Origin of the sequence: Kocuria marina (assembly GCF_000786655.1) — a bacterium.
Lineage (GTDB): Bacteria > Actinomycetota > Actinomycetes > Actinomycetales > Micrococcaceae > Kocuria > Kocuria marina_A.
The window spans coordinates 1-57,671 of record NZ_JROM01000041.1 but is presented as its reverse complement, the minus strand read 5'-3'; the positions used below and the strand labels follow the sequence as shown (position 1 = coordinate 57,671).

General features: G+C 70.6%; 54 protein-coding genes and 1 pseudogene (1 of these 55 running past the window's edge). 42 read left to right on the top strand and 13 right to left on the bottom strand.

Translation table 11 applies throughout. The features are described from left to right. A protein-coding gene (locus tag AS25_RS09335; RefSeq protein ID WP_035964603.1) for a GTPase crosses the window boundary here: on the top strand, window positions 1-1,089 show its 3' portion. It extends 579 nt beyond the left edge of the window; the window shows 1,089 of its 1,668 coding nt (coding positions 580-1,668); its start codon lies off the left edge, out of view; it ends in the stop codon at window positions 1,087-1,089. Window positions 1,090-1,172: 83 nt separating this feature from the next. Here the strand turns inward: AS25_RS09335 and AS25_RS09330 are convergent, their stop codons facing one another. After that, window positions 1,173-1,907 carry an IclR family transcriptional regulator gene (locus tag AS25_RS09330; protein ID WP_035964602.1) on the bottom strand — a complete coding sequence of 245 codons (735 nt, stop codon included), beginning with the start codon at window positions 1,905-1,907 and terminating at the stop codon, window positions 1,173-1,175. 238 nt (window positions 1,908-2,145) lie between these two features. Here AS25_RS09330 and leuC point away from each other — a divergent pair, with 238 nt between their 5' ends. From leuC to AS25_RS09295, 7 genes are all read left to right on the top strand, one after another. Beyond that, window positions 2,146-3,579, top strand: a complete 1,434-nt coding sequence (gene leuC, locus AS25_RS09325) for a 3-isopropylmalate dehydratase large subunit (protein ID WP_035964599.1) — start codon at window positions 2,146-2,148, stop codon at window positions 3,577-3,579. Between the two features lie 46 nt (window positions 3,580-3,625). Continuing rightward, window positions 3,626-4,225, top strand: coding sequence for a 3-isopropylmalate dehydratase small subunit (gene leuD, locus AS25_RS09320; protein ID WP_035964598.1), 600 nt, complete (start codon window positions 3,626-3,628; stop codon window positions 4,223-4,225). Between the two features lie 97 nt (window positions 4,226-4,322). Continuing rightward, entirely contained in the window at window positions 4,323-5,642 is a 1,320-nt protein-coding gene (gene murA / locus AS25_RS09315) for a UDP-N-acetylglucosamine 1-carboxyvinyltransferase (RefSeq protein WP_035964596.1), read from the top strand. Between the two features lie 72 nt (window positions 5,643-5,714). Continuing rightward, the gene (locus AS25_RS09310; protein WP_035964594.1) at window positions 5,715-6,551 is read left to right on the top strand and encodes a lysophospholipid acyltransferase family protein; all 837 of its coding nucleotides are present in this window, start codon (window positions 5,715-5,717) and stop codon (window positions 6,549-6,551) included. Then, complete coding sequence (locus AS25_RS09305; protein WP_035964593.1) at window positions 6,548-7,618, top strand: NAD(P)H-dependent glycerol-3-phosphate dehydrogenase; 1,071 nt, start codon at window positions 6,548-6,550, stop codon at window positions 7,616-7,618. Before AS25_RS09310 ends, AS25_RS09305 begins: the two co-directional genes overlap by 4 nt. After that, a complete protein-coding gene (locus AS25_RS09300) occupies window positions 7,615-8,766 on the top strand; it encodes a D-alanine--D-alanine ligase family protein (RefSeq protein WP_035964592.1) in 1,152 nt (383 codons plus the stop codon). Before AS25_RS09305 ends, AS25_RS09300 begins: the two co-directional genes overlap by 4 nt. A gap of 59 nt (window positions 8,767-8,825) precedes the next feature. Next, a complete protein-coding gene (locus AS25_RS09295) occupies window positions 8,826-9,908 on the top strand; it encodes a sulfite oxidase (protein ID WP_035964590.1) in 1,083 nt (360 codons plus the stop codon). 9 nt (window positions 9,909-9,917) lie between these two features. Here AS25_RS09295 and AS25_RS09290 read toward each other — a convergent pair whose 3' ends face one another. Further along, on the bottom strand, window positions 9,918-10,544 hold the full coding sequence (locus tag AS25_RS09290; RefSeq protein ID WP_084118123.1) for a DUF3515 family protein: 627 nt from the start codon (window positions 10,542-10,544) through the stop codon (window positions 9,918-9,920). Between the two features lie 74 nt (window positions 10,545-10,618). Between AS25_RS09290 and thiL the strand changes: the two genes are divergently transcribed. The 4 genes from thiL to rsmD are packed head-to-tail and all read left to right on the top strand — an operon-like array spanning window position 10,619 to window position 15,537. Then, window positions 10,619-11,734 (top strand): thiamine-phosphate kinase, encoded by a 1,116-nt coding sequence (gene thiL / locus AS25_RS09285; RefSeq protein ID WP_035964586.1) that lies wholly within the window; start codon window positions 10,619-10,621, stop codon window positions 11,732-11,734. Then, window positions 11,724-12,671 (top strand): DAK2 domain-containing protein, encoded by a 948-nt coding sequence (locus tag AS25_RS09280; protein WP_035964583.1) that lies wholly within the window; start codon window positions 11,724-11,726, stop codon window positions 12,669-12,671. The genes thiL and AS25_RS09280 overlap by 11 nt, the downstream gene beginning before the upstream one ends. Beyond that, window positions 12,668-14,944: an ATP-dependent DNA helicase RecG gene (locus AS25_RS09275; protein WP_253270535.1), complete on the top strand. Its 2,277-nt coding sequence runs from the start codon at window positions 12,668-12,670 to the stop codon at window positions 14,942-14,944. The genes AS25_RS09280 and AS25_RS09275 overlap by 4 nt, the downstream gene beginning before the upstream one ends. Next, a complete protein-coding gene (gene rsmD, locus AS25_RS09270) occupies window positions 14,941-15,537 on the top strand; it encodes a 16S rRNA (guanine(966)-N(2))-methyltransferase RsmD (protein ID WP_035964581.1) in 597 nt (198 codons plus the stop codon). The genes AS25_RS09275 and rsmD overlap by 4 nt, the downstream gene beginning before the upstream one ends. A 139-nt stretch (window positions 15,538-15,676) precedes the next feature. Here the strand turns inward: rsmD and AS25_RS09265 are convergent, their stop codons facing one another. Beyond that, complete coding sequence (locus AS25_RS09265; RefSeq protein ID WP_035964735.1) at window positions 15,677-16,855, bottom strand: aminotransferase class I/II-fold pyridoxal phosphate-dependent enzyme; 1,179 nt, start codon at window positions 16,853-16,855, stop codon at window positions 15,677-15,679. A gap of 122 nt (window positions 16,856-16,977) precedes the next feature. Between AS25_RS09265 and coaD the strand changes: the two genes are divergently transcribed. The 9 genes and pseudogenes from coaD to AS25_RS09215 all read left to right on the top strand — a co-directional run bounded on the left by coaD (window position 16,978) and on the right by AS25_RS09215 (window position 22,158). Beyond that, entirely contained in the window at window positions 16,978-17,448 is a 471-nt protein-coding gene (gene coaD, locus AS25_RS09260) for a pantetheine-phosphate adenylyltransferase (RefSeq protein ID WP_035964578.1), read from the top strand. A 505-nt stretch (window positions 17,449-17,953) separates the two neighbouring features. Further along, complete coding sequence (locus AS25_RS09250) at window positions 17,954-18,214, top strand: hypothetical protein (RefSeq protein ID WP_035964573.1); 261 nt, start codon at window positions 17,954-17,956, stop codon at window positions 18,212-18,214. 60 nt (window positions 18,215-18,274) lie between these two features. After that, window positions 18,275-18,865, top strand: coding sequence for a YceD family protein (locus tag AS25_RS09245; RefSeq protein WP_035964571.1), 591 nt, complete (start codon window positions 18,275-18,277; stop codon window positions 18,863-18,865). A gap of 2 nt (window positions 18,866-18,867) precedes the next feature. After that, window positions 18,868-19,071 (top strand): 50S ribosomal protein L32, encoded by a 204-nt coding sequence (rpmF, locus tag AS25_RS09240; protein WP_012398114.1) that lies wholly within the window; start codon window positions 18,868-18,870, stop codon window positions 19,069-19,071. A 1-nt stretch (window position 19,072) separates the two neighbouring features. Continuing rightward, window positions 19,073-19,777, top strand: a complete 705-nt coding sequence (rnc, locus tag AS25_RS09235) for a ribonuclease III (protein WP_035964567.1) — start codon at window positions 19,073-19,075, stop codon at window positions 19,775-19,777. A 7-nt stretch (window positions 19,778-19,784) separates the two neighbouring features. Further along, window positions 19,785-20,714: a bifunctional DNA-formamidopyrimidine glycosylase/DNA-(apurinic or apyrimidinic site) lyase gene (gene mutM / locus AS25_RS09230; protein WP_035964565.1), complete on the top strand. Its 930-nt coding sequence runs from the start codon at window positions 19,785-19,787 to the stop codon at window positions 20,712-20,714. Between the two features lie 129 nt (window positions 20,715-20,843). After that, window positions 20,844-21,500 carry a cation efflux transmembrane domain-containing protein gene (locus AS25_RS09225; RefSeq protein WP_084118121.1) on the top strand — a complete coding sequence of 219 codons (657 nt, stop codon included), beginning with the start codon at window positions 20,844-20,846 and terminating at the stop codon, window positions 21,498-21,500. A gap of 135 nt (window positions 21,501-21,635) precedes the next feature. Beyond that, window positions 21,636-21,908 carry a type II toxin-antitoxin system Phd/YefM family antitoxin gene (locus AS25_RS09220; protein WP_035964563.1) on the top strand — a complete coding sequence of 91 codons (273 nt, stop codon included), beginning with the start codon at window positions 21,636-21,638 and terminating at the stop codon, window positions 21,906-21,908. Continuing rightward, window positions 21,905-22,158: pseudogene (locus tag AS25_RS09215) on the top strand (Txe/YoeB family addiction module toxin). The gene AS25_RS09220 and the pseudogene AS25_RS09215 overlap by 4 nt, the downstream one beginning before the upstream one ends. Window positions 22,159-22,243: 85 nt before the next feature. Here AS25_RS09215 and AS25_RS09210 read toward each other — a convergent pair. From AS25_RS09210 to AS25_RS09200, 3 genes are all read right to left on the bottom strand, one after another. Continuing rightward, window positions 22,244-23,449 (bottom strand): NAD-dependent epimerase/dehydratase family protein, encoded by a 1,206-nt coding sequence (locus AS25_RS09210; RefSeq protein ID WP_052160877.1) that lies wholly within the window; start codon window positions 23,447-23,449, stop codon window positions 22,244-22,246. A 200-nt stretch (window positions 23,450-23,649) separates the two neighbouring features. Next, entirely contained in the window at window positions 23,650-26,391 is a 2,742-nt protein-coding gene (locus tag AS25_RS09205) for an alpha/beta fold hydrolase (RefSeq protein ID WP_084118120.1), read from the bottom strand. A gap of 46 nt (window positions 26,392-26,437) precedes the next feature. Then, entirely contained in the window at window positions 26,438-27,463 is a 1,026-nt protein-coding gene (locus tag AS25_RS09200) for a 3-oxoacyl-ACP synthase III (RefSeq protein WP_035964560.1), read from the bottom strand. A gap of 344 nt (window positions 27,464-27,807) precedes the next feature. Between AS25_RS09200 and smc the strand changes: the two genes are divergently transcribed. Next, window positions 27,808-31,458 carry a chromosome segregation protein SMC gene (gene smc, locus AS25_RS09195; protein ID WP_035964558.1) on the top strand — a complete coding sequence of 1,217 codons (3,651 nt, stop codon included), beginning with the start codon at window positions 27,808-27,810 and terminating at the stop codon, window positions 31,456-31,458. A 45-nt stretch (window positions 31,459-31,503) separates the two neighbouring features. Here the strand turns inward: smc and AS25_RS09190 are convergent, their stop codons facing one another. Further along, complete coding sequence (locus AS25_RS09190; RefSeq protein ID WP_156960948.1) at window positions 31,504-31,965, bottom strand: hypothetical protein; 462 nt, start codon at window positions 31,963-31,965, stop codon at window positions 31,504-31,506. Between the two features lie 6 nt (window positions 31,966-31,971). Further along, complete coding sequence (locus tag AS25_RS09185) at window positions 31,972-33,291, bottom strand: MFS transporter (protein WP_437123715.1); 1,320 nt, start codon at window positions 33,289-33,291, stop codon at window positions 31,972-31,974. Window positions 33,292-33,337: 46 nt separating this feature from the next. Here AS25_RS09185 and ftsY point away from each other — a divergent pair, with 46 nt between their 5' ends. From ftsY to AS25_RS09085, 20 genes are all read left to right on the top strand, one after another. Beyond that, the gene (gene ftsY, locus AS25_RS09180; protein WP_172644436.1) at window positions 33,338-34,444 is read left to right on the top strand and encodes a signal recognition particle-docking protein FtsY; all 1,107 of its coding nucleotides are present in this window, start codon (window positions 33,338-33,340) and stop codon (window positions 34,442-34,444) included. 273 nt (window positions 34,445-34,717) lie between these two features. Then, window positions 34,718-36,037, top strand: a complete 1,320-nt coding sequence (locus AS25_RS09175; protein WP_035964728.1) for an ammonium transporter — start codon at window positions 34,718-34,720, stop codon at window positions 36,035-36,037. Beyond that, the gene (locus AS25_RS09170; protein ID WP_035964556.1) at window positions 36,034-36,372 is read left to right on the top strand and encodes a P-II family nitrogen regulator; all 339 of its coding nucleotides are present in this window, start codon (window positions 36,034-36,036) and stop codon (window positions 36,370-36,372) included. The genes AS25_RS09175 and AS25_RS09170 overlap by 4 nt, the downstream gene beginning before the upstream one ends. A gap of 113 nt (window positions 36,373-36,485) precedes the next feature. Beyond that, window positions 36,486-38,057: a signal recognition particle protein gene (gene ffh, locus AS25_RS09165; RefSeq protein WP_035964555.1), complete on the top strand. Its 1,572-nt coding sequence runs from the start codon at window positions 36,486-36,488 to the stop codon at window positions 38,055-38,057. A 6-nt stretch (window positions 38,058-38,063) separates the two neighbouring features. Continuing rightward, window positions 38,064-38,558, top strand: a complete 495-nt coding sequence (locus AS25_RS09160; RefSeq protein ID WP_035964553.1) for an NUDIX domain-containing protein — start codon at window positions 38,064-38,066, stop codon at window positions 38,556-38,558. After that, a complete protein-coding gene (locus AS25_RS09155; protein WP_035964551.1) occupies window positions 38,555-39,541 on the top strand; it encodes a hypothetical protein in 987 nt (328 codons plus the stop codon). The genes AS25_RS09160 and AS25_RS09155 overlap by 4 nt, the downstream gene beginning before the upstream one ends. Before the next feature lie 178 nt (window positions 39,542-39,719). Continuing rightward, window positions 39,720-40,163, top strand: coding sequence for a 30S ribosomal protein S16 (gene rpsP / locus AS25_RS09150; RefSeq protein WP_035964547.1), 444 nt, complete (start codon window positions 39,720-39,722; stop codon window positions 40,161-40,163). Window positions 40,164-40,165: 2 nt separating this feature from the next. Next, a complete protein-coding gene (locus AS25_RS09145; RefSeq protein ID WP_035964545.1) occupies window positions 40,166-40,408 on the top strand; it encodes an RNA-binding protein in 243 nt (80 codons plus the stop codon). Between the two features lie 124 nt (window positions 40,409-40,532). Continuing rightward, complete coding sequence (gene rimM / locus AS25_RS09140) at window positions 40,533-41,108, top strand: ribosome maturation factor RimM (RefSeq protein ID WP_035964543.1); 576 nt, start codon at window positions 40,533-40,535, stop codon at window positions 41,106-41,108. Between the two features lie 3 nt (window positions 41,109-41,111). Next, window positions 41,112-42,062, top strand: a complete 951-nt coding sequence (trmD, locus tag AS25_RS09135) for a tRNA (guanosine(37)-N1)-methyltransferase TrmD (protein ID WP_052160863.1) — start codon at window positions 41,112-41,114, stop codon at window positions 42,060-42,062. 177 nt (window positions 42,063-42,239) lie between these two features. Continuing rightward, window positions 42,240-42,602 carry a 50S ribosomal protein L19 gene (gene rplS, locus AS25_RS09130; RefSeq protein ID WP_035964541.1) on the top strand — a complete coding sequence of 121 codons (363 nt, stop codon included), beginning with the start codon at window positions 42,240-42,242 and terminating at the stop codon, window positions 42,600-42,602. A 10-nt stretch (window positions 42,603-42,612) separates the two neighbouring features. After that, window positions 42,613-43,302, top strand: coding sequence for a signal peptidase I (lepB, locus tag AS25_RS09125; RefSeq protein WP_084118118.1), 690 nt, complete (start codon window positions 42,613-42,615; stop codon window positions 43,300-43,302). A 132-nt stretch (window positions 43,303-43,434) separates the two neighbouring features. Continuing rightward, complete coding sequence (gene lepB / locus AS25_RS09120; protein ID WP_035964540.1) at window positions 43,435-44,241, top strand: signal peptidase I; 807 nt, start codon at window positions 43,435-43,437, stop codon at window positions 44,239-44,241. Then, a complete protein-coding gene (gene rnhB, locus AS25_RS09115) occupies window positions 44,238-44,939 on the top strand; it encodes a ribonuclease HII (protein ID WP_035964536.1) in 702 nt (233 codons plus the stop codon). The genes lepB (AS25_RS09120) and rnhB overlap by 4 nt, the downstream gene beginning before the upstream one ends. Window positions 44,940-45,076: 137 nt before the next feature. Continuing rightward, window positions 45,077-45,541, top strand: coding sequence for a YraN family protein (locus AS25_RS09110; RefSeq protein WP_253270533.1), 465 nt, complete (start codon window positions 45,077-45,079; stop codon window positions 45,539-45,541). A gap of 154 nt (window positions 45,542-45,695) precedes the next feature. Next, window positions 45,696-47,042 carry a hypothetical protein gene (locus AS25_RS09105; RefSeq protein ID WP_156960947.1) on the top strand — a complete coding sequence of 449 codons (1,347 nt, stop codon included), beginning with the start codon at window positions 45,696-45,698 and terminating at the stop codon, window positions 47,040-47,042. 298 nt (window positions 47,043-47,340) lie between these two features. After that, window positions 47,341-48,912 carry a YifB family Mg chelatase-like AAA ATPase gene (locus AS25_RS09100; protein WP_035964531.1) on the top strand — a complete coding sequence of 524 codons (1,572 nt, stop codon included), beginning with the start codon at window positions 47,341-47,343 and terminating at the stop codon, window positions 48,910-48,912. Next, the gene (gene dprA, locus AS25_RS09095) at window positions 48,909-50,288 is read left to right on the top strand and encodes a DNA-processing protein DprA (RefSeq protein ID WP_253270532.1); all 1,380 of its coding nucleotides are present in this window, start codon (window positions 48,909-48,911) and stop codon (window positions 50,286-50,288) included. Before AS25_RS09100 ends, dprA begins: the two co-directional genes overlap by 4 nt. Continuing rightward, entirely contained in the window at window positions 50,248-51,270 is a 1,023-nt protein-coding gene (locus AS25_RS09090; RefSeq protein WP_084118116.1) for a tyrosine recombinase XerC, read from the top strand. Before dprA ends, AS25_RS09090 begins: the two co-directional genes overlap by 41 nt. Before the next feature lie 216 nt (window positions 51,271-51,486). Beyond that, window positions 51,487-51,990 carry a DUF3145 domain-containing protein gene (locus AS25_RS09085; protein ID WP_035964529.1) on the top strand — a complete coding sequence of 168 codons (504 nt, stop codon included), beginning with the start codon at window positions 51,487-51,489 and terminating at the stop codon, window positions 51,988-51,990. 244 nt (window positions 51,991-52,234) lie between these two features. On the opposite strand, the gene AS25_RS09080 is transcribed toward AS25_RS09085, so the two are convergent. The 5 genes from AS25_RS09080 to AS25_RS09060 form a co-directional block, all read right to left on the bottom strand. Next, window positions 52,235-53,497: a beta-ketoacyl-[acyl-carrier-protein] synthase family protein gene (locus AS25_RS09080; RefSeq protein ID WP_035964528.1), complete on the bottom strand. Its 1,263-nt coding sequence runs from the start codon at window positions 53,495-53,497 to the stop codon at window positions 52,235-52,237. A 123-nt stretch (window positions 53,498-53,620) separates the two neighbouring features. Further along, complete coding sequence (locus AS25_RS09075) at window positions 53,621-53,866, bottom strand: acyl carrier protein (protein WP_035964527.1); 246 nt, start codon at window positions 53,864-53,866, stop codon at window positions 53,621-53,623. A 149-nt stretch (window positions 53,867-54,015) separates the two neighbouring features. Continuing rightward, window positions 54,016-55,083: a beta-ketoacyl-ACP synthase III gene (locus AS25_RS09070; protein WP_035964525.1), complete on the bottom strand. Its 1,068-nt coding sequence runs from the start codon at window positions 55,081-55,083 to the stop codon at window positions 54,016-54,018. Between the two features lie 60 nt (window positions 55,084-55,143). Then, window positions 55,144-56,055: an ACP S-malonyltransferase gene (locus AS25_RS09065; protein ID WP_035964524.1), complete on the bottom strand. Its 912-nt coding sequence runs from the start codon at window positions 56,053-56,055 to the stop codon at window positions 55,144-55,146. A gap of 91 nt (window positions 56,056-56,146) precedes the next feature. Further along, complete coding sequence (locus AS25_RS09060) at window positions 56,147-57,382, bottom strand: PucR family transcriptional regulator (RefSeq protein WP_035964522.1); 1,236 nt, start codon at window positions 57,380-57,382, stop codon at window positions 56,147-56,149. Between the last annotated feature and the right edge of the window lie 289 nt (window positions 57,383-57,671).

Here is a 57,671-nt window from a genome sequence, read left to right as displayed (position 1 = left end):
GGCGCCGTGACCATGGTCGTGCTCAACCAGGCGGACCGGCTCGACGAGCGGGACGTCCCCTCGGTGCTCGCATCGCTCACGGAACTCGTGGCGCAGGACGGCCTCCCCGCGACCGGGCCGAGCGCGCCCGTGGCCGTCTCCGCTCTCACGGGTCAGGGTGTCCCGCAGCTGCGGGACCGGATCCACGCCGTGGCCGCCCAACGCGCCGCCGCCGGGCAGCGGCTCGAGGCGGACGTCATCCACAGCGCCGGGGAACTCGCCCGCGCCGCGGGGGAGGGCGATCCGCGCGGGATCACCAAGGACGCGAGCGAGCGGCTCACCGCGGGGCTCGCGCGAGCCGCCGGGATCGATCTGGTCGCGGACGCCGCGGCCCGCTCCTACCGGTTGCGCGCGGGGCGGCACACCGGGTGGATCGCCACGCGCTGGCTCACCCGCCTGCGCAAGGACCCGCTCAAGCGCCTGCACATCGAGAGCCATGACAAGCACTCGGACCCCGGGGTGCACCGCACGTCCCTGCCGCCCATGAACGCGTCCCAGAAGGCCGCCGCGGACTCCGCCGTGCGCGGTTTCGCGGACGACGTCTCGCAGGGCGCCGGCGAGCCGTGGCGGCGCAGCATCCGTGGCGCCGCCCGCAGCAACGAACAGCGGTTGCCGGACGCGCTGGACCAGGCGGTCGCGCGCACCAAGTTCTCCGCGCGCGGGGCCTCGTGGTGGTGGATCGTCTTCGACGTCCTGCAGTGGCTCGCCATGCTCGTCACGGTGCTCGGGCTGTTGTGGCTGCTGGGCCTGTTCCTGGCCGAGTACTTCCAGATCCCCCTGCCCCCGCCGCCCACGGTCGAGGGGTTCCCGCTGCCCGTGCCCACGCTCATGGTGCTCGCGGGGGTCGTGCTTGCGCTGTTCCTCGCGCTCACGGGCGCGGTGATCGCCTCCCTCGCGTCCCGTGTCCGGGCTTCCCGGGTACGACGTCGCTTGCAGCGTTCCGTGCGCACGACCGCCGAGGAGACGGTCCAGGTGCCGGTGGAGCACGAGCTCGCGGCGCACCGCGAGTTCACCGAGGCCGTGGCGCGGGCGGGGCTCACGCGGCGCTGACGGGCGCTACCAAACCGGAACGGACCGAGTTCACCCCGCGCTGACGCGTTCGGCCCGGACGGTCCGCGTCGCGTGCATAGGGCTCACGCGGCGCTGACGCGTACGGCCTCCGTGAGGTGTCGGGCCGCCTGGACCACGACGTCCGCGTGCTTCTGGCCGGGCTGCTTGGACAACCGCTCGATGGGTCCCGAGATGGACACCGCGGCGATCACCCTCCCCGAGGGCCCACGCACGGGCGCGGAGACCGAGGCGATCCCCGGTTCGCGTTCGCCGATCGACTGGGCCCAGCCGCGGCGTCGTACCCCGGCGAGGGTCGTGGCCGAGAAGCGCGCGTGATGCAGCCCCTCGATCAGGCGTGCGTGGTCCTCCCACGCCACGAGCACCTGCGCGGCGGAACCGGCCTTCATGGACAACTGGGTGCCCACGGGGATCGTGTCGCGCAAGCCGATGGGCCGTTCAGCCGATGCCACGCACACGCGCCACTCGCCCTGGCGGCGGAACACCTGGGAGGACTCACCGGTGCTGTCCCGCAACTGCAGGAGCACGGGGGCCGCGGCAGAGATCAGCCGGTCCTCACCCGCGGCCGAGGCGAGCTCCACGAGGCGGGAGCCCAGCACGAAGCGCCCGTGCACGTCCCGGCCCACGAACCGGTGATGGGCGAGCGCCACCGCGAGCCGGTGGGCGGTGGGTCGCGCGAGCCCCGTGGCCTCCACGAGATCCGCGAGGGAGGCCGCACCGGCCTCGAGGGCGTCCAGGATGAGGGAGGCCTTGTCGATGACCCCCACGCCGGAGGGGGAGAACGAGGACTCCTCGGGCATGCCCGAGCCCGTCCCGCGGCCGCCCAGGGGAGAGCCCAGGGGGGCTCCGGAAGGATCCATCTCATGCGTCGTGTCCATGCCTTGATATTGCCGTCTCACAATGCGAGAAGCAAGTCCGAGGAGTGGAACTGCTCGCCGCGAGCGATGACCATGGTGGCAACGGTCGCGTGCGGGACGCGCGAACGCCGCCCACGCGGCGTCGCCCACCGCACGCCAGGACACGAGCAGGAGTGACGAGATGACGAGCACACAGACCACCGCGCCGCGGACGCTGGCGGAGAAGGTGTGGAACGACCACCTGGTGCGCCAGGGCGAGGCCGGACGCCCCGACCTGATCTACATCGACCTCCACCTGCTCCACGAGGTCACGAGCCCCCAGGCCTTCGAGGGGCTGCGGCTGGCCGGGCGCGGACTGCGGCGCACCGACCTGACGATCGCGACCGAGGACCACAACACGCCCACCGAGAACATCTTCTCGACCATCGCGGACGAGACCTCCCGCAAGCAGATCGAGACCCTGCGCCGCAACTGCGAGGAATTCGGTGTGCGCCTGCACTCCCTGGGGGACGCCGAACAGGGGATCGTGCACGTGGTGGGTCCGCAGCTGGGGCTGACCCAGCCGGGGATGACCGTGGTGTGCGGTGACTCCCACACCTCCACGCACGGGGCCTTCGGAGCGCTCGCGTTCGGGATCGGCACGTCCGAGGTGGAGCACGTGATGGCCACCCAGACGCTGTCGCTGGCGCCATTCAAGACCATGGCCATCAACGTGGAGGGCACGCTCAAGCCGGGAGTCAGTTCCAAGGACATCATCCTGGCCGTGATCGCCAAGATCGGCACGGGCGGCGGGCAGGGTCACGTGCTCGAGTACCGCGGGTCCGCGATCCGCTCCCTGTCCATGGAAGCGCGCATGACCATTTGCAACATGTCGATCGAGGCGGGCGCGCGGGCGGGGATGATCGCGCCGGACCAGACCACGTTCGACTACGTGCAGGGCCGTCCGCACGCGCCGCAGGGCGAGGACTGGGACGCCGCCGTGGAGTACTGGAAGACCCTGCACACGGACGAGGGCGCCACGTTCGACCGTGAGGTGTTCATCAACGCGGACGAGCTGGAGCCGTTCGTCACGTGGGGCACCAACCCGGGTCAGGGTGTGCCCCTGTCCCAGGCGGTCCCGGATCCCGAGGACGCCGGGGACGACAACGCCAAGGACGCCGCGCGGCGCGCCCTCGAGTACATGGGTCTGGAAGCGGGCACGCCCATGAAACAGATCCCGGTGGACACCGTGTTCCTGGGCTCGTGCACCAACTCGCGCATCGAGGACCTGCGGGCCGCCGCGGCGATCGTCAAGGGCCGCAGCAAGGCCGAGAACGTGCGGGTCATGGTGGTCCCCGGTTCCGCCAAGGTGCGGCTGCAGGCCGAGGCCGAGGGGTTGGACAAGGTCTTCACGGACTTCGGTGCGGACTGGCGCTTCGCGGGGTGCTCCATGTGCCTCGGGATGAACCCGGACCAGTTGGCTCCGGGGGAGCGCTGCGCCTCCACGTCCAACCGCAACTTCGAGGGGCGCCAGGGCAAGGGTGGGCGCACCCACTTGGTCTCGCCGGTGGTCGCGGCGGCCACGGCCGTACGCGGGACCCTCAGCGCGCCGTCGGACCTCGACCCGGTGGCCTGAGCCCCGCAACCCGCCGCGACGTACACCACCAGAGAAGGACACAGCCATGGAGAAATTCACCACCCACCGGGGCGTGGGTGCCCCGCTCAAGCAGTCGAACGTGGACACCGACCAGATCATCCCCGCCGTCTACCTCAAGCGCATCACCAAGACCGGTTTCGACGACGCCCTGTTCGCCGGCTGGCGCAAGAACCCCGAGTTCGTGCTCAACCAGCCCGAGTACCGCAACGCGTCCGTGCTCGTGGCCGGCGCGGACTTCGGCACGGGTTCCTCGCGTGAGCACGCCGTGTGGGCGCTGCGCGACTACGGGTTCAAGGCCGTGATCTCCTCCCGTTTCGCGGACATCTTCCGCGGCAACTCGGGCAAGCAGGGACTGCTCGCGGCGCAGGTGGACCAGTCGGACGTGGAGCTGCTGTGGAAGCTCATGGAGGAGCAGCCGGGCGTGGAGATCCAGGTGGACCTGGAGTCGCGCACCGTCACGTGCGGGCCCGTGACGGTACCCTTCCAGATCGACGACTACACCCGCTGGCGGCTCATGGAGGGTCTCGACGACATCGGGTTGACCCTGCAGCACGAGGCGGACATCGACGCGTACGAGCGCACCCGCCCCGCGTTCAAGCCCACCACGCTGCCCGCCCGAACCTGAGTGGCGGCTGGACCGATCAGCGGTTCGGGCCGGTAGAATGTCTTGGTCCCGTGCGTGTTCCGCGCCCGGGAGATCACTTCCCCCAGATCGGTAGGTCATGACTTCTTTGCGCATCACCGGCGGCGTTCCGCTGTCGGGTCAGGTGACGGTACGCGGCGCCAAGAACCTGGTTCCCAAGGCCATGGTGGCCGCGCTGCTCGGCTCCACTCCTTCCACGCTGGGCAACGTGCCGGAGATCAAGGACGTCAAGGTCGTCACGGACCTGCTGAGCCTGCACGGTGTGGAGGTCACGCGCGACGACGCCCGGGGCGAGTTGACGCTCGACCCCACCAACGTGACGCGTGCCCGCCACGCGGACATCGACGCCCACGCCGGCGACTCGCGGATCCCGATCCTGCTGTGCGGCCCGCTGTTGCACGCCCTGGGAGAGGCGTTCATCCCGGACCTGGGCGGGTGCCGGATCGGTGACCGACCCATCAACTACCACCTCGAGGTGCTGCGCAACTTCGGCGCCAAGGTCGAGAAGCTCGACTCCGGGATCCGGATGAGCGCACCGCACGGGCTGCAGGGCGCCAAGATCGACCTGCCGTACCCGTCCGTGGGGGCCACGGAACAGGTGCTGCTCTCCGCCACGCGCGCCGAGGGCCACACCGAACTGCGCGGTGCCGCGACCGAGCCCGAGATCATGGACCTGATCGCGATCCTGCAGAAGATGGGCGCGCTCATCACCGTGCAGACGGACCGCGTGATCCGCATCGAGGGCGTTCCCGAACTCACGGGCTACGTGCACAGCGCGCTGCCCGACCGCATGGAAGCGGCGTCGTGGGGTTCCGCGGCCCTGGCCACCGGCGGCGACATCTTCGTGGCCGGCGCCAAGCAGGCCGACATGATGACCTTCCTCAACACCTTCCGCAAGGTGGGCGGTGGGCTGGACATCCGCGAGGACGGCATCCGCTTCTACCACCCGGGCGGGGACCTCAACCCCCTGATCGTGGAGACGGACGTCCACCCCGGGTTCATGACCGACTGGCAGCAACCGCTCGTGGTCGTGTTGACCCAGGCCAAGGGCGTGTCGATCGTGCACGAGACCGTGTACGAGAACCGCTTCGGCTTCACTCGCGCGCTCAACCGCATGGGTTCCGTGATCCAGCTGCACCGCGAGTGCCTGGGTTCGGTGCCGTGCCGTTTCGGTCAGCGCAACTTCCTGCACTCCGCCGTGATCTCGGGCCCCACGCCCCTGCACGCGACCGACATCCACATCCCGGACCTGCGCGGCGGGTTCTCGCACCTGATCGCGGCGCTGTCCGCGGAGGGCGTCTCGCACGTGACCGGTGTGGAGCTGATCAAGCGCGGCTACGAGCACTTCACCGACAAACTGGGTGGGCTGGGCGCGAACTTCACCGTCGACGAGCGGTGAGCCCCCGCGCGCACCGCACGGCTCACCCGATCGAGGGAACTGCAATCCGTCCAGCAAGGAGTGACAGCCCGGATGAGTAGGACCTCGCAGCGTTCCACGTTCCGCGTCCTCGCGGGGATGGTGATCCCCGTCTACCGACTGTTCGCCAGATCCCACTGGCGCGGCCGGGAGAACTTCCCGGACTCCGGCGGTTTCGTGGTGGTGGCCAACCACCTCACGGAGCTCGATCCGATCACCGTGGCCTACCCGGTGTACGCGTCCGGGATCATGCCGCGGTTCCTGGCCAAGGAGTCGCTGTTCCGGGTCCCGGTGGTGGGCACCATCATCGCGAAGATCGGGCAGGTCCCCGTGTACCGCGGGACCTCGCGCGCCAAGGACTCCCTGGTGGCCGCCCTGGCCGAACTCGACAGCGGCGGCGCCGTGATCGTGTACCCGGAGGGCACCATCACGCTGGACCCGCGGATGTGGCCCATGCGCGGGCGCACGGGAGCCGCTCGCCTGGCCCTCAAGGCCGGGGTCCCGGTGGTGCCCATGGCGCACTGGGGGGACCAGGAGATCCTGTACCGGGACCCCAGCGGTCACCGCACGGTGAGCCTGTGGCCCCGCAAACGCGTGGACGTGCTCGTGGGAGAGCCGATGCGCCCGGAGGACCTGGTCCCCGGTGGCCTCGAGCGCCCCGGTCACCCGTCCTCCGACGAGCTCACGAAGGCCACCGAATCCATCATGGGTGCGATCACCGATCTGCTGGGTGAGTTGCGGCAAGACGAAGCGCCGCGCGAGCTCTTCGACCCGCGCGCGGGCGCCGCTCGTTCCGACGACGCCGCTCACTCCCACGACGCCGCTCGTGACGCCGACGGCGCCGCACCCGAGGATGGACTCGGCGCCGCGGGCGGGAGGGTGACCCCGTGACGCCGGATCCGAACGGTCCCCGCAAGGTCACCGTGCTGGGAGCGGGCTCGTGGGGCACCACGTTCGCCAAGGTCCTCGCGGACGCCGCCGCGGATGCCGGGGCCCAGCGCACCGTGTGTCTGTGGGGCCGCGATCCCGAGTCGATGCAGCGGATCGCCCGCGAGCACCGCAACGACCGCTACGTCCCGGAGATCGAGCTACCGGAAATCCTCGAGTATTCGAGCGACCTGCGCTCGGCGCTCGCGGGAGCGGACCTCGTGGTCGCCGCGATCCCCGCCCAATCGCTGCGCGCGCAACTGGGCGCGGCGGCGTCGTACGTGGAACCGGAGGCCGTGATCCTGTCCCTGGCCAAGGGACTCGAATCCGGGACCGGGCTGCGGATGACCCAGGTGATCGCTCAGGTGCTCGCCGAACACACGCAGCGCACCGCGGAGGAGTGGGCCCGGCGCACGTGCGTGCTCTCGGGGCCCAACCTGGCCATGGAGATCGCGCGGGAGGAACCCACGGCGTCCGTGGTCGCGGCCACCGATCACGACACCGCCGCGTGGGTTGCGCGCTGCTGTGCCGCACCCTATTTCCGGCCCTACACGAACACGGACGTGATCGGCACCGAGATCGGCGGTCTCGTGAAGAACGTGATCGCCCTGTGCGTGGGGATCTGCGACGGCCGCGGCTACGGGGACAACTCCAAAGCTTCGGTCATGACGCGCGGCCTGGCCGAGACCACACGACTGGCCCTGGCGCTGGGCGGCGACCTGACCACCTTGTCGGGGTTGTCCGGGATGGGCGACCTCGTGGCCACGTGCTCGTCCTCCCTGTCCCGCAACCACACGGCCGGTAGGCTCCTGGGGGCCGGACTGAGCCTCGAGCAGGTGCAGGACGCCATGACCCAGACCGCGGAGGGGATCAAGTCCGCCCCCGCGGTCTTCGCCCTCGCGCGCCACCACGGCGTGGACATGCCCATCACGGAGGCCGTGGTGAGCGTGCTGCGCAACGACGTCCCGGTCCACGAACTGGCGCCCAGGCTGTTGGGCCGCGATCTGAAATCCGAAGGGAACAGCGCATGAGCACCACCCACGAGAACCCCGAGTCCACCGCCGCGGGCAGTAAGCCGTGTGTCGCGGTCGTGTTCGGCGGGCGCTCGTCGGAACATTCCGTCTCCCTCATCACGGCGCGCTCGGTACTGCGGGCCATCGACCGTGACACGTGGGACGTGGTGAGTGTGGGGATCTCCACGGACGGCGCATGGTTCCTGTACTCCCAGGAGGAACTCGAGGCGCTGCTGGACGAGCAGCCCATGGCGCAGCTGCCCGTGGGGCGGCGACGAGTGAGCCTGCCCCTGCAGACGGGGGACAGCCGGCTGCTCATCCACGATTCGGACGAGCACGGTGCCGCCCTGACCCGCGGCCGCCACGTGGACATCGTCTTCCCGTTGCTGCACGGCCCGTTCGGTGAGGACGGGACCCTGCAGGGGCTGCTCGAGCTCGCGGACCTGCCGTACGTGGGGTGCGGCGTGGCGGCCTCGGCGATCGGGATGGACAAGCACTTCATGAAGCTCGCGTTCCAGGCCGCCGGACTCGAGGTGGGTCCGTACACCGTGGTCCACGACCGCACGTGGCGCACCGACCCGCAGGGCGTGCACCGCGCCGTCGCCGAGCTGGGCTTCCCGGTCTTCGTCAAGCCCGCGCGCGCCGGGTCGTCCTTCGGGATCACCCGGGTGGACGACCCCTCCGGACTGGACGCGGCCATCGAGACCGCGCGCGAACACGACCGCAAGCTCGTGATCGAGGCGGGCATCGACGGCCGTGAGATCGAGTGCGCCGTCCTGGGTGGCCACGGCACCGACGATGCCCGCGCGTCCCTGCCCGGGGAGATCGAGGTGCAGGGTCACGCGTTCTACGACTTCGAGGCCAAGTACCTTGAAGACGACGGCGCTGCGCTCTCGTGCCCCGCGAAGCTCCCGGAGGACGTGATCGACACGCTGCGCCGCGAGGCGGTGCGCGCGTTCCACGCCGTGGACGGTGAGGGGCTCGCACGCTGCGACTTCTTCGTGACGCCCGATCACCGCGTGATCATCAACGAGATCAACACCATGCCCGGATTCACCCCCATCTCCATGTACCCGCGCATGTGGGACGCGAGCGGGCTGCAGTACAGTGCACTGATCGACGAGTTGATCACCCTGGCGCTCGAACGGCCCGTGGGGCTGCGCTGAATCCGCCCACGCACGCCGCGTGAGGGTCGCGTGAACGCCGGGGTCGGAAGGGGCACCCCGTGTGGCACAAACGCGATGACATGATCGTCCACGAGACCGACCCGTACAACGCGGAACCACCCCGGTCGGGACTCCACGATCCGATCACGACCCCCGATTCCTTCTACGTGCGCAATCACGGCCCGGTGCCCGAGAACGACCCCGGGGACTGGGCGGTCACGGTCGACGGGCTCGTCGACGAGTCCGCGAGCTTCACGCCGGAACGGTTGCGGGAGGAGTTCACGCACCACACGCTCACGGCCACGATGCAGTGCGCGGGCAATCGCCGTGCCGGTTTCCTGCCCGTGCGTGATATCCCGGGGGAGGACCCGTGGGGACCCGGGGCCACCTCCACCGCGCTGTGGACCGGGGCTCGATTGTGCGACGTCCTGCGGTCGGTCGGTGTCGCGGACGGCGCCCGGCACGTGGAGTTCACGGCCTCGGACGTCTCCGACCTCGCGGATCCCCCGCAGGCCTACGGCGGGTCGATCCCGCTCGCCAAGGCGTTGTCGTCCGAGGTGCTGCTCGCGTGGGCGATGAACGGCGAACCCCTGCCCTTGGTGCACGGGGCGCCCGTGCGCGTCGTCGTCCCCGGGTACGTGGGGGCGCGCAGCGTCAAGTGGTTGCGCGGGATCACGGTGCGCGCGGACCCGTCTGAGAACTACTTCCAGGCCACGGCCTATCGCGTCCTGCCGCCCGAGGCGGACCCGGATCACGCCGGGCCGGGGGACGGCATCAGTCTGGGATCCGTCGCGTTGAACTGCGACATCCTGAGCCCGGAGGAGCACGAACACGTTCCGGGCGGTCCGGTGCGCGTCACCGGGTACGCGTACGCGGGGGACGACCGCACGGTGGCGCGCGTGGACGTCTCCGGGGACGACGGGCGCACGTGGCACCAGGCCGAGCTGGATGCGGCGGCCTCCCCGTGGGCGTGGCAGCACTGGGAGGCATTCGTCCCGGTGACCGGGGCCGGGTCCCACGTCCTGATGGCCCGTGCGTGGGACAGCACCGGCGCGTGCCAGCCGGAGTCACCGCGAGCGCTGTGGAACCCCAAGGGTTACGTGAACAACTCGTGGGCCCGGGTGGAGGTCGCGGTCGAGTGAGGCCGCCTTTTAGGGGCGGCCCTGCTGCTCCAGGGTGTCCTTGACGGACAGGCATTGCCGGGTCTGCTCGATGTTCTGCATGGCGGATCCCGTGTCCACGAGCGCGGTCGAGGACGGCACGCGGCTGCTGTCGAAGAGCACCTCCACGGCGGGGGAACGGCCGTAGGTCACCGCGCGCCACTGGTCCTTCTGATCCGGCACCTCGGAGATGAGCCAGTCCACGCCGTTGACGTTCGTGCACGGGTCCGTGGTGGGTCCCGGTTCCTCCGCGCCGCAGCGCACGATCATGGCCGAGGGGTCCCCGTACGCCGTGGTGCCCTGGCTCGAGGTCTCCCGCTGATCCAGCCCGCTCACCGACTCGGGCATCGCGAGCATCACGGACGCGCAGTCGGGGTTGGCGTTGTCCGGGGCGCCGTCCACGGTCACGGTCGAGCCGCACCCGGTGAGCACGAGCGCACCCACCACAGCCGCGCCGGCCACGCGGCGGCGGGACGACGACGTCGCTCGCGCCCTCCCGCGCCCCGCGGCGGCGTCGTGCCCCGCGCCCCGTACGACGCCGCGCCGCCGCGGCCGAGCCCCGGGGGCCTGCGCGGCGGACGTGGGCGTGGACGGGTGCTGCGAGGCCGGGGGAATCATGGCACCCAGGATAGGTGCTGCACCCGGGAGTTCGGTGACTGTGCCCGTCGGAGCGGCTCGCTAGTGTGAGGGACATGACGCACGAGTCCGCCGCCCCGCCCGGGACCACCGTGTCCCAGCTCAGCGAGACCGAGCTGCTGGACGCGTTCCTCCCGGGCGCCACCACGGACGGACCGCACGTCCTGGTGGGACCCGGGGACGACTGCGCCGTGATCGCGGCCCCCGGCGAGCGGGTCGTGGTCACCACGGACACGCTGACCGTGGACCAGGACTTCGCGAGTGTGTGGCCGTGCGGTTACCGCACCACCGGTGCGGACGTGGGGCACAAGTGCGCCGCGCAGAACCTCGCGGACATCGCCGCCATGGGGGCCGTACCCACGGCCATGGTCGTGTCCCTCACCATGCCGGGGAACACGGAGGTCGCATGGGTTTCCGAGTTCGCGGCGGGACTCTCGCGGGCCTTCGGTGAACTGGGCGCGGCGGAGTGCGCACTCGTGGGCGGGGACCTGGGGCGGGGGCGGGAACTGTCCGTCACGGCCACGGTCCTGGGCAGGCTGGAGGGTGAGCCCGTACTGCGCAGTGGGGCGGGACGGGGTGGGACCCTCGTGCACGTGGGCGTTCTCGGCCGCGCCGCGGCCGGACTGGACGCCCTGCAGACCCCCGTGCCGGGGCGCTGGGACGGCGTCCCCGAGCCCGAGCGCACCGCGCTGCACCGCGCCCAACTGCGACCGGCCCCGCCCGTGTCCGTGGGGGCGGAACTCGCTCGGGCGGGGGCGATCGCCATGCTCGACGTCTCGGACGGTCTGTTGCGCGATGCCCGCCGGATCGCACGGGCGAGCGGCGTGAGCATCGACCTGGACCCCCAGGCCCTCGAATCCGCGGTGCACACGCTCGCCCACGCGGGCGAAGCCGCCGGGGTGGACCCGTGGCAGTGGGTGCTCACGGGGGGTGAGGACCACGGTCTGCTCGCCGTGCTCCCTGTGGATTCCCCGCTGCCGTCCGGGGTCCGTGCGATAGGCTCGTGTGCGCCCTTGCCCCGCGGGGACGGCCCCCGGGGCGGTGGCTCGTCAGCAGGGAACGGAGCGCGGCAGCGGCGCCACGAGCGCGGCACCGTGACCATTGCGGGCCGGAGCCCACGGCAGTGGTTCGGTCGCGACGTCGTCGAAGGATGGGATCACTTTGAGCCATAAAGCCGGCTCGTCCACCACCGAAGTACGCAACTGGCTCGACGCCGCACACCGTCGGCTGCGCGAGCACTCGGACGTCCTGGACGATCTCAACGTCTTCCCCGTCGCGGACGCGGACACCGGCGCGAACCTCAGCGCCACGGTGGGATCCGCGGCGGAGGCCGCGCACCTGATCGAGGGCAGGGACGTGGGCGAACTGCTCGTCTACGCGGGCCAGGCCGCCCTCGAGCAGGCCCGCGGGAACTCCGGCGTACTGGCCGCGGTGGCGTTGACAGCCATGGGCCAGGCCGTGGAGGGCTGCGTGCGGCTGACCGCCGCGCAGCTCAAAGCGGCGCTCATGGCAGCCCAGGTCCGGTGCTGGTCCGCACTCACCGAGCCCGTTCCGGGGACCATGATCTCCGTCCTGCAGGCCGCCGGGGAGGTACCCGTCCCGGACACCGCCGCGGAAGGATCCAATCAGCAACTCGTGGAGTGGCTGGACCTCATGGTGCAGGCCGCCACGCAGGCCGTGATCGACACCGTGGACCAGATCCCGGTGCTCAGCGAACGCGGCACGGTGGATTCCGGCGCGCTCGGCATGCTCGTCATCCTCGCGGCGCTGCGCACCGAACTCAGCGGGGAGGACTCGGCCGCGGACCCCGTGCAGGACATCGTCCGGGACCACGCGCTGCCGCTCACGAGTGGTGAGCAGGAGCCCTCGGACGGGTACGAGGTCATGGGCACCATGGACCTCTCCGCCCTGGACGCCGCCGAACTGCGCCACGAGCTCGACGACGCCGGGGACAGTGTGATCGTCAGCGCGGTCAGTGAGAACGAGGACGGGTACACGTGGCGCGTCCACGTGCACGTCGCGGACCCGGACACCGCGCTGGACCTCATGCGCCGGCGCGGCACCGCGCGCAACGTGACGGTGACGTCCCTCGCGGCGGAGCCACGGTGACCAGCCACCGGCCGGACGGGGATGCTCCCGCCGCGCCGCGCGGGTTGTCCGCGTTCGCGGATCTGCTGGACCAGCCCCTGACCCGTTACGTCCCGGGGAAGTCCCCGCGTTCCACGGTGTCCCTGCTGGCCAAGGACCTCGGGATCACCACGGTGGGCCAACTGCTGGACCACGCGCCGCGGCGTTACATCCGCCGGGGGAAGATTCAGGCGCTCACGGACCTGGTGGCGGGGGAGCGGACCTCGTTCGTCGCGCGCGTGGAGAGCACGAGCACCCGGCGGATGCGCAGCGACCCGCGGCGCAGCCTCACGGACGTCACTGTCTCGGACGACACCGGTGCCTACCTCAAGATCACGTTCTTCAACGCGTACTCCGCCCAGAAGGACCTCCCCGTGGGGGCACTCGCCCTCTTCACGGGAAAACCGGAGTTCTACCGGGGGAACCTGTCCATGGCGGGCGCGGACTACGCCCTCGTGGACACCCCCGAGTCCGTGTCCCGTGCCACCTCGGACACCGGGGAGCTCATGCCCATCCCCGTCTACCCGGAGTCCGGCAAGCTCACCACGCCGCGGATCGGGAAGGTGGTCCAGCAACTGCTGCTCACCGCGGACCTGGACGCGATCCAGGACCCGCTGCCGCCCGACGTCGTCGCCGAGCAGGGACTCCCGGAACCGGGACAGGCTTACCGGGATCTGCACGTGCCGGAGACCGTGGCGGCCTACGAACGGGCGCGCAAACGGTTCCGGTTCCAGGAGGCGTTCGTCCTGCAGGCCGAGCTCGTGCGCCGTCGCGCGGAGCACGCCGCGCATCCCGTGGCCCCGCGTCCCGCGCGGGAGGACGGCTTGCTGGCCCGCTTCGACGCCTCCCTGCCCTTCGCGCTGACCCCTGGCCAGCTCGCGGTCGGGGAGGAGATCTCCCGGGAGATCGCGGGCACCGCACCCATGAACCGGTTGCTGCAGGGCGACGTGGGCTCCGGTAAGACCGTGGTCGCGCTGCGGGCCATGCTCCAGGTCGTGGACCACGGCGGTCAGGCGGCCATGCTCGCACCCACCGAGGTACTCGCCGCGCAGCACCACGAGAAGATCACAGCCGCGCTTGGTCCCCTCGCCATGGCCGGACAGCTGGGCGGGGACCCGGAGGCCACGCGGGTCACCCTGCTCACGGGCAGCATGTCCGCACCCGCCCGCCGCAAGGCCCTCCTGGACATCGTCAGTGGTGCGGCGGGCATCGTGGTGGGCACGCACGCGCTGATCCAGGACGCGGTGCAGTTCGCGGACCTCGGCCTGGTCGTCGTGGACGAGCAGCACCGCTTCGGCGTGGAGCAACGCGACGCCCTACGGGACAAGGCCGGCCAGGCCCCGCACACGCTCGTCATGACGGCCACGCCCATCCCGCGCACCGTGGCCATGACGGTCTTCGGCGACCTGGACGTGAGCACGCTGCGGGAGCTGCCCGGAGGGCGCCAACCCATCGACACGTTCGTCGTGGGCCTCGCCGAGCACGGCCCGGCCTGGGAGCGCCGGGTCTGGGCGCTCGCCGCGGAGCACGTCGCGAACGGGCGGCAGGTGTACGTCGTGGCGCCCAAGATCGGCGACGACGCCGCGGTGCCGGCCTTCACCTCGTTGTGCGAGTCTGTCGAGATGCAGCAGGAGGACCCCGAGCCCGCGACCGTCACGTGGCTCACCGAGCTCGTGGCCGCACGGCCCGAACTACGGGGCACCCGCGTGGCCGTGCTGCACGGGCGCCAGGACGCGCAACTCAAGGCGCGCACCATGGCGGACTTCGCGGCGGGGAACATCGACGTCCTGGTTTCCACCACGGTGATCGAGGTCGGGGTGGACGTCCCCAACGCCACGCTCATGATCATCGCGGACCCGGAACGGTTCGGGATCTCCCAACTACACCAGCTGCGCGGGCGGATCGGGCGTGGTGAGCACGCGGGCACGTGCTTGCTCGTGACCCGCACACCACCCGACCATCCCGGGCGCGCGCGTCTCGACGCCGTGGCCGCGACCACGGACGGCTTCGAGCTCGCGGAAGTCGACCTGAGCCTGCGCAAGGAGGGGGACATCCTGGGCGCGTCCCAGTCCGGGGGCCGTTCCGGCCTACGGTGGATCAGTGCACTGCGGGACGAGGCCCTCGTCGCACGCGCCAGGGCCGCCGCGGAGACCCTGGTCCACGACGACCCGCAGCTCACCGAGCACTCCGCCCTGCGCGCGGCGATCACGCGGGTCCTGGACGAGGACCGACAAGCATTCCTGGAGCGAGGATGACACGGATCATTGCCGGACGAGCCGGCGGCCAACGCCTGAAGTCGGTGCCCGGCTCGGCCACACGACCCACGACCGACCGGGTCAAGGAATCACTGTTCGCCCGGCTCGACGCCTGGGGCATGTGCGAGGGCGCACGCGTCCTCGACCTCTTCGCGGGCTCGGGGGCCCTGGGCCTCGAGGCGGCGAGCCGCGGGGCTGCGACCGTCACGCTCGTGGAGCGGGCGGCCGTGGCGGCGGCGGTGTGCCGGGAGAACGCGACGCTCGTGGCGGCGTCGTGCCCGGACACCAAGATCACCACCGTGCAGTCCGCCGTGGCCGGGTACCTGGGCCGCGCCGCGCACCACCGCTGGGACCTCGTGCTTGCCGACCCGCCCTACCCCCTGGACAACGCCGAGCTCGCCCGGACGCTCTCGCGGCTCGTGGGTCGGCTGGGGCCGGGCGGGGTGATCGCGGTCGAGCGCTCCACGCGCACCGAGGAGCCCGCGTGGCCCCGCGGACTGCGGCGTTTCGAGGACGGCGAGCACGGCGAGACCCGCTTGTGGTTCCTCGAAGCGGACGACGACGCCGCGGCCGGTACCTCGGACGCGGACTGAGTCCGACTGGGCCTCAGGCAGGCACATGATCCGCCCTGGCCCTCGCCCCATCGACTCGGTCGGTAGAAGTGACTCAGGCACCCAGCCAGCGAGAGCTGTACGGCCGAGCGCGCCGTCGTCGGCGCCCGGTAACCGCCTGTCAGACCGCGGCGGCGAGGCCCGCCATGGCCCCGCGCAGCACGTCCGTGCGCTTGCAGAACGCCAGCCGAAGCCAGTCCGCGTACAGCCCTCGGTTCTCGGGACCCGCGAACGCCGAGACCGGGATGCCCACCAGACCCGCGTTCTCGGCCCAGTGCCGGCCGAGGTCCGTGGCATTGTCCACCCCGGCGAGCGCGTAGTGATCGCTCACGTCCGCGACCGCGAAGAACGTGCCCTCGGGAACCGGCGGGGTCAGCCCGGCCTCCCGCAGCCCGGCCACGAGCACGTCCCGGCGCTCGCGGTAGTCCTCGAGCAGGTCGTCGTAGAACGCGGGCGGGAAACTCAGTGCGTGGGCCACGGCGTGCTGCAACGGAGCGGCCGCGCTGTGCGAGAGGTAGCTCTTCACCGCGATGACCCCGCGCATCAGCTCGGGCGGGCCGCTCACCCAGCCCACGCGCCAGCCCGTGGCGGAGAACGTCTTCCCGGCGGAGGACACGCTCAGGGTGCGCTCCGCCGCCCCGGGCAGCGAGGCGATCGGCTCGTGGGGTCCGGCGAACCGGAGGTGTTCGTACACCTCGTCGGTCACGATCACGGCGTCGAACTCCGTGGCGAGCTCCACGAGCAGTTCCTTGAACTCGCGGGAGGCCACCGTGCCCGTGGGGTTGTGCGGGTCGTTGAGGATCACGGCGCGGGTGCGCGGGGAGAACGCGGCGCGCACGTCGTCCGGGTCGGGCGTGAAGGTCGGAGGGAGCAGGGGGACGGGCACGGGTGTGGCCCCGGCGAATTCCACGACCGCACCGTAAAGGTCGTAGCGCGGCTCGAACACGACCACTTCGTCCCCGGGCTGCAGCACGGACAACAGTGCGGCGGTCATGCCCTCGGTCGCGCCCGCGCTCACGGCGATCTGCGAATCGGGGTCGAGCTCCAGTCCGTAGTGGCTGCGCTGGTGCTCGGCCACCGCCTGGCGCAGCGCGGGGATCCCGATGATGGGCGCGTACTGGTGGTGCCCGGCGTGCAGGGCGGCCACCGCGGCGTCGACCATGGGCTGCGGCGGCGCGAAGTCCGGGAACCCCTGACCGAGGTTCACCGAGCCGGTGCGCGTGGCGAGCGCCGTCATCTCCTCGAAGACCGTGGAACGGAGGGCCCCGCAGGGATCCAGCAGCCCGCCGCCGGCGGCCATGCGCTGCCACGGCTGGGCGCGGGGCAGCTCCCGGGCGGGATCGGCGCGGGGTGTGGGCGAGTGGTCGTGAGCGTCTGCGGTCATGGGCCCAGTCTAGGAACCCCTGCCGCTAGGGTGGTGCCATGCGACGCGCCATCTGCCCGGGGTCCTTCGACCCGCTGCACCTGGGACACTGCGCGGTGATCCACCGCGCCGCCCGCCTGTTCGACGAGGTGATCGTGGCCGTGTCCACGAACCCCAACAAGACCCACCGGTTCAGCGAGGACACCCGGATAGAACTGGTGCGCGAGGTGTTCGCGGACGAACCGGCCGTGGTCGTGGAACCGCTCGCATCGGGGCTGATCGCGGACTACGCGGAGCGCCGGGAGGCGGTGGCCCTGGTCAAGGGGCTGCGCAACGGCGCGGACTACGACTACGAACTGCCCATGGCCACCATGAACCGTTCCCTCACGGGCGTGGAGACGGTGTTCCTGCCGGGGGAGCCGTCCCTGTTGCACGTGTCCTCGTCCCTCGTGATGGAGGTCGCGGCACTCGGGGGCGACGTCGCGTCGTTCGTTCCCGACCCCGTCCTGCGGGCCATCGAACGGCGCTGAGGGGCCCGGCGGAATTACCAGGTCGGGGATGGCAAGATGTTCCCCGGCGTGACGGGCGCCCCGGCTGGGTGACCCGATGCGTCCTCTGTCGTCTGCCCTCCCAGAATCCGAAGCCCCGCGCCCATGTTCCCCACGGCCTCGCGCATCCTCATCGCCATCATCGTGGGGTCGCTCGTGTCCGGGCGCCTCACCCGGTGGCACATCTCCGCCCCCATCGCCCTGATCGTGTTGGGCATGGCCGCGGGGTGGGAGAGCTCGACCCCGCTGATCGAGTCCCTGACCAGCACCTCGGTGGAACGCACCGTGGAAGTGATCCTGTCCGTGCTGCTGTTCATGGACGCCCTGGAGATCCGCGACGCCCCGCGTCGCAGCCGCACCCCGGTGCTGCGCGTGCTGTTCCTGGCCCTGCCCCTCAGTCTCATCGCGGTGTTCTTCGCCGCCATGTACCTGCTGCCGGACGTCCGGTTGTCCCTGTGCCTCGTGCTGGCCTGCATCCTGGTCCCGAGTGACCTGGCCCGAACGCGCCACGATCGCGTGGCTGGATCCGCGCGGGATCGCCTCCGTGGTGCTGGCGCTCCTCGCCCTGCAGGCCGGGATCGATACGCAGATCGGGATCATCCTGGAGAGTGTGGTCATGGTCGTGTTCTGCTCCGTGATGCTGCATGGTCTCACCGCGCCGCTGATCGGGCGGGCCGTCGCCCGGCGAGAGCCCGCGGGTGCCACGGCCGTGCGTCCGGAGGACATCCGGACGGGGCCCGTGGGATGAACCGACGAGGGTCGGCATGCTAAGGTGGTCTGTCGGCCAGTGTCGTTAGCCAGGAGTTTCGTGAATCACCGCAACAGTTCAGCCCTCACGTTCAACGTCAGGGATCTCGAACACCGCCCGGGGACCATGGAAACCCTGGATGTCGAGGCACCCGCACCGAAGGACTTCGGTACGGCGCTCATCGGCTCGCCGGAGGGCGCGCCCATGGATCTGCAGCTGCGCCTGGAATCCGTCCACGACGGTATTCTGGTGTCCGGAACCGTGATCGTGAGCGTTCACGGGGAATGCAGTAGATGCCTCGACCCCATCGACTACGAACTACCGGTCGACGTGCAAGAACTTTTCGTCTTCGATCCGTCCCCACAGGGTGACGAGAACGTCGAGGACGAGCAAGTGTACGAAGTGCGGGACGAGGAGATCGACCTCGAACCGATGCTTCGGGACGCAGTGATCACACAACTGTCGTTCCAACCGGTGTGCCGGGCTGATTGCCCGGGCCTGTGCGCCCAGTGCGGCGCACGGCTCGAGAACGACCCGGACCACCACCACGACGTCCTGGATCCCCGCTGGTCCGCCCTGCAGGGGCTGATGACCGAATCGGGGGAACCGGAGGCGTCGGAGCCGACAACCGACACGAGAGAAGAGAGATAGCCGTGGCTGTTCCCAAGCGGAAAATGTCCCGCGCGAATACCCGGATGCGCCGCTCCCAGTGGAAGGCGCAAGCCCCCAAACTGGTGAAGACCGTGGAGAACGGCAAGGTCAGCTACAGCCTGCCGCACCAGGCCAAGCTGGTCTCCGATTCCGCCGGCACCCCCTTGTTCTACGAGTACAAGGGTCGCAAGGTCGCTGACGCGTAAGGTGACCACTTTGCCGGATCCCGGCGAACTGCTTGAGCGTCTCGGTGTCGAACTCGACACCGAGACGCTTCGCATTGCGCTCACGCATCGTTCGTACGCGTACGAGCACCCCGGGGAAGTCCACAACGAACGCCTCGAGTTTCTGGGGGACGCGGTCCTGCAGCTCGCGGTCACGGACGAGATCTTCCACCGCTATCCCGAGTGGGACGAGGGCAGCCTCGCGAAACTGCGCGCATCCGTGGTCTCCGCCCGCGCGCTCGCCGGGGTCGCCAAAACTCTCGGGCTCGGCCCCCACATCCGCCTGGGCAAGGGTGAAATCCGCACGCACGGGGCCGAGAAGGCCTCCATCCTCGCGGACACCACCGAGGCCCTGATCGGCGCGGTCTACGAGGCGTGCGGGCCGTTGCCCGCGCGCGATCTGGTGCTGCGCCTGATCGTCCCGCTGCTCGAGGACACCCGCGTGCTGCACGAGGGCCGCGACTGGAAGACCCGCGTGGTGGAACTCGCCTCCCAGTACGAGCTGGGGACCGTGCGCTACGAGGTCGAGGGCACCGGCCCGGACCACGCGCGCCGCTTCGCCGCGAACGCCGTCGTACACGGTGATGTCCTGGGACACGGCGAGGGGACGTCCAAGAAGGCCGCCGAACGCGCGGCCGCCGCGGCCGCGTGCGAGGCAATCGTCGAACGTTTCGCCACCGAGAACTGAGCGCGCTGTGCCTGAGTTGCCCGAAGTGGAAGTGGTGCGCCGCGGCGTCGCACGCTGGGTCGTAGAGCGCACCGTGGAGAGCGTGGAGGTCGTGGACCCCCGGTCCTTGCGGCGTCACACCGACGGCCCGGAGGGCTTCCGCCGCGAACTGACCGGGCTGACAGTTGTCAACGCGTGCCGGCGCGGCAAGTTCCTGTGGTTGCCCGTGCGCGCTGCGGATGGGTCAGAACCTTCCCGCGCACTGCTCGTGCACCTGGGGATGAGCGGGCAACTGCTCGTGTCCTCCCCGGAACAACCCAGGTCGCGCCACGAGCGCATCCGGCTGGAGCTGTCCCCGGCGCTCGATGCGTCCGGGCAGCCGTTGCCAGAGCAACTGCGGTTCGTGGACCAGCGGATCTTCGGTGGGATGCTGCTGGATCGTCTGGTGCCCGCGTCGGACGGCCACGGCACGGTCCCGGAACACGCCGTGCACATTGCGCGCGATCCGCTGGACCCGCTCTTCGACGTGGCGGCTTTCCACGCGGCGCTGCGTCGTCGTCGGACCGGGCTCAAGCGCGCGCTGCTGGACCAGGGGCTGATTTCCGGGATCGGCAACATCTACGCGGACGAAGCGCTGTGGGCGGCGCGCCTGCACTGGGCCGCGCCCACCGAGACCATGACCGCGCCGCGCACATACACACTCGTGGCGGCGTGCCAGGAGGTCATGCGTCGCGCGCTGGACGCGGGCGGCACGAGCTTCGACTCGCTGTATGTCAACGTCAACGGCGAGTCCGGGTACTTCTCCCGGTCACTCAACGCCTACGGCCGTGCGGGCCAGCCGTGCCCTCGCTGTGAGGCCGGCGGGGACGACGGCGTCATCGTGCGTGAGCGCTTCGCCAACCGTTCCTCGTATCGCTGCTCGCGGTGCCAGCGGCGGCCGAGACGTTTCCGGCCCTGACGAGAGACCCCGCAGGCGGCACGCCCGTCGGGGGTCGAGACCGACATTGATGTCCCCACGCAGCCCATGCCATCCGGATCACCCGCTGGCCCCGGGGCGACCCGAGAGCCAATGACGAGAATTGTGCCCATGAACGCTCCCAGTGCACCGAACGAGAACCCGGGGAAGGCGCCCGGCGCCTTCGATGCACCCCGGGTCCGTCGAGCTGTGCTCACGGTCGCCCTCCTGAACTTCGGGTACTTCTTCGTCGAGTTCTTCGTCGCGCTCGGTTCAGGGTCGGTGTCGCTGCTGGCCGACAGTGTCGACTTCCTCGAGGACACCTCGATCAACCTGTTGATCTTTGCGGCGCTTGGCTGGGCCCTGGCCAAGCGCGCCGTCATGGGCAAGGTCATGGCCGTCGTGATCCTCGCTCCGGCCGCGTTCGCGGCATGGGAAGCAGCTCAGCTGTTCGCCGAGCCTGTGGCACCGGACGTGCTGCCCGTCGTCCTCGCCTCGCTCGGCGCCATTGTCATCAACGGGACGAGTGCTCTCGTCATCGCCCGCGTCCGCAACCACGGCGGCTCCCTCGGCCGTGCCGCGTTCCTCTCGGCCCGCAACGACGTGTTGGTGAACGTGGCGATCATCGTCATGGCCCTGATCACCGCATGGACGGGCTCGGGAGGGCCGGACCTGGTCCTCGGATGTCTGATCATCCTGCTGGCGTTGCACGCCGCCTACGAGGTGTGGGAGGTCAGTGAGGAGGAGCGCCTGGCCGCCAAGGCCCTCGCCGGCGAAGAGATCGATTGATCCGGGCATCGGTCCCGGCCCTGTCCGGACGTCGTACCCGGCCACTCACGCCAGGATGCACCGGAGGCAGATGACTCAAAGCTCGGTGGGAGTGGCGCCGTCATTCTGTACCAATTGCCGACGGGAGGTCATCCCATGTCGTTGAGCGCCAGTGAATTTCGAAAGACCCTGTTCCCCCTGATCGAGCGCGTCAACGAGGACCGCGAGGCCGTGGAGATCGTGTACCGCCAAAGCAATGCGGTACTCATGGCGGCGGACGAGTACGCGGCGTGGCAGGGAACCACATACCTCTTCCGGTCTCCGACCAATGCTCGCAGGCTCCTCGACGCCTACGAGCGGGCCACCGCGGGAACCACCGAGGTCCACGAACTGGACCGTCAAGATGAACAGACCCCGGGGCCCGCGTGAGGTCGGTCTGGGACGCGTCCGCCTAGAGGACTACACCCACTGGTAGACCGTGGACCGGAAGATCGTCACGCGGATCAACAGCCTCATTGATGCGTGCGTCCGCGAGCCCTTTCCCGGGATCAGCAAACCGGAGCAGTTGACATACGGTGCCCCAGGCGCGTGGTCGAGGAGAATCACTGCTGAACACCGGCTGGTCTACATGGTCGTGGGTGACGATCTCGTCATCCTGCAAGCGCGCTACCACTACTGAGCAACCGCACACGGATGCCGGGTAGCGGGGCCTGCACCCTGGTTCGCATCGTGCCCGCGGCTCCACGCCACGGGCACGACAGCGCCTACTGTGCGCGCACGATCTGCAGGTCGTTGCTCGTCCCGCTCTCTTCTTCGGGGGCGATCGAGGCGTCCTCGGCGCGGATGCGCTGGTCGTCGGCGACCTCCACCACGCGTGACACCGCGACCGATCCCGTGTTGCGCTGCGGGCGCGGCTTGTCGGAGTAGTACGCGGTGAGCCGCGCGAAGCCCTCGTCCAGGCTCACGGACGGCGTCCAGTCCAGTAGTTCGCGGGTCTCGCGCTGGTCGAACCAGTGGGCCGTGGACAGCTGCTCGGCCAGGAACTCGGTCATGGGCGGCTCGCCGTCCCCGCCGCGGAACTTCGCGGGCAGGTACGGCCAGACCTTCTCGATGACGCGGCCGGCGAAGCGTGCCACGCCACCGGGGATCGAGCGCGTGGGCGCGGGGGCGCCCGCGGCGCGGCACATCCGCGCGATGAGTTCGCCCACCGGGCGGGGCTCACCGTTGGTGATCACCAGCGCGCGTCCGCGCACGGTGTCGATGCGCTCGAGCGCCCGCACGATGCCCTCGGACGCGTTGTCGATGTAGGTGGTGTCGATCATGGCCGCACCGTTGTCCAGGTACGGCATCCGCCCGGCCGCCGCGCGATCCGCGACGCGCTCCACGAGCTGGGTGTCCCCGGGGCCCCACACGATGTGCGGACGTACCGCGGCCACCTTGAGGTCGCGCTGGCCGTCCATGCTCAGGCCGAGCAGTTCAGCGGCGGCCTTGGACCGCGCGTAGTTCCCGCGCGCCGTCTGGGGGTTTGCGGGTTCCGCGCCCGCGCCCTCGATCGACACGCCCGCGTGGGCCACGGACGGCGAGGACACGAAGACCACGTTCTGCACCCCGGCGTTCTGGGCCTGGCACAGCAGCACACGCGTCCCGGTCACGTTGACCCGCACGAAGTCCTCCCAGTCCCCGGTGAAGGAGACCTTGGCCGCGAGGTGGATGACGTCGTCCACGCCGTCGAGCGCGCGCGCCACGTCGTCGGGATCGGTCACCGAACCGAGCACCTCGTCGACGCCTTCGCGCTCGGCCACGGATGCGTGACCCCGCTGGAAGACGCGCACGCGCCAGCCGCGCGAGAGCAGGACGCGGGCGACGTCCCCTCCGAGCATCCCTGACGCGCCGGTCACCAGCACGGTGCGGCCGTCCCCGGTCAGCTCACCCTGGGTCGCGGTGGCGCCGCCACGCTCGGGATCCGCGATCTGCGCGACGCCGGGAGCGGTGTCCTGCCGGTCTCCATTCGATGCGTTTGCATCGGAATTGCTTGCGTTCCCGTCGTTCCGGGGAGCCGACGACGCCGCCCCGGCCGCGGTGGCCCCAGGAGCCGGCGCAGCGGCGTCGTGATCGTCGGCGCGGTGGCGGCCGGCGCCGGAGCGGTCGGGAGCGGGGGTCTGGTCGTGGCTCACAGGGCACTCATCTTTCCGGTGGCCAGGGCCTGCTCGGCCCAGTCACTCAATTCGGCGCGGTCGATCTTGGAGTTGTGGCGGATGTCCGTGGGCTGCTCGGGGATCACGAGCACGGCGCTCACAGCCAGCCCGGTCGCGAAATCGATCGTAGCGCGCACGCGCTCGGCCAGATCCGCGGGGGCCACGTGGGGCTTGGCGGCCGGGGGCACCGTTTCGATCACGGCCACGGCGGACTGGGAACCGCGGGGGCCCACACCCACGACGGCCACGCGGCCCACACCGGGAACCGTCTGGGCGGCGTGCTCCGCCGCGACGGAAGACACCGGCCTGTCGGACATCGTGATCACGTGGGCCAGGCGGCCCTCGTACCACAGCCGCTCACGGGCGTCGAAGTGCCCCACGTCCCCGGTGCGGTGCCAGCCGGGGGTCAGGTCGGAGGCGCGCTCCGTGATCCACAACCGGTCGTAGTGGTCCTTGGCGTGCGGGGCGCGCGCCACGATCTCGCCGGTGACACCAGGGGTGGTCACGATGTCGGGGGAGACGGAGCCGTCCGCGCGCAGCGGCAATACGCCGAGCTGCGCTCCCTCGACCGGGGTGCCCACACACACGCCGCGGCCCGCACCCTCTACACCGCTCTGGGCGTCCTCCCGTGCCGCGCGGATCACGTCCAAGCTGACGTCGGTCAGGGGCAGCGCCTCGGTCATCCCGTAGGGGGTGTGCAGCTCGGCCGCGGGCATCAGCTCCTGCAACCGGGCGAGCAGCTCCTCGGGGATCGGCGCTCCGGCGGAGAGCATGAGGTCCACCCGGGCCAGCGCATCACGCTCGGCGGGGGACAGCTCGTCCGCGGTGGCCAGGACGTTGGCGATGGCCGCCGGGGACGCGAACACCGCGGTGGCACCGATAGCCATTGTGGCCTCGGCGAGCGCCTGTGCGGTGAGTGTCTTGGGGCTCGTGACGTCCATGTCCGGCGTGACGGAGGCGGCACCAAGGGCGGGGCCGAGCAGCGCGAACGGCGCGAACCCGGCCACGAGCCCGGTCCCGGCACGCAGGCCGTAGGTGTCCCGGATGGTGTCGCGCATCCCGGCCATCTGGCGGTGGGTGTAGACCACGCCCTTGGCGGGTCCGGTGGAGCCGGACGTGAACAGCACGGCGGCCTCGGCGTCCGGGTTCACGGCGGGGATGTCCTCCGCGCGCACGGTGGTCACCGAGTCCATGAGCTCGGCCACGGTGTGTTCCACACCCAGCAGCTTCTTGGACATGGGATCCAGTCGATCCGCGGAGATCCGGCGTCCGGGCCAGCCCAGGGCGCGCGCACCCACGAGGGCCTTACGGATGCCGATGAACCAGTCAGGGGACGACCCGCGCAGCGCCCGGGTCAGTCCCTTGCGGCCCAGCCCCTGGTCCGCAACCACGATCACCGCGCCCATGCGCAGACACGCGTAGATCAAGGTGGTGAGCATGGAGCCCGGGGGGACCATGAGGTTCACGCGGTCCCCGGGACGCACGCCCGTGCGCAGCAGGGCCGCCGCGAGCTGGTCCACGGACGTGCTCAGCTGCGCCCAGGTTACCGTGCGTTCCACGTTGAGCGCCGGAGCGGAACCGTCCACGGTTCCCATGACGGGTCCCATGTCCACGACGGCGGGGGAGGCGTCGCGGCGTCGTGCGTCGAGTTCGGCGAAGAACGGCACGAAGTCCCCGCGACCGCGCGCGCGGCGCTCACGGTGGGCCTGCACCACGGGCTCGTCCTGACCGAAACGCTCACCGAGCCACGTGAGGATCGCTGGGGCGATGTCCCGGGCCTCGGGCAGCAGGTGCTTGGCGCCTTCGAAGCGGTGGACGTCGGCGTGGGGTGCCCGCCGCATGAGGTCCTCGAGGTAACGCTGCTGGAACACGGGATCGTTGGTGCCCCACAGCAGCAGCGTGGGGACCTCGCGCGCGCTCATCCGCCCGGCGATGCGCTCGTACGCCGCGTTGGAGGGGTGGCCCGGTTCGGCGGGGATGTCGGCGACGAAGTGCGCGATGCCCTCGCGGCGCTCGCGGGAGGTGTACGGAGCCTTGTAGGCCTTCTTGAGGTCCTTGGCCGGGGCGGGATCACACAGGGCCAGGGTGGTGTCCAGGAACGCGGTGGTCCCGGAGGTGAGGGGTTCGTGCACGGCGCGGTTGAGCGCGAGCCGCAGGGCCGAGGGGATGGGCTCGGCGTTGTCGTGGTGAACGGCGGTGTTGGTCATGATGGTCGCCGCGTGGAGCTGTGGGTGTTCCTGCGCCCAGCCCTGGGAGATGAGCCCGCCCCAGTCGTGGGCCAAGGTGACCACCGGCAGTCCGGCGTCGTCGATGCCGAGCGCGTGCGTGAGGTCCCCGAGGTCCCGGACGCGGTCCTCGAGCCGGCGGAACAATCCCGTGCGCTCGGAGAAGCCCATGTCCAGCTGGTCCACGGCCACCACGCGCCACGGCTGCTCGGCCGTCTGGCCGGCGCGCACCACGTCTCGCCACAGGTAGGACCACGTGGGGTTGCCGTGCACCGCCAGGATGATCCCGCGGGGGCTGCGGCCCGCCCGGGAGAGCTGCGCACCATTGTCCAGCACGTGCCAGCGGCGCTTCCTGCCGGGCACGGGTTCCACGGCCGCCGTGGTCGGGACGCTCACCGTGGTGGACCACGCGGGGTCCAGGCCCGGCAGCGGGGTGTCGGTGAAGGGCAGACGCACCGTGGTGGTGCGTTCCGGGGAGGGTGTGGAGAGCACGTTGCTCCTCCGTTCTGTGAGGCGGTGACCGGGGGCTACGGGCGGGCTACCAGGCGATCTCCATGAGGGTCGTGTTCAGGCCCGAGCCCACGCCCAGGCACAGCACGCGCTGGCCGGGTTCGAGCCGCTCGGCCTCGAGCGCGAGTGTCATGGGCAGGGCCGCGGCGGCCACGTTGCCCCAGTACGGGAAGGTGAGGGGGACACGGTCCGCGTCCAGGCCCATGTCCTGGATGAGCTTGTTGGTGTGCGAGTTGGAGACCTGGTGGGTCACGTAGGAGTCCATGTCCCGCCACTGCCAGCCGTCCTTCTCGGCCTCGAGCCACGCCTCGACCACGAGGCCCACCCCGTGGTTGAGCAGCCCGGTGGCGTCCGTGAACATGCCGTCGTCCCCGCCGATGCACAGGTGGTTGAACTCCGTGCCCGCGCGCGTGACGGATCCCACGATGCGGTGCCCGTTCGGGTGGCGGTCCGCGGGGCCCACCACGGCCGCGGCGGCACCGCACCCCAGCGTGAGCGTGGCGAACTCCTGCACCACCTGTTCGCGGGTGATGTCGTCCCCGCGCAACCGTTCCACCGCTGCGTGGTGCCACGGGGAGGGGTCCTCACCGGCGACCACCAGGGCGTACTCGATCGCCCCGGCGTCGATCATGGACGCCGCCACGGTGAGGGCATTGACGAAGCCGAGGCACGCGTTGGTCATGTCGAAGTTCAGCGCGGAGCTCGGCAGGCCCAACCGGTCGTGGATGCCCACGGCCACGGCGGGTTCGAAGTTGTCGCGGGTCACGGACGCGTTGATGAACAACCCGATCTGCTCCGGGGCCACCCCCGATTGCCGCAGGGCCTCCTGGCCGGCCTCCGTGGCGCCGTCCGTGAAGTGGCGTCCCGGTGCCCAACCGCCGCGTTCCTTGATCCCGGCCAATCGCTCGAGCAGCCCCTTGGGCATGCGCAGCCGCCGGAAGGTCTCTGCCAACTCCTCATCGAACCGAGTAGACGGAATTACCACGTCCGCCTCCGTCTTGGTCACGGATAGGACTGCGGCATTTCGGTTTCTGATGGTGGAGTTACCGGTCAATGTGGCGCTTTCGATCAGACGCCACCCGTACCGTCAAGGAATCGATCGTGAGAGGAGAGCCTCGGCGCTCGGGTGAACTAGCGGGTTGGACCGGCTCAGTCTAACGGTCCCGACTGACAGCTCCCTTCGGATGTACGTTGCGTTTCTCTGCGGGCGCAGGCCGTTCCGGCCCCGGTGAGCCGCGGGTGTGAGCCCCCGCACGCGCCCCACACCGCCGCGGGGCCCGCCCCGGGTAGACTCGGGGGCTGCCCCCGCGCTCGCGATCGCCCAGGTCGGCGCGCCCGTCACCCGCCGGTGCGGGCGCCGAGGGGCGGCGTAAGCGACAACGACATTGGAGACCCCGCGTGCATCTGAAGACCCTCACCGTGCGTGGTTTCAAGTCCTTTGCGTCCGCCACCACGTTCCACATGGAGCCCGGGGTCACCGCGGTCGTGGGGCCGAACGGGTCGGGTAAGTCCAACGTGGTGGACGCCCTCGCGTGGGTCATGGGGGAGCAGGGTGCCAAGTCCCTGCGCGGCGGGAAGATGGAGGACGTCATCTTCGCGGGCACCTCCGGTCGCTCCGCCCTGGGCCGCGCACACGTGTCCCTGACCATCGACAACGCCGACGGCGCCCTGCCGATCGAATACTCCGAGGTCACCATCTCGCGCACGCTGTTCCGCTCCGGGGGCTCCGAATACGCGATCAACGGCCGTTCGTGCCGGTTGCTGGACATCCAGGAGCTGCTCTCCGACTCCGGGCTGGGTCGGGAGATGCACGTGATCGTGGGGCAGGGGCAGCTGGACCGGATCCTGCAGGCCACCCCCGAGGACCGCCGTGGGTTCATCGAGGAGGCCTCAGGGATCCTCAAGCACCGCCGCCGCAAGGAGAAGACCCTGCGCAAGCTCGAATCGGTGCAGGCGAACCTGGACCGGCTCGAGGACCTCACCGGTGAGATCCAGCGTCAGCTCACGCCCCTGGGTCGGCAGGCGCGCACGGCTCGTAAGGCGCAGCGGATCCAGTACGACGTCCGTGATGCGCGCGCCCGTCTGCTCGCGGACGATCTCGTGGCGGCGCGCGCCGGGATGGACACGGACCAGGACGCGAGCCGCGCGGCGCGCGAACGCAAGGCCGAGCTCGAGACCGCGGCCGCGGATCTCGCCCAGCGGCTGCACGAGACCGAGACCCGTGCCGCGCGCACCACCCCGGAACTGAACGCGGCCCGCACGAGCTGGTACGAACTGAGCACGGTGCGCGACCGCTACCGGGCGCTGGCGGCCCTGGCCGAGGAGCGCCGTCGGCTGCTGGGCAGTACCGAGGAACCCGCCGCCACGAACCGGGACGCGCAGACCCTCGAGGAACAGGCCGCCCGGACACTCGCCGAGGCTGAACAGCTGGCCGAACGGGTCGTGGGGGCGCGCGAGGACCTCGACCGTGCGCATGCGGCGCGTGAGGCCGCCGAATCGACCGCGCGGGACGCGGAAAAGGAATCGGCCGCGCTCGTGCGCCGTGCCGCGGACCGACGCGCGGGGCAGGCCCGGCTCGCCGCGGCGGTCACCGCCGCGCGGTCGGCGCTCACGGCCGCTGAGGCGGACGTGGAACGCGTGCGCGGGGAGATCTCCGACGTCGTGACCCGCGCCGAGAACGCCCGCCTGGACATGGCATCGCTGCGCGAGACGGCCGAGGCCACCGCGGCCGAGGCCCAGCGCCGCGCGGAGCAGGCCCGCGAGGCCCAAGAGGCCGCCGACGCCGCCCGCTCCCGTTCCCGGGACGCGGACACCCACCGTCAGGAGACTACGAGCGCGCTGCACGCGCACACCGTGCGCCTCGAGACCCTGCGTGAATCCGTGCGCCAACCGGACGGCTCCTCCTCCGTGGCGGACGTGGTGCCCGTGGTGGGCGAGGTGCCGCGGGCCGTGCGCGTGAGCGCGGGCTGGGAACGCGCCGTGGCCGCCGCGCTCGGCCCGTGGTCCGACGCGCTTGCCGTGGCCTCCCACACCTCCGCGGCACAGATCTTCTCCCGGCTGCGGGATGCCGGATCGGGTCGGGTGCACCTCGTGATCGCGCGCGAGGACGGCGCGAGCACCGAGTGCGTCCGGCCCACCCTGCCCGAGGGCTGCGTGCTCGCCACGGACGTGATCTCCGCCGCGACGGACGGGTCCGACGCCGCGGGACACGCCGCCGTCGTGGCCGCGGTGCGGGCCGAACTCGCCACCACGGTGCTGGCGCCGGACGCGTCCTCCGCGCTCGCCGTGCTCGACGCCGCCGCGGCGGACGACCGGGCCGGCACCGCGTTGCGCGTGGTCACCCGCGACGGTGACGTGTACGGCGCCCATCGGGTGCAAGGCGGGGCCACGGAGGCGGCCGGCAACCTCGAGATCCTCGCGCTGATCGACCGCGAGGACGCTCGGACCCGGCCGCTACAGGAGGCGGCGGACTCCGCCGCCGCTCGGGCCCGGGAGGCCGAGGAGCAGCGCGCGGCCGCGGAACGGGAGGCCCGCGAGGCCGGCCGGGCGGCGCAGCGGGCCCAGCAGGAGGCCGCGGCGGCCGGGGCGGCGTCGAGCAGGGCGGAGGCTACGGCGGCGTCGGCGGATTCCGAACTGGAACGGCGCCGCAGTGTCCTGGAGACCGCGCAGCAGCGCCTCGCCCAGCGGGACGAGGAGCTGCGGGAGGCCGTGGAAGGCGCCGAGAACGTCGAGACCGGGGACGAGGAGGATCTCGACCGGGAACAGCTCGCGGCCGCGGCCGCGAAGGATCGCGCCGAGGCGGAGGCCCGGTCCGCGCGCGAGGCCGAGACCGAGGCGCGGCTCGCGCTGCGCGGACTCGAGGAACAGCACCGCCACGCGGAGTCCCGCGCTCAGGCCCAGGCGCGGGCGGCGCGCACGGAACGCGCCGCGCAGGCCGAGGCCGCGCGGCGGGCTGAACGCCGCCGCGTGCAAGCGGTCGTGGCGCGGGCCGTGGGGGAGGCCGCGCGCTATCTCCGGGAACGCGCCGACGACGCCGCGGCGCGGGCGGCTGCTCAGCGGGACGCGATCGAGACCAGCCGAGCCGGGCTCGACGAGGCCGCGCAGCGGCTGCGTTCCGAACGTGACGAGCTGACCCGGCGGATCGGGGAACTCACCGAACAGCTCCACCTCGCGGAACTGGACCTCGCGCAGCGCCGCGCCCGGCTCGAGGGGCTCGAGACCACGGCCCTCGAGGAGTTGGGGATGACCCCCGACTTCCTCGTGGACCACTACGGCCCCCACTTGCCCGTCCCGGACGCGGACGCAGCGATCGAGGCGGCCCAGCGCACCGAGGAGGACGGCGCGCCCGTCCAGCTCGCACTGCCCCGGATGACCGATGCCGGGACCCCGTTCCAACGCGAGGAGCAGGAGACCCGGTTGCAGCGCGCGCAGAAGCAGCTCAAGGCGCTCGGCAAGGTCAACCCGCTCGCGCTCGAGGAGTTCGCCGCGCTCGAGGAACGCCACAAGTTCCTGGTCACCCAACTCGAGGACGTCAAGAATTCCCGCACGGATCTGCGCAACATCATCCGGCAGGTGGACCAGCACGTGGAGGAGGTCTTCGCCCAGGCCTACCGGGACACCGCGGAACAGTTCGTCTCGGTGTTCGCGACCCTGTTCCCGGGAGGGGAGGGGCGGCTGCGCCTGACCGACCCGGACGACATGCTCAACTCGGGGGTCGAGGTCGAGGCCCGACCCGCCGGGAAGAAGATCAAGCGGCTCTCCCTGCTCTCCGGCGGCGAGCGCTCGCTGACGGCGCTCGCCTTGCTCGTGGCCATCTTCAAGGCCCGGCCGTCCCCGTTCTACGTCATGGACGAGGTTGAGGCCGCGCTGGACGACCGGAACCTGGGTCGGTTGCTCACCATCTTCGAGCAGCTCAAGGAGAGCTCGCAGCTGATCATCGTGACCCACCAGAAACGCACCATGGAGATCGCGGACGCGCTCTACGGGGTCTCGATGCGCGGCGACGGCGTAAGCCTCGTCGTGGGCCAGCAGCTCTCGCAGTTGCGCTGAGGTCTTCCGCCGACGACGCCGCTCGCTAGCCGAGGGTGAGACGACTCAGCTTGTCGCCGCGCGGGCGCGGCGCAACAGCGCGGCCCGGCGGTTGCGCACCTCGTCCTCGATGACTTGCTGGGGGTGGGCCGGAGTGCCACCCGACGTCGTCCCGGACCTCGCCACGGATCCGGGAGTCTCCGTTCCGGGCCTCTGTCTGGAAGGTGGCTGCCAGGGGCAGGGCCCGCTAACCTTCGTCGGAGGCGGATACGGGCTGTGCCACGTCTCGGCCACGGTGATCCTGGGACGGTCCGGTTCCGAACTCGACGCTCTGGGGACCCAGTAGAACCGCCAGTACACTGCGAACCCGCCCAGGAGGAACACCATGGCGAGCACGAGCACCGGCGTGGTGATGATCCCGCGGTCCCGTAGCTCCCTGAGGATCGCGTTCGCCATGAGCCCTGTCATGAACACGACCATGAAGAGCGTCGTCGAAGAGCGGGGGCGACGTCGCTCGGTTGCGGCCACCGGGGCTCACTTTCGTCGAGGGGCAGGGGCGTGGGTGCGCGACACCGGGGGCAGGGTGTCCCTGGCCGGCAACCACGCGATCGCCGCGAGCAGCATGAGTGCTCCCGAGATCCCGAAGGCCCAGCCGAAGCCTGCGGCGTCCGCGAGCGCACCCGCGAGCACGGGGCCGGCGATCTGGCCCGCGTCCGCGCACATCTGATACCGGGACAGTACCCTGCCGCCCGCGCGATCCGGGCCGATCACGTCCGCCACGGCCGCTTGTTGTCCCGGGTTGAGGGTTCCGGAGCCCACGCCGGAGAGCAGCGAGAGCACCGCGAACATCACCACGGACGTGCTCAGCCCCACCCCGATGGTCGCGAGTCCACACACGAGCAGCCCCGTGAGCACGAGCGGTTTGCGCCCCACGCGGTCGGTGAGCCGCCCCGTGACGGTCAGGGCAGCGGCGTTTCCCACGGCGAACAGGGCCAGTGCAAGCCCGGCGACGGCGGGTCCCTCGCCGACCACCTGGACAGCGAGCAGGGGGACCAGGGCCACGCGTACGCCCATGGCCGTCCAGCCCGTGGAGAAACTGGACGCGAGCGCAGCACGGTACGCGCCGGCGTCGAGTGCCTCGCGGACGCGCATGGGCGGCTGGGCCCGGCCGGCGCGTTTGGCGCCGATCGTCTCGTCCTTCAACCGCACGTACACCACGAGGACGGCGACCAGCAGGGCCCCGGCGTAGATCAGGAACGGGGCGTGCATCCCGAGGCCCGCGAGCAGCCCGCCGAGCACGGGCCCCAGGATGCCGCCCAGCAGGAACGCGGTCGCGTAGTACCCGGAGACCCGCCCGCGCATGGTGGGCGGGGCCAACCTCACGATCAGGCCCATCGCGGACACGGTGAACATCGTGGAGCCGATCCCCCCGAGGCCGCGGAAGATCAGCAGTTGCCCATAGGTCTGGGCGAACGCGGTCGCGGCCGAGGACAGGGCCACCACGATCAGACCGATCAGGTACGTGGGCCGTTCACCCAATTTGTTGACCACTGCACCGCTCGCGGGGGCGAAGACGAGCCGGCACAGGGCGAACGCGCTGATCACGGCGGAGGCCGCGGCCACGCCCACGCCGAAACTCGCCGCGAACTGCGGCAGCACGGGCGCCACGATCCCGTAGCCCAGGGCGATCACGAAGGCCGCGGCGATCAGGACCTTGATGGGTTCGGGGACCCTGCCGCGCCGCGCGGGACCCGCGGCGGCGTCGTCGTCCGCGGCCGAGGGAACGGCGCGCGCGTCGTCGGGGGAGGCGGGGACGGGATGCTCGGCGGGGTCGCGGGGATCGGGGCGGGACACGCCCTGCAGTTTATGGGAGATTAGGAGGGTGATCACGACTGAACTGATGTGGATACTCATTGTCGCCGCGGTGGTGGTGGTGCTGCTCGTGGTGTTCGGCATCCTGCTGCTGCGCCGGCCCAAGGCACCCCGGGGCGGTTACACGGACACCCGGGACCTGGACGACGTCCCGGCGACCGAGGGCGACACCCTCGTCGAGGACAGACCGGTCAGCACCCTCGAGCGCCCGGAGTCCGCCCGCGGGCGCCTGGCCCGGTTGCGCGGACGGCTGGCCAAGTCCAACACCATGCTCGGCAAGGGTCTGCTGGTCCTGCTGTCCCGCGAACGCATCGATCAGGACACGTGGGACGAGATCGAGGACACGCTGCTCATGGCGGACCTCGGCACGGACGCGTCCCTCGAGCTCGTGGAGAACCTCAAGAAGCGCGTGCGGGTCGAGGGCACCAAGGACCCCGCGCAGTTGAAGTCCCTGCTGCGTGAGGAGATGCTCGCGCTCGTGGACCCCACCCTGGACCGTTCCCTGCGCACCGAGGCCGCCCCGGGCAAGCCCGCGGTGGTCCTGGTGGTGGGCGTCAACGGCGTGGGCAAGACCACCACGGTCGGCAAGCTCGCGCGCGTGCTCGTGGCCGAGGACAAGGACGTCATGCTCGGCGCCGCGGACACGTTCCGTGCGGCCGCCGCGGACCAGCTCGAGACGTGGGGTGCGCGCGTGGGCGTGCCCACCGTGCGTTCGGAGCACGAGGGTGCGGACCCCGCCTCGGTCGCGTTCGATGCCGTCAAGGCCGGCATCGACCAGGAAGCGGACGTGGTCCTCGTGGACACCGCCGGGCGCCTGCAGAACAAGGCGGGTCTGATGGACCAGCTCGGCAAGGTCAAGCGCGTAATCGAGAAGGCCGCCGAGGTGGACGAGGTGCTGCTCGTGATCGACGCGACCACCGGGCAGAACGGCATGACCCAGGCCAAGGTGTTCGCGGAGGCGGTGGACATCACGGGCATCGTGCTCACCAAGCTGGACGGCACCGCCAAGGGCGGGATCGTGGTCGCCATCCAGCGCGGCCTCGGCGTCCCCGTCAAGCTCATCGGCCTGGGCGAGGGCCCGGACGATCTCGCGCCCTTCAACGCCGAGCAGTTCGTGGACGCGATCATCGACTGAGCCTGCTCCCTCTCGCGACGACGACGGCGCTCGCCCCCTTCGTGGGAGTGGGCGCCGTCGTCGTCGGGGCACCGGCACGTGCACTGGCCCCGCCACTGCACTGGAACCGGCATCGACGCCGGTACCTGAGGAGTTAACACGATCGTCACACGCGGACGTGACGTGAAACACCGGCGTCACGAACCCGCGCTGTCGCGGTAACACCCGCCCCGTTGACTGTGTGCAACAGGCGCAAAGGCTGTGCCGACACGAGACAGGGACGAGGTGATCCGGGTGGAGTTGACCGCCGGACACGTGTGGACCGTGGTGGCCGCGGGGTTGGTGTTCTTCATGACCCCCGGACTTGCACTGTTCTACGGAGGCATGACCCGCGCCAAGGGTGTGCTGAACATGATGATGATGAGCTTCGCCGCGCTCGGGGTGGTGGGCGTCGTGTGGGTGCTGTGGGGCGGTTCCATGCTCGCCGGGGACCCGGTGCTGGGCGGCCTCACCGCGGATCCGTTCGCGCACGTCGGTCTGCACGGCCTGATGGACACCGAGGACCTGCTGTCCTCGGACTTCTCCGTGACGTTCGCGATCATCACCGTGGCCCTGATCTCCGGCGCGATCGCGGACCGCACCCGGTTCGGCACGTGGGTGGTCTTCACGCTCGTGTGGGTCACCCTGGTCTACTTCCCCCTCGCGTACATGGTGTGGGGTGACGGGCTGTTCTCCGAGGACGGCGCCCTGGGCCGGATCTTCGGCGAGCCGATCGACTTCGCCGGCGGGCTCGCCGTGCACATCAACGCGGGTATCGCGGCGCTGGTGCTCATCCTGCTCATCGGCGCCCGCCGCGGCTTCGGCCGCGACTCGGGCCAGCGCCCGCACAACCTGCCGCTCGTGATGCTCGGCTCGGCCATCCTGTGGTTCGGCTGGTTCGGCTTCAACGCCGGCGCCGCAACCACCGTGGAGCAGGCCGCCCTGATCTGGACCAACACGCTCGTGGCCCCGGCTGCGGCCATGCTGGCCTGGCTGCTCACCGAGCGCATCCGGGACGGGCACGCGACGTCGCTGGGTGCGGCGTCGGGCGTCGTCGCCGGGCTCGTGGCCATCACCCCGGCGTGCGCCAACGTGACCCCGCTCGGGGCGATCCTGCTCTCCGCCGTGGCCGGTGCGTGCTCCGCGATCGCCGTGGGCCTGAAGTACCGGATCCACCTGGACGACTCGCTGGACGTGTGCGGCGTGCACCTGGTCTCCGGCATTGTCGGCACCGTGGCGCTGGGCTTCCTGGCGATCCCCTCCGAGGGCCGGGCCGGGCTGTTCTACGGTGGTGGCTGGGGCCTGCTGGGCACCCAGCTCGCCGCGACCCTCTTCGTGACGCTCTACACCAGCGTCCTCACGCTGGTCATCGGGCTCGTCCTGAAGGCCACGATGGGGCTGCGGATCACCCGCCGGGACGAGGTCATCGGCGTGGACCTCACCCAGCACGCGGAGTCCGCGTACTCGCTGAAAGACGAGGCCACCGGCTACTTCGCCGGGCAAGCCCCCGCGCGGCCCCTGCCCGGGACCGCCGAAGCCCCCGTGCCCACCGCCAGCAAAGGAGACAACCAGTGAAGCTGATCACCGCAGTGGTGCGACCCGAGAAGTTCAGTGACGTCAAAGACGCCCTGGAGAGATACGGCGTGCAGGGCATGACCGTGCTGACCGTCCACGGCTACGGCCGCCAACGCGGGCACCGCGAGGTCTACCGCGGTGCCGAGTACACGGTGGACCTCCTCGAGAAGGTGCGCATCGAGACGGTCGTGGAGGACGGCGAGGTCCAGGACCTCGTGGACGTCATCGTCACCTCCGCACGCACGGGCGAACCCGGGGACGGCAAGGTGTGGGTCACTGCCGTGGAGAACACCGTGCGCGTGAGCACCGGCGAACTGGGTGACGTCGCGCTCTGAGGTCGCGCGCGACGTCTTCGGCACAGGCCCCGTCCGGGCGACCGGGCGGGGCTTCGCTTGCTAACCTGGGACACTGAATTCATCCGTTGTCAGACGAAAGCAGCGACCACCCCGTGTTCAATTCACTGTCCGACCGGCTCACAGCGACCTTCAAGAACCTGCGCGGCAAGGGCCGGCTCTCGGAGGCCGATGTCGATGCCACCGTCCGGGAGATCCGCCGGGCCCTGCTCGAGGCGGACGTGGCCGTGCCCGTGGTCCGGGAGTTCACGGCGATCGTCAAGGAGCGCGCGCTCGGTGCGGAGGTCTCCGAGGCCCTGAACCCGGGCCAGCAGGTCGTCAAGATCGTCAACGAGGAACTGCAGAACGTCCTGGGCGGGGAGACCCGCCGGATCAACCTGGCCAAGTCCGGTCCCACGGTCATCATGCTCGCGGGTCTGCAGGGTGCCGGTAAGACCACCCTGGCGGGCAAGCTCGGCAAGTGGCTCACCGATCAGGGCCACAAGCCCGTGCTCGTGGCCTCCGACCTCCAGCGCCCCAACGCCGTGACGCAGCTGCAGGTCGTGGGTCAGCGCGCCGGGGTACCCGTGTTCGCGCCCGAGCCGGGTGCCACCTCCGAGTCGGACGACCCCACGGGGGATCCCGTCAAGGTCGCCCGCGACGGTGTGGACTTCGCGCGCGCCAAGCTCTACGACGTCGTGATCGTGGACACCGCCGGGCGCCTGGGTATCGACCAGGCCCTGATGAACCAGGCCCGTGACATCCGTGACGCCGTGGACCCGGACGAGGTCCTGTTCGTGATCGACGCCATGATCGGTCAGGACGCCGTGAACACCGCCAAGGCGTTCGACGAGGGCGTGGACTTCACCGGCGTAGTGCTCTCCAAGCTCGACGGCGACGCCCGCGGCGGTGCGGCCCTGTCCGTGCGCGCCGTGACCGGCAAGCCCATCATGTTCGCGTCCACCGGCGAGGGCGTGCGGGACTTCGAGCAGTTCCACCCGGACCGGATGGCCTCGCGCATCCTGGACATGGGTGACGTCCTCACGCTCATCGAGCAGGCCGAGCGGCAGTGGGACAAGACCGAGGCCGAGCGGATGGCCAAGAAGTTCACCGATCAGGAGGACTTCACCTTCGAGGACTTCCTCGCGCAGATGCAGCAGCTGCGCAAGATGGGGTCCATGAAGAAGATGCTCGCCATGATGCCCGGCGCCGCCGGGATGCGTGAGCAGCTCGAGAACTTCGACGAGCGGGAGATCGACCGCGTGGAGGCCATCGTGCGCTCCATGACCCCGCACGAACGCGTGGCCCCCAAGATCATCAACGGTTCGCGCCGCGCGCGCATCGCGAAGGGTTCCGGTGTCTCGGTCTCCGAGGTCAACCAGCTCATGGAGCGCTTCGCCCAGGCGCAGAAGATGATGAAGCGTCTCGCCCAGGGCAAGGGCGTGCCCGGGATGCCCGGCGGCATTCCCGGGATGGGCGGCGCCGGCGGTGGCGCTGCCAAGAAGGGCAAGTCCAAGAAGAAGAGCTCGCGCTCCGGCAACCCCGCCAAGCGCGCGCAGGAGAACGCGGCCCTGGCCTCCGGTCAGAAGCCGGCGGCGCCGGGCAGCGCGTTCGGTGCCCAGGGCAAGGACCTGGACGCCGAGTCGCTGAACCTGCCCAAGGGCTTCGAGAAATTCCTCGGAAAGTAGGCGGTCATGGGTTCATACCTTCCCGACGACGAACTGCGCAGCTTCATCGCGTCGCTGCCCACCCGGCGGCTCGCGTCCGCCGCGATCATCCGGGACGAGAGCGGTCGCGTGCTCACGGTCGAACCCAATTACAAGGACGACTGGACCCTGCCCGGCGGCACCGTGGAGGCGGGGGAGGATCCCCGCACCGGGTGCTTCCGTGAGGTCGTGGAGGAGGTCGGCCTTCACCTCGAGGGCGGGCGACTGCTCGCGGTGAGCCACGGGGTGGGCATGGGCATGTGGGGGGACTCCGTGTCCTTCCTCTACGACGGCGGGCAGATCCCCTCCGACACCCCCATCACGGTGCAGGAGGAGGAACTGCTCTCGTACCGGTGGGTGGCCCCCGAGGACCTCGAGACCGTGCTGAGCTCCGGCATGGCGCAGCACATCCGTGCGGCCCTGGACGCCTTGCGCTCCGGGACCGTGGTCGAACGCGTCATGGACGGCGGCCGGCGCGCATGAGTGCCGCGCCGCGCACCGCGCTGATCGTGCACGCGGATGCCCCGCAGCTGCCGTTCATCGCAACCGCTCTGGGGACCCGGTTCACGGCGCTTGCGCGCAACGGCTGGTCGGTCGTCCTGGTGCCGGACGAGTTGGACCCCGGGGCTCTCGCGGCCGCCGCGGATCCCGACGCGATGGCGGTCCTGATCACCTCGGACGGGGAGAGCCGCAGCCTGCGGATCTACCCACCCGTGAACTCGTTGAACGATCGCGAGTCCTGGAGTGCCCAGTTCGCGCGGATCGCGGACGATTCCACGCTGCGCTGGGAACCCGCGGAGTCCGCGACCGACCTCGCCCTCGAAGCGCTCCGGGGGCAGGCGAGCCCGGCGCCCACGGCCCAGCCCGCGACCGAAGCGCCGGAAACGCACGGCGTCGCGGAGTCCCACGGCGCCTCCGACACCGGCAGCGCCGCAGGGGCTGACGACGCCGCGTCGTCGCCCGCCGCGGGTGCCGCCGAGGCCCGCATGCTGACCGCGGTGGAGTTCATCGCGTCCCTGACCGACCTGGACGCCGCCGCCACGGCCCGGCTCGAGAACTACGCGCGCACGCCCAGCTCGGGGCTGCTGCTGGAATCCGTCCTGCAACTGCTCGGCCTGCCCACCGTGGCCGCGAAGCTCGTGGAGTCCCAGCGCGAGCTGCACGACGTCGACGGTGTCTCGGACTTCGAGCCCCGGCCCCTGGGTCTGTCCATGCTGGACGCCGCGAGCGTGGAGCCCAGCGGCGGGGACGTGCTGTCCCGGATCCAGCGGGCCTACGTGCGCAGGCCGGGCCTGCTGCTCGCGATCGGGGGAGCGGAGATCGCCCTCGGCGCGGGGCTCGCGGGTCTCGCAGCCCGCGGGGGACGCCGTGCCGCCGTGCTCGGTTCGGCATCGGCGGCGCTGTTCACGGACGCCGCCCTGCAGGCCGCACTGTGGGCGTCGGTGCGCGCACGCAAGAACCGCTGACGCGTTCGTCCCCGACCGTCCGCGGTTTGACACGTGTGGCACAATGGTCGGGTACTCGACCCGTGCGGACCCTCTCACCGCGCGTGCTGTCGCGTCCACAGGAAATCCACTCACGGCCCGCCCCACGGGCAGGTGTGTGCGATGTCCGATTCCATTCGAAACAGGAGTAACCACACAAGTGGCAGTCAAGATTCGTCTCAAGCGTATGGGCAAGATGCGTGACCCTCGTTACCGCGTGGTCGTCGTGGATTCCCGCAAGAAGCGCGACGGTCGCGTGATCGAAGAGGTCGGTGTGTACCAGCCCACCGAGCACCCCTCGTACATCAACCTGGTGTCGGATCGCGTGCAGTACTGGCTCGGCGTGGGTGCGCAGCCCTCCGAGGCCGTGCTGTCCCTCATGAAGATCACCGGTGACTGGCAGAAGTTCAAGGGTGAGCCGGGCGCCGAGGGCACCCTCAAGCAGCCCGAGGCCAAGGCCGAGTTCGTGGCCCCGGACAACGGTTCCGTGATCATCCCCGAGGCCATCACCCCCAAGGCCGACAAGGCCGAGGAGACCCCGGCCGAGGAAGCTCCCGCCGAGGAGACCGCGGCCACGGAGGACGACGCCGAGAAGGCAGAGTGAGCATGCTCGCCGAAGCGCTCGAGCACCTGGTCCGTGGCATCGTGGACAGCCCCGACGACGTGTCGGTGCGCTCCCGCGACGGTCGGCGCGGTCAGACGCTCGAGGTGCGAGTGCACCCGGACGATCTGGGTCGCGTGATCGGGCGATCGGGACGCACGGCCAAGGCCCTGCGCACCGTGGTCTCGGCACTGGCTTCCGGCGAGAACGTTCGCGTGGACGTGGTCGACACCGACCGGCGTCGCTGACGCGAACACACGAGACACACGTATCACGGCCCCCGTTCCTCGCATCGAGGAGCGGGGGCCGTGGTCGTTGCCCGCGCGGTAGCGTGCGGGCCCCACACAGCACGAGTCGCCACGAGGAGATGCCATGAGCGTTCGGGTAGCCCGGATCGGTAAACCGCACGGGGTGCGGGGAGAAGTCACGGTGGAGTTGTTCACGGACGACCCGCGGGCGCGGTTCACCCCGGGCTCCGTGCTCGAGGTGCAGCCCGCCCGTGAGCGGGGTAGGAGCGAGGGCAATGCACCGGCCGGGGCCGGCTCCCCGCAGCTCGAGCACGTGACCGTGAGCGGTTCCCGGTGGAACAAGAACGTGCTGGTGGCGCGTTTCGAGGAGATCGAGGACCGCACCGCGGCGGAGGCCGCTCGGGGTCTCGAACTGTTCGCGGAGGTCGCGGACCTCGAGCTCGACGACGACGAGTGGCACCAGGACGACCTGCTGGGTCTCACGGCGGTGGACATCACACGGGACGACGCCCGGATCGGGACGGTCAAGGCGCTGATCCAGGGTGTCGCCCAGGACCTGTTGGAGATCACCCCGGACGGCGGCGGGCGGCCCGTGCTCATCCCGTTCGTGGAAGAAATCGTCCCCGAGGTGGATTTGGACGCGGGCGTCGTGCTGGTGAGCCCACCCCCGGGCCTGCTCGAGCTCGCGGAAGCGGAGTGAACCGTGCGCATCGACGTGCTGAGCATCTTCCCCGAGTACCTGCAGCCCCTCAACCTGTCCCTGATCGGTAAGGCCGTCACGGACGGGGTCCTCCACCTCGCGGTCACCGATCCCCGCGACTTCACCACCGACCGGCACCGCACCGTGGACGACACCCCCTACGGCGGGGGTGCGGGCATGGTCATGAAGCCCGAGCCATGGACGCTCGCCCTCGAGTCGGTGGTGCACGCAGGGGGCGACGCCGCGGCGTCGTCGTCCGCTCGGACCGCACCGGAGGCCCCGGAGACCGCGGCGCCGGCTGTCGCGACGGACGCCGCGGAGACCGCGGAGCCGGGAGCCGCGAAGTCGTCCGGGACCGTCGAGGAACACTCCGCGGCACCCGTGCTCGTGGTGCCGTCCCCGGCGGGGGAGGTGTTCACGCAGCGGATCGCGTACGAACTGGCAGCGGAGGAGCACCTGATCTTCGCGTGCGGGCGCTACGAGGGGATCGACGAGCGCTTCATCGACAACGCCCGGGGCGAGGTGCGGGTGCGTCCCCTGAGCCTGGGCGACTACGTGCTCAACGGGGGAGAGGTGGCCGTGCTCGCCATGGTCGAGGCCGTGACGCGGTTGATCCCCGGCGTGATCGGCAATCCCGAGTCCCTGGCCGAGGAGTCCCACACGGGCGGGCTGCTCGAGTACCCCGTCTACACGAAACCCGCGCTGTGGCGCGAGCGGGCCGTGCCCGAGATCCTGCTGTCCGGGCACCACGGGCGGATCGAGCGATGGCGCCGGGACCAACAGCTCACGCGCACCGCGCGGCGCCGGCCGGACATGATCCTCGCCCTGGACCCCGCGGACCTGGACACAGCGGACCTCGCGGTTCTCGCCGAGAACGGCTTCCATGTGGCGGGCGGATCGTGGCGCCGTGACGACGAGCACGCGGCCGCGGAGGGCACGCCGGATATGGCATAATGGAGCGCTGTGTGTGCGTCGGGCACGCCCCTGCCGCAGGGGGGAGAGCGACCAACGACGCACCACCCGGCACGGCCATCCCAAGTTCCGTCCCGGATCCTGGAGCGATGCCACCCCGCGCGGGGTGACACGCGGACCACACGTGGGAGACCTGCGGCGATCACGAGGAGTTATGTCATGAACATTCTTGACCAGCTTGATGCCAAGTCGCTGCGCAACGACGTCCCGGACTTTTGTGCCGGCGACACCCTCAACGTGCACGTGAACATCGTGGAAGGCAACCGCTCCCGTGTTCAGGTGTTCAAGGGCTTCGTCGTGGGCCGTCAGGGCTCCGGCGTGCGCGAGACCTTCACCGTGCGCAAGGTCAGCTTCGGCGTGGGCGTGGAGCGTACCTTCCCGGTGCACTCCCCGATCATCGAGAAGATCGAGCTCGTGAGCCGCGGCGACGTGCGCCGTGCCAAGTTGTACTACATGCGCGATCGTCACGGTAAGGCTGCTCGCATCCGCGAGAAGCGCGACTCGAGCGCATCGAGCAAGTAAGACTCACCGGGTGCCACAGCACACGGAACACGCGGAGGGCCCGGCATCTGCCGGGTCCTCCGCCGTGAAACGGCCCGTTTCCACGCGCCGGTGGTGGCTGCGGGTCGTGGCCATTGCCCTGCTCACGGCCTTCGTCCTGGCCTCGGTGGTGCGCGGCTTCGTCGCGGACGTCTACTGGGTCGGCTCCGACTCCATGGAGCCCACGCTCCAGGGCGGGGACCGGGTCCTGGTGGACAAGCTCGTCTCGGGGGACGACGTCACCCGCGGTGAGCTCGTGGTCTTCGACGGCCGTGGCTCCCTGGACCCCCTGCACTCGACCGACCCGTGGTACCAGCAGGCCGTTCACACCGTGGGCCGCTGGCTGGGCGTGACCGGTTCGGACACCGCGTACGTCAAGCGGGTGATCGGCGTCGCCGGGGACACCGTGGCGTGCTGCACCGCGGACGGGTCGGTCACGGTCAACGGCCGAGCGCTGCACGAGGACTACGTCTTCCCCGGGGACGCGCCGTCCCGGATCCCCTTCACCGTGCACGTTCCGGCCGGGCGGGTGTGGCTCATGGGCGACCACCGCAGTGTGTCCGTGGACTCCCGATCGCTGCTCGGCTCGCCGGGCGGCGGCCTGATCCGCACCGAACGCATCGTGGGCACCGCCGAGCGTGTCGTGTGGCCCCCGGAACGTGCCCGTACACTGCGGGAGTGACGGTCTCGGTGCTCCGCCCCGCCCCGCGCACCCCCGCGCGGGCGGCACCCCGGGCGCGAGCGACGTCGCCGAGCAAGCTTCCGCGCGCGAACACGCAACCGTGTCCGTGGGACCCGAGAAAAGGAATGCGTAGTGGCTGAGCAGCATGAATCAGGTGTCCAGGGCGCCCGCGGGCCGGGAGAGCCCACCCCGGCCAACGAGTCCGAGCCCGTAGCGGAAACCCGGAGCGATCGCGGCGGACGCGCGAGCTCGCGGCGCCGGGACGCCAAGAAGCCCACGACCGGGTGGGGAGCGGTCAAGGAGATCCTGATCGTGGTGGCGCTCGCGCTCATCATCGCGTTCCTGGTCAAGACCTTCCTGATCCGCGGCTTCTTCATCCCCTCCGGGTCCATGGAGCAGACCCTGGAACTCAACGACCGGATCTTCGTCAACGTGCTGGACGGCCGCATGGGCACCATCGACCGCGGCGACATCGTGGTCTTCGAGGACACCCAGGGGTGGCTGCCCGAGGCGCCCCGCACCGCGACCAACCCCGTGCGCGGCGCGCTCGAGTTCGTGGGCCTGTTCCCCGACAGCAGCCAGCAGGCCCTGGTCAAACGCGTGATCGGCGTGGGCGGGGACCACGTGACGTGCTGCGACGCGTCCGGGCGCGTCACGGTCAACGGCGAGGCGCTCGACGAGCCCTACCTGTACCCCGGGGCCGCGCCGTCCGACATCCCGTTCGATGTCACCGTGCCTGACGGCAAGCTGTTCGTGCTGGGTGACCACCGCAACGCCTCCGCCGATTCCCGCTACCACATCGCCACCGGGACCGAGTTCGTGAGCGAGGACGACGTCGTGGGCACCGCGTTCGTGATCGCGTGGCCGCTCGATCGCTTCCAGTTCCTGCACAACCCCGCCGAGGTCTTCCAGGACGTCCCCGCGGCCGGCGGGCAGTGAGCCCCGCGACGCCGCGCCCCGTACCCACCCTCGAGCTGGAGACGGAGCTCGCCCGCGCCGGGCACCGCTTCGTGGCCGGGATGGACGAGGTGGGCCGGGGAGCCCTGGCGGGTCCCGCGAGCGTGGGGCTCGTGGTGCTGGAACTCGAACGGATGGTCGGGGGAGCGCCGTCGGACCCGCCGCCGTGGCACGGCGTGCGTGACTCCAAGGCCCTGAGTCCGGCGCGGCGTGCGGCCCTCGCGCCCACGATCGCGGCGTGGGCCGCGGGCGCCGCGGTGGGGCACGCGCAACCGCGGGAGATCGACCAGCTCGGTGTCACCACCGCGCTACGCCTGGCCGGGCTCCGGGCACTGGCCACCGTGGCCGCGCACGGCACGCGCGTCGATGCCTTGATCCTGGACGGCTCCCACAACTGGCTGGATGCACCCCCGGTCCTGGGACAGGACGCCGAAGACGCCGCGTTGCCGCCGCTCGTGCGCACACTCGTCCGGGCCGATGCGCAGTGCGTCAGCGTGGCGGCCGCGTCGATCCTGGCGAAGGTGGAGCGCGACGAACTCATGGTCTCGCTCGGCCGCGAGTTCCCCGCGTACGCGTGGGAATCCAACAAGGGCTACGGCAGTGCGGTGCATCGCGCGGCGCTGGTCGAACACGGCACCACGCCGCAGCACCGGCTCAGCTGGAACCTGGGGGCCCGGTAGTCCGCTGGTCATCCGCCCTGCGCAAGTGAGGTGGGGGCATGGCACCCGGAGGCCCATCGCGCGTCCGGGGTGGATCAGCCCTGCACAGGCGCACCCCGGCCATGGTCAGGAGTGTCGTCGCGCATCACAGTGGGTCCATGACGACTTCCACATCTGCCCACGTGCCACGCGATTCCGGTCGTCCGGGCGTCGCCCTGCCCGATACCGCCCCGCCCGACGCCTCGGTGGCGGCCCATGTGAGCGTGGGGAGGGCGGGGGAGGAACTGATCGCAGACCTGTTGCAGCGTTCGGGCTGGCGGATCCTGGACCGGAACTGGCGCCCCGCCGTTGGGCCCGGGGCACCCCGCGGTGAGCTGGACGTCGTCGCCGAGCGACAGGGAACCGTGACCGTGTTCGAGGTCAAGACGCGCTCGGGCGGGGACTTCGGACATCCCGCGGAGGCCGTGGGCTGGGAGAAGCTGCGGCGACTGCACGTCCTCGCGCGCGCCTGGGCCAGGGAACACGGGGCTGCCGTGGTCCCCGGCGTGGACGTCGTGGCGGTCCATTGGCCCCGCGGCGGCACCCCGCGCGTGGAACACGTGGGCTCCCTCGGCTGGTTGTGAGGCAGTCGCGCGATCCTGTCACCGGGCCCGTTCGCCGCCGACTTCCACCGGGGAGTCACAATCCGGGTCGTCACCGACAGCATTATGAATTTCCCCCTCACCGTGCCACGGTATTTTTTCGGGTGAGTACAAAGGGTCGGCGATCGGGGGACGCATGAAGAGTCCGGCGTGGCTTCCTCACGTGTTGTCGGCCACCGCATTGGCCGCGGCCGCCTCGCTGATGCTCGTCTCGTGCGCGGACGAGGAACCGCCCACCGGATCCGACGCCTCCGCATGTGCCACCTCAGCCGCGGGCGACCACGGTTTGCATGCCGGGATCTTCCGGGCGAACCTCCCCAACGGGGCGTCCGTGCGCATCACGCTCCCCGCGCGGGAGATACCCGATCCTGAACTCGACGAACTGCGCAAGGATGCCCGCGTCAAACGCGCGACATACGCCACCGTGGAGATCGACAACGAGCGGGGAGATTCCCCCGTGTCGGTGAGTCGTTTGATCCTCAAGGCCTCCGACGGCGGGTCCTACCAACTGGAGAACGTCTCACGGGCCCTGAACCGGTGGCAGCCCCGGACGTCCGGGGACCAGTACCGCGCCCATGACGGGTCGCCACTGACCGAGCACGAGGCCCGGCACCTGAAGAATCGCATCGAGGTCGCGAACAGCGCCGCCGCGGGGGACATCGCCGTGGGCGAGCGCGGTACGAACATCCTCGTGGGGGACATCTCCCGGGTTCCGGAGAGCTTCGAGAGCCTCGAGCTGATCCCCTCCATCGGTAACCGGGAAGTCACCCCCGTGCGTGCCCAGCCCGAGGACACCGATGACACCCCGAGCGGCAACGGACCCTCGGGCGGCGGACGATCGGGCAGCGGGAACGGATCGGACGGCGCCGGGGAGAGTGCGAGTCCCGATGCCCCCGCGGAATCGGCTGCTCCCGGTGTCCCCGCTCCGGACGTCCCCGAACCCTCCGCACCGCCCACCGCGGACACCCCTCAGGTGCCCGGGGATCCGGGTGCACCCGTGGTTCCGGACCCCGGGGCTCCCGTTCTCCCGGACCCCGGAGCGCCCGGCGTCCCGGATCCAGGAGGGATCCCGCCGGTGAATCCCGATCCGGGCCGTCCCGTGCCTCCGAGCCCGGCGCCCACGATCCCGCTCCCGCCGGTACCCGCGCCCGACACCTCCGTCTCGCCCCACCCGGCAGTGACCGATCCCATCGTCTCGGTGCCCACGGTGCCAGCACCGGTGATCTCGGACCCCGTGGATCCGGATTCGGGGACTCCGGGCCCGGGATCCCTGGAGCCCGCAGCCCCGGCGGAGTCGCAGGTCATACAGCTCGGTCCCATGAACCTGGAATTGCGAGCCGGGGCCCCGGTCACGGAGCTTCCTGACCGCGGCGTCTCGGTGGTCGCGGTGTCGGTTCCCACCAACGTGCTGCTCGTCGAGGACACGGATCTGACGATTGCCGCCCCCATGTCATTGGAGGACCCCGCGCCCGCTGCTCTCTAGCGGGCCATTCGCCGGGATTCGCCCCGGTACACGGTTCTGTTCAGGGGCGCCTCGCGAAGTAGTCCGCTGCGCCCGTCCGGGTCATGGGTCCGCTGTGCCGGCCCTGCCACGGGCTTCTGCGGGTGATCGTGTCCCACCGGGTCTCTCGAGTCGTGCCTCCCGTCCGTCCGGCCAGCTCATTTCCGCATACGGGCCGCGGTATCCGGGCTCCACACTGCTGGGCTGTGCTGGGACCCGGCGGCCCGAGCGGGAACGCTGGACCCATGACTCGATTACCTGTGATGCGCACCCGCAACCCATGGTTGGGGCCCGACTCGTGAACGGGTTCGCGCGCAGTCGCAGTGTGGCGCTCGTGGGGTTGGCGGGGCACGTGGTGGAGGTCGAGGCGGACATCGGTCAGTCGTTGCCGGCGTTCACGATCATCGGCCTGCCAGATCAAGCGGTGAACGAGTCCAAGGAGCGGATCCGTTCGGCCGCCCGCCATGCCGGGGCCGCCCTCGCACCGCGCAAGATCACCGTGAATCTCTCCCCGGCCACGCTCCCCAAGCGGGGATCACACTTCGACGTCGCGGTCGTGATGGCGGTGCTCAGTGCTCAGGGGGTGGTGCGGGTGCCGCCGGACACGGTGTTCTACGCCGAGCTCGGTCTGGACGGTTCCCTGCGTCCGGTGCGCGGTGTCCTGCCCGCCGTGTTGGCCGCGGTGCGGGCGGGGTACCCCCGGGTGGTCGTGGCCGAGGCCAACCGGGCGGAGGCCGAGCTGGTGGCCGGCGCGGACGTGAGTTCCGCGGCCCACCTGTCGCAGTTGCTCGTGGCCCACGGAGCGGATCCTGCGCTGCTGGCCCGTGCGACGTCGTTCCGGGCCGAGAGCGCGCCGGAGGGCGGGAACCCGCAGGAGCCGGGCGGAACAGCCGTGCCAGACCTGCGTGACGTGGTGGGCCAGGTCGAGGGACGGCAAGCGCTCGAGATCGCCGCCGCCGGTGGACATCATCTCCTGATGGTGGGTCCACCGGGCGCGGGCAAGACGATGCTCGCGGAACGGTTGCCGGGGATCCTGCCGGACCTCGCGGATGATGACTCCCTGGAGGTCACGTCCGTGCATTCGCTGCGGGGCGACGACGTGTGTTCGTCCCTCATGCGGCGGCCCCCGTTCCAGGCCCCGCACCACAGCATCACGATGCCCGCGTTGTGCGGCGGGGGCAGCGGGATGCCACGTCCCGGGGCCATCTCCCTGGCGCACCGGGGCGTGTTGTTCCTGGACGAAGCACCCGAGTTCGACCGCCGGGTGTTGGACGCTCTGCGGCAACCGCTTGAATCGGGAACGGTCACGATCGCCCGGGCACAGTCCGTGGCCCACTATCCTGCGCATTTCCAATTGGTCCTGGCGGCCAATCCGTGTGCGTGCGGCAACGCGGGAGGCACGGGCCAGGCATGCACGTGCACGGCGGTGCAGCGCCGCAGGTATTTCGGCAAACTCTCCGGGCCCCTGCTCGACCGCGTGGACTTGCAACTGCGGGTCCCCGCCGTGACCTACCACGAGCTCAGCGGGGGCCACGGTCGGGCCCCCGAGGACAGCGCAGCCGTCGCGGAGCGGGTTGCGACCGCCCGGGCCGCCCAGGAGGAGCGGCTGCGGCGCTGGGGGTGCCGGTTGAACAGCGCGGTTCCCGGTTCACTGCTGCACCGCACCCTGTCACCGGGCACTCGAGCCGTGCAACCGCTCAAGGCCGCCATGGACAACAAGACCCTGACCGCCCGCGGATTCGTGAAGGTGCTGCGTGTTGCCTGGACCCTGGCGGATCTGGCCGGGGCCACGGTTCCCAGCCCGGAGCACGTGCAGCTGGCCCTCTACTTCAAGACGACGGTGACGACATGACGGAACACCACCCCGCCGGGTCCGAAAGCTACGGCAGCTTGATCGAGCACGACCCCGCCGGGCCGGACCGCCACGGCAACATGACGGATCAGGAGGCCACCGCGGGGGACACTGCCGCGGTCGGCACCCCCGGCGATCCGTACCATGCCGTCCGGGCATGCCGCGTGCGGTTGTCGCGCATCATCGAACCCAGCGATACCGCGGGCTTGATCCTGCTGGCAGCCCTAGGCCCGGAGGTGTTGTGGCGCAGCATCGCGGAATTGCAGGCCCCCAGTCCCGCTCTGCGTTCCGTCTATCGCAAGGCCGCCGAGGAGCTGGCCCCGGGCACGGCGGCCCCGGATCTCGGCAAACGGTTCGCGGCCTGGCGCTCGCGGCTGCCCGTCCCGGAACCCCGCGTGGATGCGCGGCACGCCGAACAGATCGGTGCGTGGACACTCATCCCGGAGGATCCGGAGTGGCCCGCGCAGCTCGACGATCTGGGCCTGCAGCGCCCGCTGGTCCTGTGGGGCCGGGGTCATCGCGAGGCGCTGTCCCGGCTGGATCGCAGTGTGGCCGTTGTGGGCGCTCGCAACGCGAGCGGTTACGGGGCCGCGGTGACCCGACAGATGGCCCGTGGACTGGCCGCTGCCCACTGGTGCGTGGTCTCGGGCGGCGCGTATGGGATCGATGCCGTGGCGCACACGGCCGCCCTCGAGGCAGGCACCGAGGACGGGGCAACGATCGCCGTTCTGGCGTGCGGTGTGGATCGGTTCTATCCGGCGGGCAACGCGGACCTGCTGCATCACATTACGCAGCGTTCAGTGGTGCTCAGTGAGGTTCCCCTGGGCTGTGCTCCCGCGCGCTACCGGTTCCTGCAGCGCAACCGCATCATCGCAGCCCTCACGCGAGCCACGGTGGTCACGGAGGCGGCATGGCGCTCGGGATCGCTCAACACGGCACGCCACGCGGCGGGGCTCTCGCGGGAGGTCGCCGCGGTCCCGGGGGACGTACTCGTGGGAGGATCGGCGGGCTGCCATCGCCTCATCCGCGACGATCACGCGGTGCTCGTGAGCAACGCCGTCGAGCTCTTGGAACTCGTGGAGCCCCTGGGCAATGCGGTGGCCCAGGATGCACACCGGGCGGCGAGCGCCCGTGACGAGCGCCCCGAGGACGGCCTGGATCCCACGTTGTTACGGCTTTTCGACGCGCTGCCCCTGCGCACCGACGCGGACCCGTCCCACCTGTGCGCGGTGTCCGGGTTGAGCCCGGGGGAAGTGCTCACGGGTCTCGTGAGGCTGCGCGACGCCGGACTGGCCGCGGATTCGCTGCTCGGATGGCGGCGGGTAGGCTCGCCGCATGGGCGCAGTAAAAGGCCGGACGGTCGAACGGGAACCTGAGCACGCGGCGTCGTCGGGCGCGCAGAGGGCACCGGCAGCAGGGGCGGAGGATACCCCGCCCGGGCCGCTCGAGACCTACCTCCCGCAGTTCCGGGCGTACCTGAGCCTCGAGCGGTCCCGCAGCGACCACACCGTGCGCTCGTACGTCAATGACGTCTCGGACCTCTCGCACTGGATGCGGGAGCACGGCATCGATTCCATGGACCTGCTGGACCGTGACGCCCTGCGCGGTTGGCTCGCCCAGCGCCACCATCGAGGACTCGCCCGCAGCTCCCTGTCCCGGGGGATCGCGGCCGTGCACACGTTCTTCCGCTGGGCGGTGGACACCCAGGGGCTGCGTCACGACCCGGCCGCGGGGTTGCGCGGGCCGCGCCCCGCCAAGCACCTCCCGGACGTCGTGGGTGCCACGGCACTCAACGACATGCTCGACGACCTCGGGGACGTCGCCCTCGGTGAGCACGACGACGCCCACGCGGCAGCGATCGCGGCGCGCGACTGGGCGCTGCTCGAACTGCTCTACGCCACGGGGGCGCGGATCAGCGAACTCGTGTCCCTCGACGGATCCCACGTGGACGCCGTGAACCACGTCCTCACGGTCACGGGCAAGGGCAACAAGCAACGCCGGGTCCCGTACGGGGAGAGCGCGGGGGAGGCTCTGGCCCTGTGGGCACACCGGCGGGCCGAGCTCGCGGCACCCGACGCGGGCGACGCCGTCTTCGTCGGGGCCCGCGGTGCTCGGATCGACGCCCGGGTGGCCCGCAGGGTCGTGGCCCGCGCACTGGAAGCCGTTCCGGACACCACCGCCCGCGGCCCGCACAGCCTGCGACACAGCGCCGCCACCCACTTGCTGGACGGGGGAGCGGACCTGCGCACCGTGCAGGAAGTGCTGGGGCACGCGAGCGTGGCCACCACCCAGATCTACACCCATGTGTCCGTGGAGCGGCTCAAACGCGCCTACTCCCAAGCGCATCCGCGAGCTTGACATTTCAGCGCGAGCAGTGATTCGGGTTGACCGGTGAGTAGCCCTGCTGGACAATGAAACGGAATGAGCCACCCCCGCGGCCTCGAATCCGCGAGGGTGCGCCCATCAGGTCGCGAACACCGACCGGACAACTTCATACGGGCGCCGAAGCACATGTGCCGGGGCCTCCGAGCAGGACGTTGGGGAAGACGTACCTACACAACGGAGGAACAGGCTATGTCTTCACCCACCACGCGGGGTGTGCTGTACGTGCACTCCGCGCCGCAGGCGCTGTGCCCCCACATCCAGTGGGCTCTGGAATCCGTCTCGCGACAGCGAACGGATCTTCAGTGGACCCCGCAGAACGCCGAGCCCGGTTGTGTGCGCACCGAACTCGAGTGGTCCGGCCGCGCGGGCACGGGGGCGCTGCTCGCCTCCGCGCTGCGGACCCTGGGGCGGGTGAGGTTCGAGGTGACCGAGAACGCGAGCCTCGGTAACGACGGCTCCCGGTGGTCCTTCACCCCCGATCTGGGGATCTTCCACGCGACCACGGACGTCGCCGGGAACATCTGCGTGAGCGAGGACCGGATCCGGTTCGCGTTCGAGGCCTCCGGCGGGGACCCCGCCGCCGTGGTCGCGGAGCTCTCCCTGGCCCTGGGGGAGGCCTGGGACGAGGAGCTGGAACCATTCCGCCACGCCGCCGAGGGCGCACCCGTGCGGTGGCTGCACCGCGTGGGATGACCCCCGCCAGGTAGCCGCCCGCCGGTAGACCCGCCGGATGACGCGGCTCGCCCCGGAAAGGCGTCACCGATGCGGCGTGACGTGGTGGGTGACCTACCCGGGGACCCCCGATGGGTGCCATCCGTACCTGCAATTTTTCGACCTCAGAACCCTCGCTCCGAATCCGTTGCGGAGCACGAACGAACCCCGGTGTCCCACCTCCACAGGGTGGGACACCGGGGTTCGTCGCTGAGGTGGGCACCCGCTACAGGGAGCGGAACGCCGCCACCGAGTTGTGCCCGCCGAAACCGAATGAGTTGGAGATCGCGACCATGTCCCCACCGGGGAGATCCCGGGCGGTGGTCACCACGTCCAGGTCGATCCGGGGATCCTGGTTCTCCAGGTTGATGGTGCACGGGGCCTTGCGCTCGGTCAGGGCCAGGATGGTGAGCACACCCTCCACGGCTCCGGAACCCCCGAGCAGGTGACCCATCATGGACTTGGTCGCGGACACAGCCATGTCGTCCACGGCGGAACCGAATGCGCAGCGCAATGCGCCGGCCTCGGGGATGTCGCCCACGGGGGTGGAGGTCGCGTGCGCGTTGACGTGCTTGATGTCCGACGGCGCGATGTCCCCGGATTCCATGGCCTCGCGCAGGGCGCGGGCGGGTCCGCCCTCGTCCCCGGTGGCGGGAGCGGTGATGTGGTGGGCATCGGCACTGAGACCCGCGCCGGCGAGCTCGGCGTAGATCCGGGCGCCGCGTGCCTTGGCGTGCTCCTCGGACTCGAGCACCACGGCCCCGGCACCCTCACCCATGACGAAACCGTCGCGGTCCACGTCGAACGGGCGGGAGGCGCGCTGCGGATCGTCGTTGCGCCGGGACAGGGCCTGCATGGAGTTGAACGCGGCAATGGTCATGGGGTGGATCGCGCTCTCGGCGCCACCCACGATCACCACGTCCGCCTTGCCCGAGCGGATCAGGTTCAGACCCTGGAAGAACGCCTCGGTGCCGGAGGCACACGCGGAGACCGGGGTGATCGCGCACGCGCGGGCCTTGAACTCCATGCTCACCGAGGACGCATTGCCGTTGGGCATGAGCATGGGCACGGTCATGGGCTTGACGCGGCGGGGTCCCTTGGCGAGCAGGGTGTCCCACGCGTCCAGGAGGGTCCACACACCGCCGATGCCGGTACCGAACGCCACGCCCACGCGGGTGGGGTCCAACTCGTCACTCGAGTCGGCGTCGGCGCCGGAGAAACCGGCGTCCGTCCACGCCTCACGAGCCGCTGCCACGGACAACTGACCGGAGGGGTCCAGACGCTTGGCCTGCACCCGGGACACGGCATCCTCAGACGGCTTGGGGGAGGTGGCGCCGATGCGCACCGGGAGGTCGTACTTCTCCACCCACTCCTGTTCCAGGGCGTGGACACCGGAGACACCCTTGAGGGCGTTCTGCCAGGTCTCCTGGACGTTCTCACCGATGGGAGTGATGGCACCCAGGCCGGTGACGACTACTTTGCGGGACATGTTGTGCACTTCCTCGTGTCCGGGGTCGCAGATGTTCCAGGGCGTGCTCGGTCGGCCGCCCGGTGTGACGTGAGGTGGCGTGCCCCGCTCACGCTGGAGGGCACGCCACCTGACACCCGGGGATCAGTCCTGGGCGTTGTCGATGAAGTTGACGGCGTCCTCGACGGTCTTCAGGTTCTTGACCTCTTCGTCCGGGATGGTGACGTCGAACTTCTCCTCGGCGTTGACCACGATGGTCATCATGGAGATGGAGTCGATGTCCAGGTCCTCGGTGAAGGACTTGTCGAGCTGCACGGCGTCGGTCTCGAGGCCGGTCTCTTCGTTCACGATTTCTGCCAGGCCGGCCAGGATTTCGTCTTTGCTCGCCATATCGGCTTCCTTTCCTTGCGGTCGCGGTGCGCGACCTTACTGGGTGAGCACGGGGTTCGGGAGAACTTCCGTGCGGACCGTCCGAGTGCTCGGAACGGTCCGTGGACAAGAGGTGTGCGGTCTAACCCTACGGCACGCCACGGGTGGGATCAGGGCAACAGCACCACTTGGGCGCCGTACACGAGACCCGCCCCGAAACCGATCTGCAGGGAGGGCTTCCCGGACAGTTCCGGGTGCTCCGCGAGCAGGCGGTGGGTGGCCAGCGGGATGGACGCCGCGGAGGTGTTTCCCGCCTCCGCGATGTCCCGGGCGATGATCACGGAGTCGGGCAGTTTGAGCACCTTGGCCATCTGGTCGATGATGCGCATGTTCGCCTGGTGGGGCACGAACGCGGCGAGGTCCTCGGGCTCCAGGCCCGAGGCCTCGAGGGCCTGCTTGGCCACGCGGGCACCCTCCCACGAGGCCCACCGGAAGACCGTGGGACCGTCCTGGCGCAGGGTGGGCCACATGGTGGCGTCCGGACGCATCTCACCGGTGTCCGGATCCGTGAGGTCCTTGGCGAACGTGCGCTTGCCACCCTTCTCCACGGTGCGGATGTCGTTGAGCGGGTGGGTCATCCGGATCGCGTCCCACTTGGAACCATCGGAGCCCCATACGGACGGGCCGATCCCGGGGACGTCGGACGGGCCGATGACCACGGCGCCGGCGCCGTCGCCGAGCAGGAACGAGATGGAGCGCTCGGTGTTGTCGATGACGTCGGAGAGCTTCTCCACGCCGATGACCAGCACGTTGGTGGAATCGCCCGAGCGCACGAGGGCGTCCGCCTGGGCGATGCCGTAACAGTAGCCCGCGCACGCGGCGGAGACGTCGTACGCCGCGGCGGGAGTCGCTCCGATGCGGTCCGCGAGCTGCGCGGCGAGCGAGGGCGTGAGGTACGGGAAGGTCACGGTGGACACGATGATGGTGTCCAGCTGATCACCCGTGAGCCCGGCGCTCTCGAGCGCTTCGCGGGCGGAGTGCTCGGCCATGTCCATGACGGAGACGTCCGCCGGGGCGCGGTGGCGCGTGTGGATGCCCGTGCGCTTCACGATCCACTCGTCGGAGGAATCGATCCACTGACAGACGTCGTCGTTGGTCACGATCTCGGACGGGCGGTAGGCGCCGATGCCCAGGATGCGGGTGTGGGCGTTGGGGGTGTTCTGTTTGATGGTCGCCACGGGAGGCCGACTCCTTACCTGGTGCAGTTCACGAGTGATCCGGGTGCGTGTGCACACTTGTCAGCTCAGAATACTCCGCACCGTCTCCAGGTCCTCCGGTGTGTTGACCGCCGTTGCGGGGACGCCCTTGAGCCCGCGCTTGGCCAGGCCCACCAGGGTTCCGGCCGGGGGCAGTTCCACGATCCGCTCGACCTGCAGCTCGGCCAGGGTCTCCATGCACGCGTCCCAGCGCACGGGGCGGCACACCTGCGCCACGAGCGAGTCGAGAGCCGCGGCGCCGCTCGCAACCCGAGCGCCGTCGTAGTTGCTCAGCAGCGGGTGCTTCGGGTCGCTGGGCGACAGCTGCGGCACGAGCTCGCGCAGCGGTTCCAGCGCGGGCGCCATGTGCTCGGTGTGGAAGGCACCGGCGACCTTGAGCTTGATCACCTTGGCGCGCGCCGGGGGATTCTCCGCGAGGGCATCGAGCTGCTGGAGCGTCCCGGCGGCAACCACCTGTCCGCCGCCGTTCGCGTTCGCCGCGGTGGCGCCGACGGCGTCAATGGCCTGGGCGACGTCGTCCGGCTTGCCACCGAGCACCGCGGCCATCCCCGTGGGGGAGACGGCGGCCGCCCGCGCCATTTCCGTGGCGCGCACGCGCACGAAGCGCATGGCGTCCGCCTCGCTCAGCACGCCGGACAGGGCCGCGGCGGTGATCTCACCGACGGAATGTCCCGCGAAGACGACGTCGGAGCGGTCGTCCCAGCTCGGAGCGAGCAGGCGCCCGGCCACCAGCCCGGCGGCCACGATCAGCGGCTGGGCCACCGCGGTGTCCTTGATGGTCTCCTCGTCCGCCTTGGTGCCGTAGTGCGCGAGATCCAGCCCGGCGGCGTCGGACAGCTCGCTCAGGTGGTTGGACACTCCGGGAACGGACAACCACTCGGTGAAGAAACCTGGCTTCTGGGACCCCTGACCGGGGCAGACAACTGCAATCACTCGTTCATTCCACCAAGAGTGGGCCGCGCCACGGACTGGTCGGTGTCACCAACCTGAGGGACGAGCTTTGTGGGAGGTCTACAAGACCATGTCATGGCTGGCTGTTCAGCCGGCCCGCGAGCACGGCACAGTGCAGGACGAAGGCGTCCCGGGGGAGCAGGGGGTCCCACCCGGTGATGTCGCTGACCCGGCGCAGCCGGTAGCGCACGGTGTTGGCGTGGACGAACAGCTCGCGCGCGGTGGCCTCGAGCGAATGTCCCACACACAGGTAGGTCGTGAGGGTGTCCACGAGACCCGTGGAGGATGCCGAGAGGGGGTCCCACACGGCCTCCACCATGGAGCGCAGCGCAAGGGGGTCCCCGCTGATGGCGCGTTCGGGCCACAGGTCCTCGGAGTAGACGGGGCGCGGTGCCTGCGGCCAGGCCGCGGCGGCGCGTAGACCGGCTTGCGCACGGTCCGCTGATTCCTTGACGTCGAACACCGAGGACACCGCCGGCCCGTGGACCACCGGCCCCTCACCGAACACCGCCGCGAGCTTGGTCAGGGAACGCATGCGGTCCCGCAGCCCCCCGAGCACGAGCACGAGCCGGTCGGTCTGGATGGCCACGAGGCATTCCGCGGCGTGGCGACCTGCGGCGCGCCGAATGCGTTCCACACCGGCGGGTCCCGTGGTGGCCGGTGCGGGGCCCACCATGACCGTGACGTCCCCCTGATCGGTCCAACCGAGTGCGGAGACCCGGGAGCGCATGGAGTCGGAGTGGTCGCCGCGCAGGATCCCGTCCACCACGAGTGATTCCAGTCGCGCGTCCCAGGAGCCCCGGTTCTCGGCGGCCTTGGCGTAGACGTCCGCGGCGGCGAAGGCGACCTCGCGCGAGAAGCGCAGCACGGCCTCACGCAACGCCACCTCGTCGTTGTGCTGGGCGAGCTCGGGGACCTTCTCCTCGACCACGTCCACGACGATGCGCAGCACCTGCAGCGCGTTCTGCAGCGTGATGGAACGGGTCAGTTCCGTGGGGGCCTGCTTGAAGATCTCGGTCAGCACCCACACGGGTTCCTGCGGGTTCTCGTACCACCGCACGAAGGACGCGATGCCGCGCTGCGCGAGCAGCCCGAGTTCCGAACGTTCGTCCGCGCGCAGTTGCGAGAACCACGGCAGGGACGTGCTCAGCCGCTGCACCGCCACGGTGGAGACCTGCCCCAGATTGGCCGTGAGGTTGTCCAGGGTCTTGGGGTGCGGTGTGCCCTGTTGCCGACTGCGCAGCGGCCAGGTCACCCGGCGCGTGGATCGTGCTTTGCGGGCGGCGGACCCGGAGGTGTCGGAGGGCATGAGTCGAGGGTAGTCCATGCCGTTCGCCCGTCCGCGGGGATGTCCCCGGCCGACGACGCCGCACGCCCGGGCGGGTGCCCCGCGTGGAGTTGCGGGCGGGGTGCGTGCATCCGCGATTACGGGTCAGGACGAGGCCGCCGCGGGTTCGGTCTTCGAGGTTTAATGCGTTTGCATGGTACGACGGCGCCCCCGCACCGTTCCCCGTGTGGGGGTGGTGTGGGGGCGTCGTGGTGGTGGGTTGGTGGGTTAGGCGTCGCCTCCGGTGTTACCGCTGGTGCCGGCGGCGGGG

What these genes read in the sequence shown, in the direction of transcription:
- AS25_RS09080 (WP_035964528.1), bottom strand. Translation starts at nt 53,497, where the DNA reads ATGTCCCGCAAAGTAGTCGTCACCGGCCTGGGTGCCATCACTCCCATC.
- AS25_RS09330 (WP_035964602.1), bottom strand. Translation starts at nt 1,907, where the DNA reads ATGCCCGAGGAGTCCTCGTTCTCCCCCTCCGGCGTGGGGGTCATCGAC.
- rplS (WP_035964541.1), top strand. Translation starts at nt 42,240, where the DNA reads ATGAACATTCTTGACCAGCTTGATGCCAAGTCGCTGCGCAACGACGTC.
- leuD (WP_035964598.1), top strand. Translation starts at nt 3,626, where the DNA reads ATGGAGAAATTCACCACCCACCGGGGCGTGGGTGCCCCGCTCAAGCAG.
- leuC (WP_035964599.1), top strand. Translation starts at nt 2,146, where the DNA reads ATGACGAGCACACAGACCACCGCGCCGCGGACGCTGGCGGAGAAGGTG.
- AS25_RS09220 (WP_035964563.1), top strand. Translation starts at nt 21,636, where the DNA reads ATGTCGTTGAGCGCCAGTGAATTTCGAAAGACCCTGTTCCCCCTGATC.
- rsmD (WP_035964581.1), top strand. Translation starts at nt 14,941, where the DNA reads ATGACACGGATCATTGCCGGACGAGCCGGCGGCCAACGCCTGAAGTCG.
- AS25_RS09155 (WP_035964551.1), top strand. Translation starts at nt 38,555, where the DNA reads ATGAGTGCCGCGCCGCGCACCGCGCTGATCGTGCACGCGGATGCCCCG.
- AS25_RS09265 (WP_035964735.1), bottom strand. Translation starts at nt 16,855, where the DNA reads ATGGCCGCCGGCGGCGGGCTGCTGGATCCCTGCGGGGCCCTCCGTTCC.
- thiL (WP_035964586.1), top strand. Translation starts at nt 10,619, where the DNA reads ATGACGCACGAGTCCGCCGCCCCGCCCGGGACCACCGTGTCCCAGCTC.
- AS25_RS09090 (WP_084118116.1), top strand. Translation starts at nt 50,248, where the DNA reads ATGGGCGCAGTAAAAGGCCGGACGGTCGAACGGGAACCTGAGCACGCG.
- AS25_RS09085 (WP_035964529.1), top strand. Translation starts at nt 51,487, where the DNA reads ATGTCTTCACCCACCACGCGGGGTGTGCTGTACGTGCACTCCGCGCCG.
- AS25_RS09075 (WP_035964527.1), bottom strand. Translation starts at nt 53,866, where the DNA reads ATGGCGAGCAAAGACGAAATCCTGGCCGGCCTGGCAGAAATCGTGAAC.
- AS25_RS09160 (WP_035964553.1), top strand. Translation starts at nt 38,064, where the DNA reads ATGGGTTCATACCTTCCCGACGACGAACTGCGCAGCTTCATCGCGTCG.
- rimM (WP_035964543.1), top strand. Translation starts at nt 40,533, where the DNA reads ATGAGCGTTCGGGTAGCCCGGATCGGTAAACCGCACGGGGTGCGGGGA.
- AS25_RS09300 (WP_035964592.1), top strand. Translation starts at nt 7,615, where the DNA reads ATGAGCACCACCCACGAGAACCCCGAGTCCACCGCCGCGGGCAGTAAG.
- AS25_RS09145 (WP_035964545.1), top strand. Translation starts at nt 40,166, where the DNA reads ATGCTCGCCGAAGCGCTCGAGCACCTGGTCCGTGGCATCGTGGACAGC.
- AS25_RS09060 (WP_035964522.1), bottom strand. Translation starts at nt 57,382, where the DNA reads ATGCCCTCCGACACCTCCGGGTCCGCCGCCCGCAAAGCACGATCCACG.
- AS25_RS09290 (WP_084118123.1), bottom strand. Translation starts at nt 10,544, where the DNA reads ATGATTCCCCCGGCCTCGCAGCACCCGTCCACGCCCACGTCCGCCGCG.
- dprA (WP_253270532.1), top strand. Translation starts at nt 48,909, where the DNA reads ATGACGGAACACCACCCCGCCGGGTCCGAAAGCTACGGCAGCTTGATC.
- AS25_RS09310 (WP_035964594.1), top strand. Translation starts at nt 5,715, where the DNA reads ATGAGTAGGACCTCGCAGCGTTCCACGTTCCGCGTCCTCGCGGGGATG.
- ftsY (WP_172644436.1), top strand. Translation starts at nt 33,338, where the DNA reads ATGTGGATACTCATTGTCGCCGCGGTGGTGGTGGTGCTGCTCGTGGTG.
- AS25_RS09100 (WP_035964531.1), top strand. Translation starts at nt 47,341, where the DNA reads ATGGTTGGGGCCCGACTCGTGAACGGGTTCGCGCGCAGTCGCAGTGTG.
- AS25_RS09225 (WP_084118121.1), top strand. Translation starts at nt 20,844, where the DNA reads ATGAACGCTCCCAGTGCACCGAACGAGAACCCGGGGAAGGCGCCCGGC.
- coaD (WP_035964578.1), top strand. Translation starts at nt 16,978, where the DNA reads ATGCGACGCGCCATCTGCCCGGGGTCCTTCGACCCGCTGCACCTGGGA.
- AS25_RS09105 (WP_156960947.1), top strand. Translation starts at nt 45,696, where the DNA reads ATGAAGAGTCCGGCGTGGCTTCCTCACGTGTTGTCGGCCACCGCATTG.
- murA (WP_035964596.1), top strand. Translation starts at nt 4,323, where the DNA reads ATGACTTCTTTGCGCATCACCGGCGGCGTTCCGCTGTCGGGTCAGGTG.
- AS25_RS09110 (WP_253270533.1), top strand. Translation starts at nt 45,077, where the DNA reads ATGACGACTTCCACATCTGCCCACGTGCCACGCGATTCCGGTCGTCCG.